A 57,671-nucleotide genomic window follows, 5' to 3' on the forward strand; every position below is an offset into this window, starting at 1 on the left:
TCGCTCTTGCTTGTGCTTATATCTGGCTCAAATTATGAATGTTCAACACGCCCTAGTATGATTAGTATTATAAGCAGTGGCGGCGTCTCCTAACTATGGAACGCTGCCATTGCTTTTTTTTGGCAATCAGTCCAGTAGCTTAGAAGGGAACAGACTCTAATATTTAGGGTGAAACGTTACCTTAACCTTAGACGCTAACCTTAGACGCTTGTCTTTTTACAATTGTCAGCAAACAATAAGGTTGCTTAACCAAATTCAGGTTGAGTATGCCAAGGCCAAGTTGTTAAGGTTGATGACTGATAACGATTCTGTATATCTATAGTGAAGTCATTTTAAAAACGATACCGTACTATGGCTATAATTTTTCTTGCTTGCTGTTCGCAGGCGTGACAGAGGCTACAAAAATTTATAGCCGTAGCACGTCACTACCATCGTATCGCTTTTATTTCGGACTGACTATATATCAATAATAAAAATGATCAGCGACTTTTATCTATCCACCTAAAAAATAAATAAAGGAAATTCTTATGCGTAGCGCAACTTATAATAATTTTGGTAAACCTTCAGAAGTCCTAAGCGTAACCGATAGCCCTACTCCAGAACCGAAGGGTAATGAGGTTCGTATCAAGACTATCTTATCCTCCATCCACAATCATGACCTAGTGACTATTAAAGGTGAATACGGTAATAAACCTAAGCTACCTGCGACTGGCGGCTCTGAGGCGGTGGGTACTATTGACCTGCTTGGTAAAGACGTAGCAAGCTTTAAAAAAGGTCAGCGCGTGGTCGTTTCTGGTGTAGAGGGCACGTGGGCGGAGTATTTTATTGCGCCAGCCCAACGTATCATTCCGATACCAGACGCCATCGACGATGAAATGGCGGCTCAACTCATCGCTATGCCTATGAGTGCGCTGTTACTGATTGAATTCTTAAACATCGAACCCGGCCAATGGATCATCCAAAACGCTGCTAACGGTGCAGTCGGTGAATCTATGGCGATGCTTGCGCCCGAGCGCAATATTAATACGATTAATTTAGTGCGCAGTAAAGAGTCAGAAAAAGAGCTGATTGAGCTTGGTATCACCAAAAATAACGTGGTAACCGATGATGACGACTGGAAAGAACAAGTACAAAAAATCGTTGGTGATGCCAAAATAAACGGTGCAGTCGATGCGGTTGGTGGTAAGTCTGGTGGTGAGCTCCTATCGCTACTAGGTAAACACGGTGCGATGGCCTCCTTAGGTTCTATGTCTGGCGAACCGCTGATGATTAACCCCAGTCATCTGATTTTTAATTTGAGCAAAGTAAAAGGCTTTTGGGCCAGCGATCTGATGCAAGAGATCAGTGACGATGATATGCAGCGCTTAACGAAAGAGCTGATCGAACGCGCGGCTAGCGGTACATTAAAACTGCCTACTGGTGGCGTTTATAATTTAGCCGATATTCAAAAAGCGGTCTCTGAAAAAGTACAATCTGAGAAAAAAGGCAAAGTATTGATTAAACCTTAAGCTGCTCTTTTAAGATCCCTTTAATATAAAAGTATAGTCGATACAATTTAAAAACGATACAGTGCTGCTGGTATCAATTTTTTGCAGCCTCTGTCACGCCTGCGAACAGCATGCAAGAAAAACTGATACCAGTGGCACGTTGTTATCTACAGCTCTCTTTTATTGTGAGCTGACTATAATAAAAAAGGAATAATATAATGTCTAATAATAAAACCTTTAAAGCCTTGGTCGTCGAAGAAACCAGCGATGACAAATTCGATAAAAGTATCCAAACGCGTAATGTCAGTGATTTACCTAAAAATGATTTATTAATCGAAGTACATTATTCATCGTTAAACTTCAAAGATGCCATGTCGGCATCGGGCAATAAAAGAATTACTAAAAACTATCCGCATACGCCCGGTATCGATGCAGCAGGCGTCGTGGTTAGTGATAAATCTGGTACTTTTAAAGCAGGTCAAGAGGTTGTGGTCTTCGGTTATGATTTGGGTATGGATACCGATGGCGGTTTGAGTCAAATGATTTCTATTCCAGCCGATTGGGCGCTACCCTGCCCAGAAATGCTGACGTTAAAAGAGGCGATGATTTACGGTACCGGCGGTCTCACCGCAGCGTTAAGTGTGCAAAAGTTAGAAAAAATGGGCGCAAAACCAAGCGATGGACCAGTCGCTGTCACCGGCGCAACTGGTGGCGTCGGTAGTATCAGCATCGCTATATTAAAGCAGCTGGGCTACGAGGTCATTGCCTTTTCTGGTAAACCTGAACAAAGCGAGCATCTGAAAGAATTAGGCGCGAGTGAAGTGCGTCATCGCGATACCATCAATGAAATCGGTAATAAACCTATTGGCCGTGAACTATGGGCAAATGCTATCGATACGATAGGCGGCGATTACTTAGCAAACTTGCTCAAACAGACCAAAGCGGGCGGCGCGGTGACTAGTTGTGGCTTAGCAGGTGGTGCTGAGTTTTCGATGTCGGTCATGCCTTTTATCACTAGAGCCGTCTCTTTATTGGGTATCGATTCGGTCTATATTCCACTGGCTGACAAAAAAGCGATTTGGCAGCGTGTCGCCACTGATATGAAGCTGCCCAATCTTGAGAAATATTGTGAAGAGATTACCTTAGCGCAAACGCCTGAGTACTTAGAGCGATTTATAGAGAGTAAAACCGTGGGACGTTATGTGGTGAATGTGCGGGGTTAGAGTTTAGAACTCGAAATTTATGAAAGGTAGCGGTGCTCTTTACTTTAAGAAGCGCCGCTATTTTTTGATCTTGAGAGTAGCAGAAAAAATTTTAGTCAAGGAGTAATTATGTTTATAGTAAATATTGAATATCCAGGAACTTGGTTAGAATTGCCAGACGGAGAAGATGTATCTGAGCTAACAAGCATTATTTCATCGATGGAAACAACAATAACAGATATGGCTATTACTCTTACAATGTTCACAGATTGCCAGCAGAAATCTTATTTGGAACATACATCAGATAATACGGAGGATTTATGGGAGCGCGATAGGCAGTTACGCATGCATATAGAAAAAAATTATCGTGATGGGTTAGATGATGAAAATGATTTTTATACTAATCATGAGTATCATCGAGCTGAAACTGAAAGACTCTACAGACAGGAAAAGTTAAATTCGGGCGAAGTACCAAGAAGTTATAAGAACCGCTTTTCATTCATCCATGCCCATAGCTTTTTATCCTTAGTAGATTCATTTTACAAATATTTGTCTGTAATTTCAGATGAAACAAATCTTGGACATGTTAAAAGTATAAAAGAACAGTTTGAAGAGGCATTTCCTCTACTCTCCAAAGTAAGAAATAGTGCACAGCACTCTGAAGACCGTATCAGGGGCTATGGTAGAAGTAAGAAAAAGAAAATGGATTTGCAAGGTGGGTTCCTTGGGCTCAGTAACTTAAATGGAGATTTGTTAGGATATACTATAGATGATGGTACATATCAAGAATTTTCAATTAGTCATGACACTCTTATCAGAGTATCTAAATTATTTCAGAACTTGTTAAATGGCTTTTCTTGGACAGGTTCTATAAGGTTTAGCCCGTACATATAAAGATTATGATATCAATACCATACAAGGTCTTGTAAGTTTACAAGCATCAAAAAAAACACCCAGCTAAGTTGAGTGTTCTTTATTTATATACTAAGCCAATTTGATCAGCTCAACGTTATCAACAATTAGCCACAAGCCCAGTCAAACTGATTATTCAACAAATCGATTTGACCATTACCACCACCCATATTGGCATCACCAAGTGCTTCTTCAAACTCAATATAAAAAGGACTAAATGCTGGCATCGCTTGAATGGGATTGGCCGTACCACCAAAATGACTTTTTGCATGAAACCTATCAAGCTTTAATATGGTACCTTTTGTAGAAAACATAGGGGTATAAGCATTCTCATCATCTTCATCTGGCCACTCATCGAGCATCTTGCCGACATTAGGATCATCTGTTCGGACAACGTGCTTAATAAACTGAGCGGGTTCATCTTTGACCAAGCAAGTGCTACTCCACTCTTCGACTTCATAGTCTGGATAGATACTATTTTCTTTTTTAGGCAGTGCTGTCGCTTCACCTTCAAACTCCTCCTTGGTTAGCCAAATTAATGCCCAGCCACCACCAATAATATCTTCAAGATAGATTTCTTGAGGGTGACGATGGTTGGCATAGCGACTCAGTGACGCCCAAAAAGCCACAGCGTCTGTATGATTCACCTCGGTGAGGTTAGTAATCATATCTTCAACACCGTCTACCGTGTCTTCAACATGATCATCCGCCTGAAAAAGCGATATTGCCATGAGATCTTTCTCTTTTACGCGATACGCTTCAGGCACCAATATAGTCCATAAGTGTGCCATCGGTAGACCATTGATCCTACTTCGTGGCCATTGATCCGTGGTAATACCGATAGGGCGACCAAAGGCCCAGCCTTGCCCATGATTTTCATCCGTTAGTTCCAAATCGTATGCTTGTTTTAATGACTCCATCGCTCTTTTCTCGCTTCCTTAGATTAACCTTATTTATTAGACGTACTACACCAACCAAAACCAATCAGGCGCAAATAAATAGGACATACCCATAGATAGTAATACTGATAATATGCTACCCACGATGGCGCCAACCCACGATGTACCACCCTTTGCCACTAACTCCTGTTCGACCGTCGCTGGGTCAGCTGTATTACTCATGACTTTATCGATATTTTTAACGCTGTAGCTGAAATAAAAGTAATTCCCTAAAAGTCCTGTTAATACTGCCCATGCGACAAAAAAGCTGGTTTGACCTATAGAGCTATACGTTTCCATACCGAGCAGATGCATTAAGACTAAATCAACTGCATTAATGCCAAGTACAATAAAAAAAGCGACTAGATACATTTTACGATAGCACAACCAAGACGTTCCCAAGAGAAGTCCAGCCAAATTAAAACTGTGTATACTAGAGCCATCATTATTAACCTCTAAGCGTGGCTCGCTGTCCTTAAACCATTTATCACGATAAAAGCTGTCATACTTGTCGCCGACGAAGGCCGCTAGCAAAGTATCAGCATTTTCAGAGCTGGAAATCGACTGGCTTTGTGTGCTTTGCGCATCTTTAGAAATATTAACCGCTGTTAACGGTGGTGGTGTTTGTGCTTTAACATCAAAGAATTGATGTCCACAGTTTGAACAAACGACTGCCTCACTTGCGTTTTCTTGATTACAGCTATTACAAAGCATCTTATCCCTTAATTTTACTGAACACTGATCATTTTATAATTTTACCTACACTTTAATAATAAGAAAACCAATTAAAGTTGGCACTATTATAGTTAATAAAAACAAATGTTCAATAAAAAACTGGGTCATTTTCGAGTGGCTGTTTTTTCGACCAAAAAAAACACCCAACCAAGTTGAGTGTTTTTTGCTATCGCTACGCTAAACCGAACGAATAAAAAATAAACCATATATCAATGCAAAAAATTTGAGTAGCTAGGAAAACGGGTGCTAGCGCTCCAACATTAACCCACTACTTCTTCTTTTCGGCACGTTTTTTCTCGATTAATGCTTGAGCTGTCGCATTTTGCTCCCACCACCCTCCCATTTCTTGCCAGTATAAATATGCCTGCTCTTTACCACCGATTTCTATACCATAACTATTATCAATACCACGTGGTTTAGGATGGCGTTTTTTGAGTATTTCATGAGCCACTTCAGGTAAGTTATCTTGCGCGATAACCCATTCTTTTTCAGCTTTGTCCAGCTTATCTTGATAGCAGTAAGCCAATACTTTTCCAAAAGCAATATTGGCCAGCATATCCTCTGGATAATCGTCACAGATTTGAATGATTTTTTGGTATTGCTTGGTAAGCATATACAGCTCTACCAAGCGTTCGCGTATGCCCAAATTGTCATTAGGGCACACTTGTAATAGCTTTTCGCCCTCTGCGCAGGCCAACTCAAAACTACCATTATCGGCATATACATTGGTTGATTGAAACAGTGCACGCAAAAAGGGACGGTTTTCCATGATGCCCCAAGGCAGCTTACTTTTTTGCCAATTGAATTTTTTGGGAAAGTATTCTAAATAAAGTCGCATACATTCACGGCTACTTAGTAAGGCTAAAAAGCTATCGTCATGCTCCTCACATAAAAAAGCCAAGTTAAAGTAAGCATCAGGGTCATTTATACTTTCTAATACTAGAAATTGCGCAATCTCACGAGCCACTTCATAACCATCACGCTCCAAAGTCATTTGAATAACCTGAAATGAGGTCGGCGGCTGGTCATCAAAGTCTTGCATAATTTCATCTTGAAACTTGGTCATCACTTCGTGCATGATGTCATCAATATCGCGACCTGCTTTTATTTCTGCGTCAACGAAATTTTTTACTTGGTTTTTTAAGTGGCTACTTTCATTATCGTTAGCTGATTTATTTTTAGGAAATTCAATAATCGACTCTTCAAACATCCATTCATCTTGACCGACATGAACTAATTTCATAGCTTATTGCTCCTTTTTGCATCCTATTTTTATATCACATTACAAAGATGTGAGCTATTCCCACTCAATAGTAGCAGGCGGCTTGCTCGACACATCATAAGTCACGCGTGATACTTCGGCAATTTCATTCATAATACGATTCGATACCGTTTCAATCAAATCATACGGCAGATGGGCAAAGCGCGCAGTCATAAAGTCTACCGTTTCAACCGCACGTAGCGCAATCACCCACGCATAGCGGCGACCATCACCGACCACACCGACCGATTTAATCGGTTGGAAGACCGCAAACGCTTGCGCGGTCTTCTCATACCAGCCTGATTTTTCTAACTCTTCCATAAAGATAGCATCGGCAGCACGTAAGATATCGGCAAACTCTTTGGTCACTTCACCAAGGATACGCACGCCTAAACCCGGTCCTGGGAACGGATGGCGGTTGATCATTTTTGCTGGTAAACCAAGGGTAATACCCAGTTTACGCACTTCATCTTTAAACAAATCGCGTAATGGCTCAACCAATTCAAAGGCCAAATCATCTGGCAAACCGCCAACATTATGATGGCTCTTAATCACGTGAGCTTTACCTTGATGCGACTTCGCTGATTCGATAACGTCAGGATAAATAGTGCCTTGTGCTAAAAACTCGATGACTTTGCCATCGCTTTGCTCGCTGACTTCACGCGCACTGTTAGCAAAGACGTCGATAAAGGTTTTACCAATGATTTTACGTTTGGCCTCAGGATCAGACTCGCCAGCCAATGCATTCAAGAATAACTCTTCGGCATCAACGCGGATGACTTTTACACCCATATTTTCGGCGAAGATTTGCATCACCTGATCGCCTTCGTGTAGACGCAGCAACCCAGTATCGACAAACACACAAGTCAGCTGATCGCCGATGGCTTTATGCAATAATGCCGCCACGACGGAGCTATCCACCCCGCCTGAGAGACCGAGCAATACTTGCTTGTCACCGATTTGTTTTTGTAATTGTTCGATACGCATATCGATGATGTTATCAGGCGTCCAGCTGCCCGCGCAGTCACAGATTTGATGGACAAAACGTCCTAGCAATGCCTGACCTTGGGCGGTATGGGTGACTTCAGGATGGAACTGGAGACCATAATATTGCTTGTCATCATTGGCCATAATGGCAATCGGACAGCTTGGTGTACTGGCAACGATGTCGAAGCCTTCAGGCGCATCAATCACTTTATCGCCATGACTCATCCACACATTGAGCTTACCTGCTGCGTCTTCGATACCGTCTATAAGGGTAGATTTGCCGTCGATATTAATGGTCGCTGCACCAAACTCATGGACATTACTGGCGTGAACTTGCCCGCCAAAACGCTCTGCCATTGCTTGCATACCGTAGCAGATACCTAATACCGGTACGCCTAAGTCAAATACGGCGTCATTGATACGTGGGCTGTTTTCTGCATGCACGCTCTCAGGACCACCCGATAAGATGATACCTTTTGCGCCAAAATCTTTGATGCGTTGGGTGTCGATATCAAACGGGAACATCTCACAGAATACGCCTGAATCGCGTACACGGCGGGCGATTAGTTGGCTATATTGTGAGCCAAAATCAAGAATTAAGATGCGATCTTCTTTGATAGTAGGTATTGCAGGAGTGGCAGCGGCAGTGGTCATAAATCGATGTCCATCAAGAAAAAATTAGTGCCCTATTTTAACAAGTTTCGGCAGTCTATTGGTTATAAAAATACGCTAATCTACCAACTAACCCAAAATCGTCTCAATAAATTATTCTAAAAACCTACTTTATTTCACTTTCATCGCTCTTTGTTTTATATTGCTCTCTAAGTGAGAAATATAAACTTGTAAAATTGAGGCAGTACACCAATCGTCGTTGACTAATGTACAGAAAACAGTTACTTATACTGTGATACGTTAAACAAGTAACCCGGTAATTTTGGATACTGCACTGACCATCAAATGGTCGGTATTCAAAGTGTTTCTAGTTCAAGCACAGTTATAATCATAATAAATCGACAGGTATGTCCCTATGAGCAAAATCAAATCTCTTATTCGTAAAAACGCTAAGCCTGCCAATACCAACAATCCTATATTAGATAACGTCGCAAAAAGTGATGCGTCCATTAACATGACCGCCAACACGCCGATAGAGCAAACGCGTTGGAATGGTTGGGGCAATGTCAATATCAATAAAAAAGTGTCGTCACACGGTGCCAAGCTGATTAAATCCCACATTGGTAAAACCAAGAAACTAAACTCTGTCAGCTTGCAAGAGGTACTCAAAACCGTACCCAAGTCACGCTTGCCTGCTGCCATGACTAAGCTAGATACAGTATCTATCGATAATGAGGTCAGACTCAGACATGCGCGTGGACAAAGCTTTCCTGACTGGATAGCCATGCACGGTGGCGACTTTGAAGTCTTCCCTGATGGCGTCGCGCATCCGCAATCGACCGCTGATGTCGAGACCTTATTGAAACTGGCTCACGACCACGACCTTATTGTTATTCCCTTTGGCGGTGGTACTTCAGTAGTTGGTCATATTAATCCACAAAAGGGGTCACGCCCCGTATTAACCATCGCCATGAGCAAGATGGATCAGCTTATTGATTTAGATAACGAGAGCCAAATTGCTACCTTTGGCGCAGGCACACAAGGACCAGCGGTCGAAGCACAATTGGACGCACACGGTTATCGCTTGGGACATTACCCGCAGTCTTGGGAGCTATCGACCCTCGGCGGCTGGATTGCCGCGCGCTCTAGTGGTCAGCAGTCATTAGGCTATGGGCGTATCGAGCAAATGTTTGCTGGTGGGACACTTGTGACGCCAAAAGGTGTCATTACTATCGCTGATATTCCTGCCTCATCAGCAGGCCCTGATTTGCGTGAAATGATGATGGGCACTGAAGGCCGCGCTGGTATTTTTACCGAAGTCAAAATGCGCGTGCAACCGCAGCCTGAAGAAGAGGTTTTCAAAGTGGTGTTTTTACCGAATTGGGAAGCGGGTAAAGAAGTGCTCAGACAAGCGGTGCAGAGTAATATTCGCCTGTCTATGCTACGTTTAAGTAATGCGGTCGAAACCGACGCCCATCTACATTTAGGTACGACGCCTAGTCAGTTTTTAGCGATTAGTACTTATCTTAAAGCGCGCGGACTCAGCTCAGAAAAAGTCATGCTCACTTATGGCGTTTCAGGCGATAAAGCGCAGAATAAATTAGCACTTACCCAGTTTAAAAAACTGTTAAAACAGCAAGGCAGTGTTACTGGTAAGCTGACCGATGTCATGGGCAGTATATGGGCGCACGGGCGTTTTAAATTCCCTTATCTGCGCGGCACCTTATGGGAAAAAGGCATCATGGTCGATACCTTTGAGACTGCGACCAATTGGAATAATATCGACGAGCAGGTGCAGCAGATGCAACAAGCTGTTCAAACGGCTTTGGCAGATGAAAATGAGCACGTCATGGCCTTTACTCACATCTCGCATGTATATAAACAAGGCGCCAGTCTTTATACCACCTACTTCTTTAGAGCCGCAAAAGACCATGCTAGTACCTTAAGCCGCTGGCAAAAAATCAAACATGCCGCCAGTTTAAGTCTGGCTAATGGCAAATCGACAATATCGCATCAGCACGGTGTCGGTCGTGACCATGCGCCTTACCTTGCTGCCGAAAAGGGTCAGCTAGGTATTCAGGTAACCAGCGATATGCTCAAAAGCTTAGACCCTGAACAGCGTATGAATCCGGGTGTTTTAATCGAAGATTAGTTCTAGTAAACAATAGGTTTTAAAGTCAGGGCTTATTTGCAGTCTTAGCTGAGGTATGTTTAATTTAATATAAGTGCTATACAGCGCGGCTGATATTTATTTTGCGCAGCCTCTGTCGGCGTAGGCACAGCACGCAAGGAAAATTAATACCAGCCGCGCGTCATAATAAAACGCAACTATATTTTAAATAACGCCTATAAATTAAGCAGTTTAGATAGTCTACTTAGCTGAAACTAAATAACCATTAAAATGAGTCTTCTATGAATCAAGCCACGCAACGCCAACAAGCCTTAGCACCTTTATCTCGCCGCTCGTCTCAAGAAGTGCCTTGGGATATGCTGATCATCGGTGGCGGTATTACTGGCGCGGGGATTGCTCGTGAAGCAGCAAGGCGCGGCTTAGCGGTATTGTTAATTGAGCAAAAAGACTTTGCTTGGGGAACTTCTAGCCGATCTAGCAAAATGGTACATGGCGGGCTGCGCTATATTGCCTCAGGTGATTATAAAACTACTCTACTTAGCGTCCGCGAGCGTGAGCGCATGCTCAATGAAGCCGGCGGCTTGGTCAATGAGATGCATTACGTCATGCCACATTATAAAGGCAAGTTTCCACCGCCATGGATATTTAATACCTTACTCAGGGTATACGATAAGCTGGCAGGCAAACGCTACTTTAAATACTTTAAAAAAGATGCCTTTCTAAACCTAAATCCTGGTATCAAGCAAGAGAAGTTTTTGGGTGCCAGCCAGTTTAGTGACGCGGTGACTGATGACTCACGCTTAGTGATGCGGGTGCTAGACGAAGCGATCCATGACGGCGCGTGCGCGATTAATTACCTTAAAGCCGAATCATTAATTACCAATGAGCAAGGCTTGGTCGTGGGTGCTCACCTAGCAGATACCGCATCTGATGATAGCAATAATACTTACGATGTTTATGCCAAAGTAGTGGTCAGCGCGACTGGCGCTTGGGCTGACACCTTACGGATGCAAGCTAGCCAACAGACGGAGCGAACCTTTCATAAGCAAATTCGTCCGTCGCGCGGTAGCCATTTGGTGGTTAGTCAAGAGCGTCTGCCTCTGACGCAAGCCTATACCTTTTTGCATCCTGTCGATAAAAGAGCGGTGTTTGTTTTCCCTTGGGAGAACCGCTCAGTTCTGGGAACCACCGATTTGGATAATCCTCCTTTAGGTGAAGAAGAAGTTGGCATTACTAGCGCAGAGGTGGATTATCTATTAGCAGCGACCAACGATCTCTTTAATCATGCCAACCTAAGCCGAGAGGATGTCATCAGTACTTGGGCGGGCGTGCGTCCGCTGATTTCTGAAGGCGGTGATGGTAAACGCGTCAGCCCTAGTAAAGAAAAGCGCGACCATAGCGTTTGGCTCGATAATAATTTGGTCACCGTCAGTGGCGGCAAGCTGACCACCTTTCGCCTGATTGCCCTTGATGTGCTAAAGGTTTGCCAACAAGTGCTTGCGTTTGATGATGTGGATACTAAAGATCTTAGCTCGTTTAATAGCGAAGTTTTTAGCAATCAAACACCAACCAATACCAAGTTTGCTACCCTACCTGCATCGCTACAACAGCGCTTACAAGGGTTTTATGGTTTACAACTTGATGCCTTATTAGCATTAGCACATGACGATGATTTGGCTTATGTGACCGACAGCAATACTATCTGGGCGGAGATTCGCTTTGCCGCACGTTTCGAGCAAGTCATTCATTTAGATGATTTATTATTACGGCGTACGCGCTTGGGATTGATACTGCCGCATGGTGCAATGACGCCGTTGATTAGTGATAGGCTGAAGCAAATCTGCCAGCAGGAACTGGGCTGGGACGAGCAAAAATGGCAGCAAGAAGTCGATCGCTATCAAGAGTTATGGCAACGCTATTATCATTTACCAGCGGCTTAGCGCTTTTTTATAGGATATTAATAACAAGTGCTACTGGGGTGCTTACTTTGAAAATATAAGTTCCGTAGCCCCTGTCTGCGTAGGTACAGCAAGCAAGGAAAACTTATACCAGTAGCACACTATAATTATAGTATTTTTATTGAGCTATATATCTATTTCCACATAGTTAAGGATGACTATGACCCATAACCTTGATGCCCCTATTTATTTCTTAACCATCGATAATGGTACACAAAGCGTCAGGGCGCTTATCTTTGATCAATTTGGCACCGAGATTGCCAAAGCCCGCGTCCCTATCGAGCCGTACTTTTCAACTGAGCCTAATTTTGCTGAGCAGCATGCCGATTACTATTGGCAAAAATTAAGCGAGGCCTGCCAGCAATTATGGCAAACCTGCGACATTACGCCAGCGCAAATCGCTGGTGTCAGTCTCGCTACTCAGCGCTACACCATGATATGTTTGGATAAAAATAAACAGCCGCTACGCCCAGCTATTGTATGGATGGATTTGCGCCGAGGAGAGCCCCATGACATAGGCTTTCTTAATCCACTCACCAAGGTAATTGGCATGGGCGATCTAGTTAATGAAGCGCAGCAAAAAGCACGCTGTAATTGGCTCGCTCATCATGAGCCGGAGATATGGGCTAAAACAGCCTATTACGTCAATTTATCAGCGTACTTAACCTATCAGCTCATTGATGAACTTATCGACTCCTCTGGTCACGCGCTAGGCTACCTGCCTTATGATTATAAGGCGCAAGCGTGGTTTAAGCCCAATAACATCAAATGGCGACTATTTAATTGCCGATTAGAGCAAATGCCCAAACTCATGCCACCTGGGCAGCACCTTGGTCATATTACTGCTGAAGCTGCTGCCGCCACTGGTATTCTTGAAGGCACAGCAATGATTGCTGCTGCCAGCGATAAAGCCTGTGAAGCTTTGGGTTCCGCTGGACTGGCCGCCGATACCGCTTGCTTAAGCTTTGGCACTACCGCGACCATCAATACCACCTCAACAAATTATGTTGAGATACTCAAGCACATGCCCGCTTATACCGCTGCTGCACCGAATTATTATAATCACGAGTATATGATATATCGTGGTTTTTGGATGGTTAGCTGGTTTAAAGAGCAGTTTGCTCAATATGAAGAACAGTTAGCAAAAACGCAGGGTATCGATACCGAAAAGCTCCTCGATCAAGCGGTCAAAGATATTCCAGCAGGCTGTATGGGGCTAATGATGCAGCCATATTGGTCGCCTGGCGTTCGTCATCCGGGTCTTGAAGGCAAGGGCGCGCTCATTGGTTTTGGCGATGTACACACACGGGCGCACGTTTACCGTGCTATCTTAGAGGGACTGGCTTACGAGCTTAAGCTTGGTTTTGATACGATTGAGAAGCGTACGGGAAAAACTATCAAACACTTGCGCATCTCTGGTGGCGGCTCCCAAAGCGACTCCGCGATGCAGCTGACGGCAGATATCTTTGGCATGCCTGCTTATCGCCCGCATACTTATGAAGCCTCAGGATTAGGCGCTGCCATCAACTGCGCGGTGGGGCTCGGCGTTTATCCCGACCATTTAGCCGCTACTGAAGCGATGACCCATTTGGGTGATGAATTCTTGCCTATTGAGGCCAACGTTCAGCTATATAAACGCCTATATAATGAAGTTTATCTTAAGATGTATGAGCGCTTAAAACCTTTATACCAAAGCATTCAAGATATTACCGGTTACCCAGCTAAATAATATAGTCGATTCAATATAAAAGAGGTACTTTAAAAATAGCGTTATGCTGGGATAAACTTTCCTCACTTGCTGTGCACTTCGCACTCCAAAGGCTTCGCAAAATTTATCCCAGCAGCACTTTATTCTTTTTAAATTGAATCGACTGTATTAAAAGTATCGTCATTTAAGGCAGTGTGCATACGATTCAATCCTTCTATCAATATCGTTTTAGGACACGCCACATTAAAGCGCATTTTTAGATGCCCCTCAGTTCCGTATTTAATCCCTGCACTCAGCTCAACCTTAGCAGCTCTAAGCGCATCATAAAGCATTTGATCGTCTTGACCATAGGCTGAGCAATCTAGCCATATTAGATACGAAGCTTCTGGGCGCATAACCTTAATTTTAGGCAGGTGCTCCTCTAAAAACTGTAGCGTTAATTCAATATTGGCTTCGATATAAGCGAGCGCCTGTGCCAACCACTCACCACCTTGCTCATAAGCGCTACGCATCGCCGTATAAGCAAATAAATTGAGCTCATGCTCGTCACTTAAGCGCTGCTGCTGGTCAATTTTACTCAGTAATGCGCTGTCTTTAGCAAATATCATCGAGCCTTTGATACCGGCAATATTAAAAGTTTTGGTCATCGAGGTTAGGCTCACAACTTTATGCTCATAGTCTTTTGCTAGAGTTAAAAAAGGAATGAATTTGTGACCGCTCAAGGTTAAATCTTGATGAATCTCATCACTAACAATCGCTACATTATGCTTTTTGCAGATGAAAAGTAACGCTTTAAGCTCATCTACTGTCCATACACGCCCGCCCGGATTATGCGGATTACACAACAAATACAGCTTAACTTTATGCTCGACAATCTTAGCTTCTATATCAGCTAAATCCAGATGATATTTACCATCTATTTCCTTTAATGCAGAAGTCACAAGCTGACGATTATTATCCAAAACCTTGGTCATAAAAGGCGTATAAATAGGATCGTTGATGAGTACTGCATCCCCTGCTTCGGTAAATACTTTCATCATCAGCACCAAACTTGGCACTACGCCCGGTGAGAAAAGAATATTCTGCTTATCCAGCCACAAGCCATAACGACTGCCATGCCAATCGATAATCGCTTGATACAACGGCTCGGTCGGAACGGTGTAACCCAATATGCCATGCTGCGCTACTTGCTCAATCGCCGCTAAAATAGGCTGAGCGGTCTTAAAGTCCATATCTGCGACCCATAGCGGAATCGTGTCATCGGTATAATGCCATTTAAACGATCCCGTATGTCGTCTGTCTATTATTTCATCAAAGTTATACAGCACTAGTTTTTTCCTAGAAAATGGTTTTGGCTTAATATATTCAATATAACAAAGTCGTTCTTAACTGTGCAATCAGTCAGCAAAACTATATTACAGACAACCTGCATATAAGCTTCGAAAAACCGACTCAGTAAATACGTGAATGTTATTTAATATAAAACAACTGATTACGAACTTATTAAAGAGTTATTTAGAACTCTCTACTGTCCTTTAAATTCAGCTTCCCTTCTTTCAACCATCGCCATCGCACCCTCTTTCGCATCTTCTGAATGAAACAAATGCGGCAGATAGCCATGAATATTGGCGAGAGCTGCTTTTGCGCCATTACGACTGGCATCTTGCGCTGAGGACAGTAATCCTTGCACGCCAAGTGGCGCGGCTTTGCAAATCTGTTGGGCGATAGTTAGCGCGCGCTTATATTCTTCACCATTTGGCACGACTTCACTGACCAGATTTAGCCTATCAGCGGTTTGCGCATCAAAGTTTTTACCCGTTAATAGATACGGCATGGCTTTTTGCCAACCAGCAGCAGCGACAAAGCGTACCGTCGCACCACCAAACGGCATGATACCGCGCTGCACTTCCATTTGTGCAAAGTTGCAATTGCTACTGGCGATAACCACATCACTATTGAGCATCAGCTCAATCCCAGCGGTAAAGCAAGTCCCTTGTACCGCAACGACAACGGGTTTGCTGCGCAATTTTCCACCAATACCCCACGGATCTATTTCGTCGGCAGCGAACTCAAATGCGCCTTTATCCCATTTATCCTGTAGCTCCATTAAATCTAGCCCAGCGGTGAAGTGCTCACCATGAGCGAATATCAGCGCACAGCGAAGATTGGCATCGTTTTCATAATTAGTGAGTGCCTCAGACAGTTGCTTAATCATATGACTGTCAAAGGCATTGCGCTTATCGGCGCGATTCAGTCCGATTAGACAGATATAGCCATCGGTTTTATAAGTAATGCGATTGTTCGTATCACTGTTAATAGCGTTGTCAGTAATATTATTAACCATATTGTGAGCAGTCATAACTTTATCCTTGTTACAGTATTGATTATCAGTCTGCTTTTAATATAGACATCTCCGCTCTATAACACAAGCCGCGACATCGCCACTATTTTCAGTTGACCTCATTTACGATAATGTGCAACTATTATCCAAATCAAGACATCACTCAGAGCACTTTATGGAATTTTGGCACGGTTTTTTGCTTATCACTAGCGTTCATCTACTCGCTGCCGCCTCCCCTGGCCCTGATTTTGTTTTGGTCTCGCAGCAAACGTTAGCAAAAGGCCGACGCACTGGTTTGATCTGTAGTCTCGGTATTACTTTTGGTTTAGCCGTACATATTATCTATTCGGTGCTAGGACTGGCAACGTTGATTGCCCATTCGCAGCCACTACTGACCGCTATTAAATGGTTGGGCGGCAGTTATCTTATTTATCTGGGGTGGCAAGGTATTCAAGCCAAACCTAAAAAACCAGCAGAGCTAGAAATTCCAGCAGAGCCAATAGATTCAAGCGTTAACGTTTCACCAGACATAATTAACGATCGAACCACGAGTGCTGGTAAAAATAGCGCTAATAAAAAGCTGCCTACTGACACTGAATCGACCGCGGCTATTCTGCGCCGTGGCTTTTTTTGCAATGTCTTTAATCCAAAAGCACCAGTATATTTTGTGGCGATATTCACCCTTGTACTATCACCCAGTATTCCGCTTTGGCAGCTGGCGATTTATGGCGTTTGGATGATGGTTTTACAAATGGCCTGGTTCAGCACGGTGGTGATGTTGCTTTCTATCCCTGCCATTCATCGACGATTTCAGCGTTTTGAGCATTGGATAGACCGCGTATTGGGTACAGCAATGATAGTACTGGGATTAAATCTTATTTTACGTAGTCGATAAGACGTTAGTCACTGGTGAAATCTGCTAAACTGGTTGATTATATTCAAACATCAAAGCCCGATACTATGACCAGTAAGCCTATGAACCGTCGCCCGACCGCCAATAATCACAGAAATCGCTCGCCTGAGACTGCCAAAAAACTCGGCCAGCTGCATCCGCGTAATCCGCATCAGGGTCGCTATGACTTTGCGGTATTGACTCGCGCTCTGCCAGAGCTTGCTAAGCATACCATTACCAATCCTAAAGGCGAGTCGACGATTAACTTCTCGGATCATCAAGCGGTACGTGTGCTCAATCAAGCACTACTGGCGCATTATTATGGTATTAAGTTTTGGGATATTCCAGAAGGTTATCTATGTCCACCGATTCCTGGACGTGCTGATTATATTCACTACATTGCCGACTTATTGGCGCAGACCACCCATGTGAATGCCGATAATACCCCGCCAAAAGGTAAAGAAATCCACGCCCTCGATATAGGTACTGGCGCTAGTGCTATTTACCCTATTATTGGCAGCCAAAGCTATGGCTGGCGCTTTACTGCTAGTGACATCGACCCTATTTCTGTCAACACTGCTGCACTTATTTGCGAATCCAATCCCAAGCTAAAAGCTGCGATCAAAGTAAAATTACAACCTGAGCCTAAGCGTATTTTTGCTAATATCATCGGTCGTCAAGATTACTTTGATGTGGTCGTTTGCAACCCACCGTTTCATGCTTCATTAGAAGAAGCGATGGAAGCCAATAGTCGCAAGCAGCATAATCTGCAAAGACATCGCGGTAAGAACGAAAACGAACAAATCAGTCGACGCTCAACCAAGGCTGGTAATGCTGCGCAAAATCTAAACTTCGGTGGTCAGCACAAGGAACTATGGTCTGAGGGTGGCGAGATTGCTTTTTTAACGAAGATGATAAAAGAAAGTCAGGATTTTGCAGAGCACGTCGGCTGGTTTACCAGCTTAGTGTCGAAGTCTGAAAACGTCAAACCGTTGCAACTGCTATTAAAGCAGCTCGATGTCACGCAAATGCGTATTATTGAAATGAGTCAGGGTCAAAAGAACACCCGTGTGTTGGCATGGCGCTTTGATACTGACGAAGAATAATCAATAAAAACCTTATTAATCGAAGTTTCACGTGAAACAAAAAAGCAGCGCTATAACTCTTATAGCGCTGCTTTTTATTAGGAAAATGAGTTGAAATACGGTAGTTATACCATTCACAAAAATTAGAGTATAGTTAAAATACTTTAAAAAACGCTACGATACTGCTGGTATAGTTTTTTTGTAGCCTCTGTCTGCGTAGGCACAGCAAGCTATAAAAAACTGTACTAGCAGTACGTGATGTATCGATTTTACTTTTCACTGACTATAGTAAGGGAAACGAGTGTAAGTACTAAGCCTTGTAGACTAAACGAGTTTGAAGGGTTTAATCTTACTTTTTGGATTTGGTATTCATTAGCTAAAAAACATCACTTTTAAGCCAATCAAAATAAGCACCAAGCCACCTAATGCTTCCGCTTTATCCTCTAACCACGTACCAGAACGCCAGCCCAAATAAACACCAAACAGCCCAAAAATAGCAGTCACTAGCGCGATAATCAAACAAGCCAACCATGCATTAAGCGCCAACAAATTAAGCGTAAAACCTGCTGCCATCGCATCAATACTGGTTGCTATTGCAAGGGTAAATAGGGTGCGATGATTGATATTGTTGTTTCTATTATTTATGGCGTTAACAGCATCATCTGTGTCGGCTTTTAGGTGCAGCGCACTATCTACCGCATCTTCCCCATCAGCAGTAAACACCTCATAAAGCATTTTACCACCGAGGCTGATAAGTATCATGCCGCCAATCCAAGGCGCAGCAGCAGCCAACCAGCCTAACAGTGCTGCGCCCAATAAATATCCAATTAGTGGCATTACACCCTGCGCGATACCAAAATACAAACCAGCATAAATGGCTAAACGTAGCAAATACTGCTTACTCTGTTTTTTCGATTTAGCCCCTAGCCCAATCGCAACAGCAAATGCATCCATTGCCAAAGCTATAGCAAGTAGTATGACTTCGATCATTTCATTCTTCGCTTCTTTTTGCTTATTGTCATAAGTTTCACGTGAAACGCTACATCAATCTAATCGTTTACCTTTTCCCAAAAACTACGCTTTTTACCATGCTTATCTTTAAGCGTAATGACGTATTCGTTATGAGTCGCAAGTTCATTATAAAGCTTAGAGGATTTACTAATAATCGTATCAAGCTTTGTTAGACGATTGAAGTAGCGAGCTGCGTGACCATAAGCCTTGCTGCGAGAGCTGTCTAGAATATCGTTAAGCAAACTGCGATAAATAACAACTTGAAGTAAATCTGTCTCAGCTGGCAAATCCTTTAACATGCCTGCTAGATCTGTATAATGCACATCAGCAAACTGGCAATGACGGGCAACTGCGACCTCATTGGCAAGCTCAATCTCTCCTATCTCTAGCAGTAGCGATGTTGCGATAAATACATTTTCTTGTTGGTCTGCCAGCTCATAAGCTCTTTTTCGCCACTGAGCTTGCAGAGCAGGACTGGCCGCAGCCATGATAGCTTTTAGCCGCGAAGGGGTTGGTTGTAGCTCAAACGCCTCGCCTAGCACCTCCATGAGCGCATCGGTATCTTTTTGCATGTGGTGTAGGTTACTCAGCCAATCCAAGCGTCTGATCTTATCCATCAAACCATCGCTTTGCCACTCTTCATTTAAGTAGTGTAGTGCCTTATCAAAAGCTCTTTGATTTAGCAAAAATGTTAGCAACTCTTCTAATCTTCGAGGATGAACCGGTCTAGTCTCTTGCATCTCAAAAAAGCTGGTTTCAAAAAAACTCACATCACCTAGCGCCCTTGTTAGATTTTTTATGGCGATCTCAATTACCATTTTTTCATAGTTAATTGAAAAAGCATCATCGCTTAAAGGGCTGTTTTGCCTTTCATTGAGTGTATCTTCATTTGCCTTTTTTGTTTGGATAATCCCGCGCTCTTGTTGGTAATCAGCGATCAATCCACGTATCTCAGGCTCAGATAACAGCTGACCAATATTTTCTAATAAATTATCTTTAGTACCATACTCATTATCATCAGCCAGCGCTTTTACTTTCTTTACCCAAGCGTGACTGAGTATATCGCGCTCATCAACAGCGATGTCCTGCTTTTCTTGCTCATAGCAAGTGTTAGCAACTGTCAACCAAGACAAGGTTAACCTTCTATACACGTCACCAATATAACCGTTCGAGTCATCAGCACGTTCTAAGCTAGCATTAGTAGACTCTATAAATAACTCAAGTAACGTCAAGCATTCTTGTGGTTGCTCAGGATAAAGGCTCATTATGTCACTGGCTAAGTGCTGAAGCTCAGTAGCAAATTCGCTAGACTCCCAGTAATCTACAAACTTCCTTCGTCTTCTAAGTCCTTTTAGGGTAGTGGTTAACTTTTTTATGAGCTTAGGCTTATCTGACTGTAATAGCAGACGCTCAATTTTTTTATCTAGCATTTTATCTACACCATACACATCAGCGACAAAATCAACTAAGGCTGTTTTTGGTAGTTGTGATAAATACTTCTTTTGTTCTGTGTTTAGCATGGTATTTTCCTCACTATCTTATTTACTTTGTTTCACATGAAACAAAAAAAGTCATCCTGCTAGCAGGATGACTTTATAGAATAAACAGGCTAATTTCAAATATTAAATATCCAGATTAGATACCGTCAATGCATTCTCTTCGATGAAAATACGGCGCGGCTCGACATGATCGCCCATTAGACAGGTAAACATATGGTCAGCGGCAATCGCGTCTTCAATCGTCACGCGTAGCATACGACGGTTTTCAGGATCCATCGTCGTATCCCAAAGCTGATCCGCGTTCATCTCACCCAGCCCTTTATAACGCTGCACAGATAGACCTCGACGCGCATCCATCATCATCTGCTGCCATAGATAATCAAAATCACGTACTGGAATATCTTTGGTCGTACCCGCCGATGCTTCACGGCGGATAAAGGCATCCTCTGCAAGCAAGGTATTCCACTCGCTCGATAAGCGCAGCAGCTTGCTGTATTCGCCTGAATTAATAAAGCTAGCATCCAACAAATAATGATGGGCCAACTGATGCACATAAACAGTAATACGTGGGAGCCACTGTGCTTTAGTGGTTAACGTTTCACCATCTACCGCTACTTCAGCCTCTACTTCTGGTTTCATACCCAACAAATCAGCAGCGGCGGCATCCATATTTTTTGGCTGCGGCGCATGAATATTAACCAACTCAATCTCAGGGTTTAAGTCACTACCGAAGCGCTCAAGCTGGGTTTGCATGGCTTCTTTCCATGCTTGCATCGCTGACTTGTCATAAGTCATGTCGGTGCTAAGCTTCGGCGTATGCGTCAAGGCATCTAAAACCACCGCCGGAAAACGAATCTGCAAACGTGCTTTTATCAGCTGCGTTTGGTTATAATCATTGAGTAGTGTTTCTAACGCTTGGCCAGTGATGGCAGGCGCGTCAGCACTGATATGTAGCTTAGTGCTATCAATCGTCGATGACAACAAATACGCTTTTAGCGCTTCATCGTCTTTTAGATACAATTCTTGACGGCCTTTTTTTACCTTATAAAGCGGTGGCTGAGCGATATAAATGTAACCGCGCTCAATGAGCTCAGGCGTTTGACGGAAGAAAAACGTCAATAGAAGGGTGCGAATATGTGAACCATCGACGTCCGCATCGGTCATGATGATGATTTTATGATAGCGCACTTTATCAGGATTATATTCATCTGGGCCGATACCGCAGCCAAGTGCGGTAATCAGGTTACCGACTTCAGCAGAAGACAGCATTTTGTCAAAACGGGCACGCTCAACGTTGAGGATTTTACCTTTTAATGGCAAAATCGCTTGGGTCTTACGGCTACGACCTTGCTTAGCACTACCGCCTGCAGAGTCACCCTCCACTATGTATAGCTCGGATAATGCAGGGTCTTTTTCTTGGCAATCTGCTAACTTGCCCGGTAAACCAGCAATATCCAAAGTAGTCTTACGGCGAGTCATCTCACGTGCCTTACGCGCCGCATCACGCGCACGTGCCGCATCGATAATCTTACCGGCGATTGCTTTACCAGCGCTTGGGTTTTCAAGCAGATAATCATTAAACTTATCATGCATCGCTGATTCGACAGCCGATTTCACTTCGCTTGAGACCAGCTTATCTTTAGTCTGACTCGAGAACTTTGGATCTGGGACTTTAACAGAGACAATAGCGGTCAAGCCTTCACGGGCATCATCGCCGGTTGCGACGACTTTTTCTTTTTTGAATAAGTTTTCACGATCCATATAGCTGTTTAAACCACGGGTCAATGCCGAACGGAAGCCAGATAAATGCGTCCCACCATCGCGCTGCGGGATATTATTGGTGAAACAAAGTACTTTTTCGTTATAAGTATCGGTCCATTGCAACGCCACTTCGACACTGATGCCATCATCTTGTTCACTGACAAAATGAAAGACCTCGTTAATGCCATCTTTGCCAGCATTGATGTAACTGACAAATTCTGACAAACCACCTTTATGCTCAAACTCATGACGCTTATCGATACGCTCATCGGTTAGGACGATACGCACACCAGAGTTGAGGAATGATAATTCACGTAAGCGTTTGGCTAAAATATCGTACTCAAAGATGGTGCCAGTAAATACGTCATTACTGGGGTAAAAGCGGATTTGCGTACCAGTTTGCTCGGTCGCTTCCATCTGTTGAATTTCGCTGTCAGGGACACCATCAGTATAAGTCTGATTGTAATGATAACCTTCACGCCAGATATTCATCTCAAGCGTTTTGGATAGCGCATTAACCACCGAAACACCGACACCATGTAAGCCGCCCGAAACTTTATAGCTATTATCATCGAACTTACCACCTGCGTGCAGTACGGTCATAATAACCTGCGCCGCAGACACGCCTTCTTCTGGATGGATATCGACGGGAACACCGCGACCATTATCCATCACACTGACAGATTCGTCTTCATGGATAATGATATCAATTTGATCACAATGACCAGCGAGCGCCTCGTCAATAGAGTTGTCCACCACCTCAAAGACCATATGATGTAGACCCGTACCGTCATCGGTATCACCGATATACATACCAGGGCGCACGCGTACTGCTTCTAACCCACGCAATACACGAATATCTTTGGAGCTATAATCAGACGGTAACCCTTCAGAAACCACATCTGGTGCAGTAGTTGCTGCCACGTGGTCTGTCGTTAATTGCTCGTGGTCGGTAGGTAATGAATCACTCATGTGCATTCCTTAATCTAGCCGTAATCAGCCGTTTGTTATGAGCGCACCACTACGATGACGCTTTATAACGTTATTTTGGACTTAAATACTTGAGACTTAAATATTGTAGTCAAAACCTTTGATATGCATTATTGGTTAAAACAGGGTTAACCAAAAAATTTGAGTGTTGATATCGACTTAAAAGCAACTTAAGTTCCAGCGTTTCACCTGTCTAACATTGGCTTCTTTTTTTTAAACATTATCAAAGCCAATGGAGTAAATGAAACGTATAACTATCAACTACTTATAAAATTACGGACAATAAAAATCATCCATATAATGCCATCAAATAACTTACTGAAAACAGGACAAAAATAAAGCTCTATTTTAGCATTTTTTTGCCTCTAAGTCACTGTTTACTGAGAGCTTTATCAATACTAAGCGCCCTTTTTAAAATAGTGATTGTTTTGATAAAAAGATGAGATGAAGAACCATAGATTTGAAGGTTTTATAGAAAGAGAAGTGAGCAATGAGAATGCTGATGGTAAAAAACTCTATCAAAAAAACAAAGTACTTATAAAGCTAAAATATCACCCTGTTTCACATGAAACACTTTAGGTTCTGACCATAACTGTTGCACCAAAGGCACAATATCATCGGTCAAACTGGTCATGAATACTTGACACGGCAGCCGTGCTAAAGCCGATAGTAGAATCTGTATCGCCCGACCATCTAATTCTGCGGTGATATCGTCTAATAATACGACTGGTGTGGCTTTTAATTTTGAGTCATTGCTCGGTAAACCCGTATCGCTTTCAGCATTAAGTAACAATGGTAACTGTGACAAGCGTAATGCCGTGATGAGTAACTTTTTTTCACCACGAGACAATACATTAGCGGCCTGCTCTTTTAGGATGGGCAACTTAGTACTTACCTCATTTTTTAACGGCGCACTCGTCTGTGTGTGCTCACGACTCATGTCAACTGCCTCATTCGAGCGCCAATGCACATGAACATCAGCACGATGATTGCCGATACGGGTATAGCCCAATTGCAAATCCTGCTCTAGACGCTCGTTGAGCTGTACGTCAAGCGCAACATTGGTATCATAGCCAGCGTTATAGCTCAGACTCAATTGCTCAGCATAAGCTGGCAATAATTGCACAATGCTTTCAGAAAAATAAGGCTGCCACTCTGTAAATATACGCTCACGATAATGATGGATAAGCGCTGCATGATTACTAAGCCCTCTATCCCATGATTTTAGCTCAGCGAGTTGCACTTGGGTTAAATGACGGGTCTTTTTTAGCAAACTATTGCGCTGTTTTAGCAGTCGTTGATACGCTACCCATTGCGGATGAAAGCCTTGTTTCATGTGAAACACCAACCAATCTAATAGCTGGCGACGACTGGCACTACCCTGCTCTAACATATCCATGGTCGATGGATCTATCAGTAGTGTTGGCAGTTGCTCGGTTAGGATGCTTTGGTTATAAACGGTGGTTTGATTAAGACGTAGAATGGTCGTCGCATCGATTTGCTTTTGAATGGCTAAGGTACTGCCATCAATGAGCTTAGCATAGACGATGGCTGCTGGTTGATGATGCTGAACATAGCGCTTTGGTTGACTATGCCGAAAGCTTTTACCACGGGATAATAAGAATATAGCTTCAAGTAACGAGGTTTTCCCACTACCATTGGCACCGATAATGACATTGCAAGCAGCTGATGATAAGTTGACATAGGTTAAGTTGCGAAGATGAGATATTTGCAGACGTTCAATCATAGTACCGACAGCCGCCTAGTGAGATTGCTGTTTTAATAACAGGCAAAAGTTTGATAAACCAGTTAAATATAGAAGGTTATATTATATAATATAGCACTCGATTTAAGAGTGCTTATATTTATATATAGGGCGTGTTTGATCCTTCGGCGATGGCACTAACAGAGACTGCAAAAGATTTATAACCAATACACTGTATCGTCTTTATAGTGAATCTACTATATACGCATCGGCATAATGACATATTGATGAAACTCATCATTCAGTTGATTGACCAAAACGGAAGCATTTGATTGGCTCATGTGCATTTGCAAATCGCCTTGGATGACACCCAATACATCTTGCAGATATGCAGCATTAAACGATAGCTCCATTGGCTCACCTTGATATTTTGCCTGAATCATCTCCACCGCTTCATCTTGCTCAGCGTTGTTGGCACGTACTTCTACCATGCCATCACTGGCAAAATTAAACACCACACCGCGAGATTTTTCATTACTTAAAATTGCTACACGGCGCAGCACATCGGTCATTTTTTCTTGATTGAATAACGCCAGTTTATCCGTATTGCTTGGCATAACGCGGCGATAATCAGGGAATTTGCCATCTATCAAACGCGCGGTAAAGGTCACCATCAGATTTTCACTGACCTGCCCTGCACTATCCACATCGCCGAACGGCAAACTTACTTGCAAAAACTCACGCCCGAAGCTCAGTGTCACTGCGTTGTCTTGATCACCAAGCATTTTACCTAGCTCAGCGGCCAAGCGTTCAAGCTCAATCACCGCTTTACGCGGCAAGATAGCCTGCATATTTAAATCAGCATTCACATCGATAACACTGCGCGCCAAAGCCAATCGGTGCCCATCGGTCGCGACCGTCGTCAATTGCTGCTGTGACACATCAAACAACATACCAGTGAGGTAATAACGCACATCTTGAATCGCCATCGCAAACTGGGTCTTATGAATCAAATCCGTCAGGCGGCTACGACTGATGGTCAAGGGTGTGATGTTTTCAGGATTGCCCAAACTTGGATAGTCTTCGCTAGGTAATGTCCCCAAGGTGAAGCGGCTTTTGCCACTGGTCAGCAAACAGCGTTCATTTTCTTGAGTGGCGAGATTGACTTGCGCTTGAGCAGGCAGCGACTTACAGATATCTTTCAATTTCGTCGCCGGCAAAGTTGTTGTACCCGCTTCGATACAAGCACCCGCAGGCAATTTCAACGTCGATGTCAGCTCTACTTCTAAGTCAGATGCCGTCAAAATAAGCGCTGACTCAGACAGCTGTAACTTAATATTGCCCAAGATGACCATATTGTGGCGCTTATCCGCCGCCTTGGCTATCAAGTTAATGGCTTTTAGTAACGACTCTCGATTAATCGATAATTGCATGCTTAGTTACTCTTGTTTAAAGGGTTTTCTTGTTTAGATGACTTTTTGAATGGTTATTTTTATAAAATTTAAAATAATGGCTTAATAATACCTTGTCTACTCACTATAATCCATCAATGTCTATGCGCTCGATATGGTCAATATTATAAACCATATCGAGCGACTAAAACACAGCCGTAGCAAAGGCTGCTAACCCGCTTGTAACATCAATGCAAGCGTTTTGTAATCCTTGTCAAACGCTGGATCCGCTGCTCGCAACTCATTAACTTTATCACAAGCATGCATCACCGTCGTGTGATCGCGTCCACCAAATGACTGTCCAATCTCAGGAAAACTATCGCCAGTTAGCTCTCGTGAGAGTGTCATTGCTATTTGACGCGGTCTGGCAATACTGCGCGTACGTTTACGACCCATAATATCTTTGACCGTTACATCATAATATTCAGCGACCACCTTACGAATATTATCCATATTAACGGCCTGTACCCGCATCGCTACGATGTCTTTTAGCGCATATTGCACCATCTCTAGTGTAATTTGTGCGCCCGTCAAGTTAGCGTTGGCAAATACTTGATTTAACGCCCCTTCAAGACGCCTGACATTAGAAACCACATTTTGAGCAATGAATAGGGCGCACTCTTTAGGCAATGTCATGCCATACGAAGCCGCTTTTTTCTGCAGAATTTGTACGCGAGTATCAATTTCAGGTGGATCGACAGCGACCGTTAAGCCCCAAGAAAACCGCGATCTAAAACGTTCATCAAACTCCGTCATTTGTGATGGATGACGATCAGAAGCCAAAATCAGCTGTTTGTCACCACTAGTAAAATCAGCAAATAATGTCAAAAACTCATTACTGCTTTTAGTCTTTCCTGCTAATACATGAATATCATCTACAATTAATAAATCTACTTTTTTTATTTTCTTTTTAAAATCTTCTATTTTATTATTTCTTAAAGAATAAACTAATTGATTAATAAATTTTTCAGAAGTGAAATAATAAAAACTTTGATTATTTTTTAAATAGCGATGTGCTACAGAATGCATTAAATGCGTTTTCCCCAACCCAGAAGGCCCGTATATAAATAGTGGATTGTGGCGATTTTTTGATTGGCGCTTACCAAGCTCATAACAGGCTTTGTAGGCCAGGTTATTGGACTTACCAGTGACAAATGTCTCAAAAGTAAAATCAGGGTTTAGATAGCTTAAAGATTTGGCATCAGCAGAGTCGATTAACTCTGCATGCCGCATATTGGCATCAATATCTGCTTTTGCATTGTTATGATGAATGGTTTCAAATTTATGATCAGCAGGGGGAGGGGAGGGCTTATCCTCTGTAAACAAAGACCCTGACTGTGGTTGGCTATTATCGCCTGTGTCACGTCCAGCGTTATCGACGCGAACCACAACTTCTTCGATACTTCCTTGACTGTGCTTAGCGACCAACTGCTGAATATCTTGCAAATGATTTTTTTTAATATAAGTCACAAAGTAATCATTAGGAGCAAGAATAATAAGAGTTTGTGCTTCTTGATGGGCAGACAAAGGTCTCAACCACATGGTAAATACATTGTCTTTGACGTTGTAACGCAAGTCGTTTAGACATCTATCCCAAATATTTGCTGTGTCTATCATGAAAAATACTAACCCTATAAACTAAAATAATAGATGTGCCTAAGTGGTATAAACCTCTTATCTAACACTAAATACTGCCCATCATTATTCAGCCAAAACTACCTTGGCAAAATGATAAAAAACCATAGAGTGGGCAGGGGTTAATCTAACACAGAAGCCTGTGGATAACACCTTGTTTTTTGTGGATAAGGCTGTGGATAGTTTTGTGGATAAGTTTATTACTCGAGTTATCCATATTTAGCCCACAGGTTATCCACAGGCTTACCCATAGTCTAGTCTTTTGATAATAAAAAGAAATTTAGACTTAACCACAGATAATAAGCCTCCCAATAACAACAATATCTATATATATTAATCAATTATTATTATGGATTTCGTTAAATTCTGTGGATAACTTTCAAGAAGTCGATAAAAAGTAACTAAGATGAACCGATAACTACAAGCAATAAATATCAAATAAAAATAAAGAGTGTGGAACAAACTTACTTCTAGCAGAGTAAAAACACACATCAACAAACAAATCCAATTCGTTTATTGACCAATATATTATGGAATGGTATAATCCTCCGCTATTACGAATTTAGTCCATTATTTTGACAGGTGAGTTATGAAACGTACATTCCAACCAAGCGTGATCAAGCGTAAACGTACTCACGGTTTCCGTGCACGTATGGCAACTAAAAAAGGCCGTCAGGTCTTAGCTCGTCGCCGCGCTAAAGGACGTCATCGTCTTACTGTATAATCAGTAGATTGCGATAAGCATGGCTAGTAGTGCTTGTTGTGTATCTATTGTTTATTGGTAGATTGCGATAGTCAATCATCACAACTGACACGTAGCCATATATCAAAAGCGCCCACATAGGCGCTTTTTTTGTCTCTATATTTTGCTATTATTCTAATATTGTTATTAGCTTTCATACTAGGTTGTACTATGTCCAATACTGTCTCAGCGATACCTACCGCCCGCTTCACTAAAGAGCAACGCTTGCTAACGCCTAACGCCTTTCGTGAGGTGTTTGATGCGCCTGAGCGTAAGCTGCATCAAAGCCATCTCATGGCCTTTGTACGAACCAATACGCATGACCAACCACGAGTAGGTATGGCTATCACTAAGCGTAAAGTACCTACCGCGGTCGCTCGAAATCTCATTAAACGGCAGATACGTGAGCAGTTTCGAATAAAATCTTCTATCTTAGAAAATAAAGATATTGTTTTCATTGTTAAAAAATCTATAAAAGAGTTAGACAATAAAGAATTGAAAAAACAAATAAATAATATTTTTAAAAAAATAGAAATTAAATAAAATGAAAGTTTTATTAAAAGATAAAAATAATTTTTTAAATAAGTCTATTGTTTATTTGATTATCTTTTATCAAAGAGTAATAAGTCCAGTAATACCTGCTCGTTGTCGTTATTACCCAACATGCTCGAATTATGGCAAACAAGCTTTGGCATGGCACGGTGTTCGAGCGGGGGGTTGGTTGTTATTAAAGCGTATTGGTAGCTGCCACCCTTTAGGTGGACATGGCGTTGATTTTGTGCCGCTACCTTTAGCTTCTTATGTTTATCAATACGTACCTTTTACTACTTCATTAAATATGAGTCTTCAAGGTATTGGTGTTTATCGAGACAACAAAAGCTATGTTTCACGGCTAAATTATTTGATGAGTTTGACATAATGGTAAGAGTCTCATGGCGCTGGTATCAGGTCTATTAAGTTACCCACAAGTTATCCACACTCTTGGTATCATTTAAGGCAGAATTTTAGTAAAATAATGCACATTTTATGTAAATGACTAGCAATATAGTTGTCAGATATCAAGATAACTTTGTTGTATGGTCACGACACATGCCCTAATTTTTCATTCCCTAATTTTTTAATCTAGGAAAGGTTTATGCAAAAGATATTTCGGGTGATGATCATCATTGCGATGCTAATCACCGCTTATCTGCTGATTTTGGCATGGCGAGATGATTATGCCGATGCGCCAGCGGTAGATGCAGTGCCAGAAACCACCTCTTCAGTAGGTGCTGACATTCCTTCTACCACCGGTGCAGCAGGTGATATTCCGTCACAGACGCTACCTGTTGATAATGGTGCAGTCGATATTGGTACGGTGACGGCTACTCCTGCTAAAGATGCAGGTCTCATCACGGTAACCACCGATCGCTATGATATAAAAATTAATCCAGAAGGCGGTGATATTGTTTATGCTGCTCTCAAGCAGTATGACGCGACACTCGATAGTGATAAACCTTTTGTATTGTTAGAAAATAACAGCAATCGTGTGTACGTGGCTCAATCTGGTCTAATCGGTCAAAATGGTATCGATACGGCAGAAGGCCGTGCTAATTATAGCCATACTGCTAATAATTACGTGATGGAAGAAGGTCAACAAACGTTGTCTGTACCGCTTACTTATAAAAAAGATGGCGTGACAATTACCAAGACCTTTACCTTTACTGAAAATAAATATCCGATTGATATTAGCTACCAAATTCAAAACGCTTCTACCAACGCGTGGCAAGGTCAGATGTTTGCGCAGCTAAAACGCGATGACAGTAAAGACCCTGGCATGTCAGATAAAGGCGCACTGAGCATGGCGACTTATTTAGGCGGCGCTTGGGGTACACCTGACGATCCTTATAATAAGCTAAAATTTGGCAAGTTCAGCGATAGTGGATTGGCCACGTCCAGTGATAAGGGTTGGGTCGGCATCGTACAGCACTATTTTGTCTCTGCATGGACGCCTGAAAACTTTACGGGTAAATTCTTTAGTCGTGAAACGGGAAATGATTACTTTATTGGCTTTAATAGCGAAGTAGTCAATGTAGCTCCAAGCAAGCAAATGACGTTAAACGCGACACTGTATGCCGGTCCAAAGGTACAGTCTGAGCTAAAAGATGTGGCAGTCGGCCTTAATAAGACCGTCGATTATGGCTTGTTATGGCCAATATCGAAGATATTATTTGCTATCTTGGATGGTATTCATAAGGTTATCGGTAACTGGGGTTGGTCAATTATTGGACTGACTGTTTTAGTGAAAATTGCCTTAATGTGGTTTTCGAATAAAAGCTACTACTCAATGGCGAAGATGCGGGCTATCGCACCTCGTCTAGCAGCGCTAAAAGAAGAGCATGGCGACGATCGTATGAAGATGTCGCAAGAGATGATGGGCATTTATAAAGAAGAAAAGGTCAATCCGATGGCGGGTTGTTTACCAATTCTTATGCAGATGCCAATATTCTTAGCGCTTTATTGGGTGCTGGTTGAGAGTGTTGAGCTACGTCATGCACCATGGATATTATGGATTCAGGATCTATCAGCGATGGATCCGTGGTTTATCTTGCCACTGCTTATGGGTGCATCGATGTTTACACAGCAGCAGCTTAACCCGCAGCCAGCTGATCCAATGCAAGCAAAAGTGATGAAGTTTTTACCTATTATCTTTACCGCATTTATGCTGTTCTTCCCAGCTGGTTTGGTACTATACTGGACAGTGAATAACTTGTTTAGTATGACCCAGCAGTATATTGTTAATAAGAAAGTTGAAGAAGAACAAAAGCGTCGTACCGTCAAGGTAGTCGATTAACCAGTCTTCAAATAGAACCAGCATTGATAAAACCATCGCGTCAGCGGTGGTTTTTTTATAGCTGGTCTATATGTACTATGGTTGACACTAAATACATTTTTTTTGACGCGTGACTGGTATTAATTTTTGTTGCTTGCTGTATCTACGCTGACAGAGGCTGCAAAAAATTAATACCAATCGCACTGTATTTTTCTATATCGAATTGACTATATAGTCAGCTCAAAATAAAAACGATGCGCTTGTAGTAAAGTAATAAAGTAAATAGTAACGTGCTGTTGCTATCCAAAGTTTGCTTTGTCAGTCTGCGTCCAGCCGTCTATAATGGAGTTTTTAGCTAGTGAGAGTAATTGTGGATTCTTTAGAGAAGCCGTCGACTGCACCTAATTCATCTGAACAGCCCAACGCATCTGGATTGGCCACGATTGCTGCTATTGCAACACCGCTTGGGCGTGGTGGTGTCGGCGTTATACGGCTATCAGGCGCACGCGCACATGACATCGCGTGTAAGCTCACCGGTAAGTCAGAATTTAAACCACGTATGGCCAGTTTTTGCCGTTTTTATCAGGCTGATGGTACGGTCATTGACGAGGGTTTGGTGCTGTATTTTAAGGGACCAAACTCATTCACAGGCGAAGATGTGATTGAACTGCAAGGGCATGGCGGGATGATTTTACAAAACCAGCTGCTAGCACGTGTCTTTGAATTGGGGGCAAAACAAGCGAGTGCCGGAGAGTTTTCTTACCGCGCTTTTGATAATGATAAACTGGATTTGGTACAGGCAGAGGCAATCGCTGACGCTATCGATGCGACCAGCGCTGCTGCTGCAAGTAGTGCGATTCGATCGCTTAGCGGTGAGTTTTCACAAAAGATTAATCAGCTGCTTGAGCAGTTAATTCACCTGCGACTCCATGTAGAAGCGGCTATTGATTTTCCTGATGAGGAGGATGTGGACTTCTTATCTGATGGGGTTATACAAACTCAGCTGGAGCAAACACAAGCCAAGATACAGCAAGTACTAGCAACGGCAAAACAAGGACAGCTGTTACGCGATGGTATTCACGTGGTGTTGGCGGGCAGACCTAACGCGGGTAAATCAAGCTTATTGAATCGTTTGGCAGGACAAGAGCGTGCTATCGTCACCGACGTAGCAGGCACCACTCGCGATACGCTGCAAGAGACAGTGGTTCTCAATGGTTTAACGCTGCATTTGACTGACACCGCTGGTTTGCGCGAGACAGAAGATACGGTTGAGCGCATTGGCATTGAGCGTGCTAGAACAGCAATTACTCAGGCTGATATGCTGCTGATGGTTTATGATGTCACCCGTGATCTTGAAGAGGAAATCACACCCTTACAGCTCGCTGAGCAGCTATTTGGTGAGCTGCCAGAAGCCAAGCGCTTATTAATTATTGCCAATAAAAGTGATCTATTAAGGGACAGTAGTGGCGCACAAATCGACTCTGATTCGCAACTTGAAATAGAAAATCGTGGCTACGAACAAGTTAATGTTTCATGTGAAACAGGCGTAGGTATCGATAATTTAGTCGAAACCTTGTGCGCTAAAGTAGGTTTCCATCCCCCAGAAAACAGCCTAATCGCTCGCACACGGCATATAGATGCACTCAGACGGACGGCGGATTGTTTGGCAGAGGCGCATGAGCAGTTGACCGTCTTTCAAGCAGGAGAATTGGTTGCCGAAAGCTTACGCCAAGCTCAACAAAGCTTAGGCGAGATAACAGGTGAGTTCAGTGCTGATGATTTGTTAGGTAAAATATTTGGTAGCTTTTGCATTGGTAAATAACCCGTTGTATGCTCCATCTTAAAATAAGGAAAATGCTATGCACTGCCCATATTGTAATGCGTCAGAGACCAAGGTTATTGACTCACGGCTTGCCGCGGAAGGTGCTCAAGTGCGCCGCCGCCGCTCATGTAATAGTTGCCAAGAGCGTTTTACTACTTTTGAGATGGTAGAGGTGGTAATGCCTAGAATTATCAAATCGAGCAGCAAAATTGAGCCGTACGATAATGAAAAGCTGCGCCGCTCTATCTTACTACCATTACAAAAGCGTCCTATCACTATTGATGAGCAAGAGGCGATGATTAGCCGTATAGAAAAGCGTGTTAGACAAATGGGAGAGCGTGAAGTAAGCAGCAAGGTTTTGGGTGAAATCATCATGAGTGAGCTCAAAACTTTGGATGATGTCGCTTATGTACGCTTCGCAAGCGTCTATCGTGATTTTCAAGACATTGATGCTTTTCATCAAGAAATCGCCAATATTCGACCCAATGAAAAATAAGCTGAATCCTTTATTTTCTTAGATATAGTAGCTCCACTATAGAATAAACAACGATTACTGGATAAGTTTTGCGCCGCCTCTTTCTGCATAGCTTCTGATAGCTTCTGTCAGTGCCATGGCTGAATGTTCAACACGCCCTAATAACTCTCACTCATTGATTAAGTTAACCCCTATGTCAATTCAAAACCATTCTCAAGACTCGCAAGACCGCTACTTTATGATGCTTGCTATCGAACAAGCCAAGCAAGGCTTGTATACGACTAGACCCAACCCAGCAGTGGGCTGTGTCATCGTCCAAGCAGCAGAGATCGTTGGTCAAGGGTATCATCCTAAAGCGGGAGAGCCGCATGCAGAAGTGTTTGCGCTCACAGATGCTGGAGAGCGGGCAGTAGAGGCAACTGCTTATGTGACCTTAGAGCCATGTAGCCATACGGGGCGCACACCGCCCTGTGCGTTAGCCCTTGTGAATGCTGGGGTGAAACGTGTGGTGATTGCAGGGCTCGATCCGAATCCACAAGTTGCAGGACACGGGGTGAGGGTATTAGAGCAAGCTGGTATTGAGGTAACGGTTGGTGTATTAACCGAGCAAGCAGAAGCATTAAATCGTGGGTTTTTAAAGGCAATGCGCACCCAAATGCCTTATGTGAGGCTCAAGATTGCCACCAGTCTTGATGGTCGCACAGCGATGGCAACTGGGGAATCTAAGTGGATTACCTCCGCTGCTGCCCGTGAAGACGTACAGAAGTTACGGGCGCAAAGTGGCGCTATTATTACGGGTAGCGAAACTGTCATGGCTGATAATCCCCAGCTTAATGTTCGCTCCCATCAACTAGGTATCACCCCCGAGCAAGTTCCCGCTCCCAAGATAGTGGTACTCGATAGACGTCAACGCTTAGCGTATAGTCCACAATCTAACTATCAGTTGTGTCGCAGTACCGAGACGCTGTATTGGCGTGAAGACAATTTAAACGACTTACTTACCGTTTTGGTCAATGAACATAAGTGTTATGACGTGTTGATAGAAGCCGGTGCTAGCGTGGCAGGCAGTTTTTTAAGTCAGCAACTGGTAGACGAGCTGATTGTGTACCAAGCGCCTTGTTTGTTAGGGTCTCAAGCGCGGCCAATGGTGGAGTTTAATCCACTATCTTTGGCTCAACAGCTGCGCTTCGATATTCACCGCCATGAGCAGCTAAGTTCTGACCTAAAAATTACTTTATTACCGCTATAAACCTGTTAGTTATAAACAACTTACTCACAGCTTGGGCATAATGTGGGTTGAATGTGGATAACTAAAAATGCTTAATCAAGGTTTCACATGAAACTGTGCATAACTTTGTTCCACATGAAACAATCGTATCTAGATTTCCATTAAAGATAATAATTTTAATATAAAAATCAGTTACTTAGTCTGATTTTTTAAAGTATGGAGTTTTTAGCTAGAAAAATACTTGTTGTGGATAACTTTACGTAAACCAAGGTTTTAGGGTGCCTTGGGTTGTTTTACGATTACTTATCCACAACTTATCCTATGATAAGCATAAGATAAGCAGACGTTTCACCAAGAAATAGACCATATGCGAACGCTGATAAGAGTTTTAGGGGCTGTATAGAATTCAGCTAAGGAACTGACAGAGACTATTTTTTAGGCAATTCGACGCCAAAAATAGTAAGTTTAGTCATTCTAAGCGCGATAGTTTTGGCTATGAAGTGGCAAAAAATAGTCCTGTTCCTTCGGACTGATGCTAAAATCGGCCCAGACGTTGTTGTAAATCTAGCTAAGGTCTCGACATTACCTTCGATTTACGCCTAGTCTGGAATTATTTTAGCGATCAGCAGTCCTAATAGATGAATTCTATACAGCCCCTAATCAATTAAAATATATTGTTTATAGCAACAATATAACCATGAGATGAGGTCAATATGTTTACTGGAATTATAGAAGGTGTTGGAAAGGTTAAGTCTATGCAGCCTATGGGCGGTGACATACGCTTAACGATAGAGTCTGATGAATTGGATTTTGGCGATGTAAAGTTAGGAGATTCTATTGCCTCAAACGGTATTTGCTTGACCGTCGTCCAACTTGGTAGCGACTATTACTCTGTTGATGTTTCACGTGAAACTATCGCTCGTACCGCCCTAGAAACGTTAAAATCGGGTCATATTGTTAATTTAGAAAAAGCGATGCTACCGACCACGCGTTTTGGTGGTCACATTGTCGCCGGTCACGTAGATGGAGTAGGCGTAGTTAGCAAGCTACAACAGGATGCGCGTTCTATTCATATCGAAATCACCATACCATCAGAGCTGGCGCATTATACAGCCACTAAAGGTTCTATTACGGTCGATGGTATTAGCCTGACGACCAATCTGGTACGTGACAATATTGTCTCTCTAAACATCATCCCGCATACCGCTAAAGTGACCAATATTGCCAAGCATTGGCTGGTAGGCAGCAAGGTTAATATCGAAGTCGATATCGTCGCGCGCTATTTAGAGCGTTTATTAAATAAATCGCAAACGAGTGGTATGAATGCACCAAACCCACAAAGTCAGTTATCTGAGGCATTTTTAGCAGATAATGGCTTTATGAAGTAGATATTGGAGAGATATAAAAACAGGTTATTAGGTCGTGATTAAACTATCGGCAGAACAGATTTTTTCTGTATAAAGTGTTTAGAGGTAGGCAGTTCTAAATAAAATCTGTACGTTGTTAGCCACGTGCTACTGGAGTAAGTTTTTCTTACTTGCTGTTCGCAAGCGTGACAGAGGCTGCGAAAAATTCATTCCAGTAGCACTCGTATTTGTTTTAAAGTAAATTAACTATACAAGCAGCCGCTGCATAAGTTGTGGTTAAGCTTCTATAAAACTCTGTAAAACGACCTCCAATTGCTTTTTATCGATAGGTTTAGCTAAAAAATCATCCATTCCTACTTGGATACAGGCATCGCGATCCTCTTGGGTATTATTGGCAGTTAAGGCGACGATAGGAATATCGTCGCCTTGGGCGCGAATAGCTTGGGTGGCTTGTAGGCCGTCCATGACAGGCATTCGGCAGTCCATCAAAATAAGTGAAATCTCCTGCCGCTGCGTTTCCAATACCTCTAATGCTTGCTGCCCATCTTCTGCCACGATGCTACGATAACCGAGCTTGCTTAGTATTTTGCAGGCGATTTTTTGATTGGTTGGGCTGTCCTCTACTACTAATATAAGGGGTAAGGCTGTTTCAGGGTTAACCGATGGGTTAGCTGATGGGTTGGTTGGTTTACTAACCTCGGCTTTGACAGTTTGTGCTTGTGCCAGTACTTGCCTGACGGGCAAGGTCAAGCGCATCAACTCGGAGATCAGCAAGGCGCTGTCCAAAGGTTTTGTCAAAAAGCCATCGCATTTATCCAACAGTATAGAGGGGATACGGCGTTCGGGTTTCATGCTAAACAGTAGCTTGGGTAATAATATATCAGCAAGCAGCTGATTTAGTATTGGCTGACTGTCGTCACTGGCTGTCGTTTGCTTATTATTACCGGGTTGTGTTTGTACCAACTTGAGCTCGTCTGATTTTGACGCGTCATCTACTGTGATGGCACGGGTGTCACGATATTCGTAATCTAATAGTAATATAGGCGCCAGTGTTTGCACATTTTTCTCAAACTGCTGTATTAACTCTGGTAGGGACGCTAAATCTACAGAAGTATAGATAGTCGCTGTGATAGACAAATGGCTGCACAAGGATTGTAAGTATTCGGCAACCAGTGGCTGACTGACGACTGCCATAAGATGAATGTGGGTCAAATGCGGACTGTGGTGATATACCGATTGATAATTTGGATGACGACAAGGAAGATAAAGGTCAAAACTGCTGCCTTTATCGACAGTACTTTTTAGTTCAATAAAACCGCCTAATAACCGAGCAAAATTATTGACGTTATTTAGGCCCAGTCCAGTTTCGATAGCCTCTTGTTCTACTTGATTCATATCTTGATTGTAATTATGACTGTGATCAAAATAATGAAGCAGCTGACTTTGCTTAATTGCTGTGATGCCGACCCCTGTGTCCTGTACGCTAAAACGCACCCAATAATGGGGTTGGTCTTTTGCTACATTCTCATTGAGAGCGGGTAAGCTATTTTTACCGAGTTGTGGTACTTGATCTTGGCTAATGGTCTCGATAATCAACGCCACGTAGCCAGTAGTGGTAAAGTTGATGGCATTATGTAATAAATTAAGCAAAATTTGACGTAAGCGCACATCATCAGTGTCAATGTAACGCGGGCAGTTGGGGGTAAAAAAGTAAATCAGCTCAAGCCCCTGCTGCCGCGTTTTATCGATGATTAAAGCGTTAACTTCTTGCCCAAGCTTATAGATATCGACAGGTTGGATACTCAGGCGAGTTTTTCTTACCTCAATCTCTTCGATATCCAATATATCGTACAGCGTGGTTAGCATACGCTGACTATTTTTAACCAACACACTCAAAGTCTTATTCTGCTGGATAGACAATGTCTGAGGATCGATCGGTTCAAGCGTGTCGATCATAGTCTCTAGCGGTATGCGTAGTTTATGACCGATGACAGAGTTTAATCCTTTGAATTCCTCAATTCGCTGTTGAAGCTGTTGGTTCTGTTGTTGCAACTGCTCAATTTGATTGGCGAACTCATGAATGCTGTTAAGAAGTACGGTAAAGCCATGAACTTGTCCGTGCTCACCGAACCATGGCGTGATATGCAGCTGGTATGACTGTTGGTTTTGTAATCCGTAGACGGTCACTGTGCGAGTGACACGTAAGTTTGACAATGTTTTTAGCAGTAATTGGGTGGATTCATCCTTACCAGCGAAAAAATCTGTCAATTCATAATGGTGGTGATTTTCAGGTAAGCCTATAAATATTTGCTCAAAGCGTTGGTTAAAAAAGCTGATTTGTCCATGGCGCATAATCATAAGCATCGGTAATGGCGCTTGCTCAACCAAACGCTCCAGACGGTGTTTGAGGGTTTTAATACGTCGATGGTTGTTATGCAACTGATAACTGATACGACTCAGTGCATGACCTAAGCGCAAAAACTCAGCAGTCGACTTATCCGCCATAAATGGTGGTGGCGTGTAAGCTTCCTTTGCCTGACTACCCAAGTTATCGGTATAAAGTAACAACTGCTCCCAGTTGGTTCGGCGGTTTAGCATATAAAGTAAAGCGACGATAAAAAACATTATTGCGGTCATCAGTGGTAGCCAGTAGCGATAAGATAACCAGTCAATATCAAGGGCTTTATGGCGCAGTATAATATGAAGTTTATGCCCACTTTTAAATACAATCGTACCTGCTAAGTTATAGGCAGTCAGTGTATAAGCGCTGTTATTAGAGGTGTTAGAGGGTAACGAGGTGATAACTTTAGGGAAGGTAATGGTTGAAAATGTCGCTTCATTAGGGCGAGTATGGCGGTGGATATAAGTCTGCCCCGATGGCAGCATAAAAACCAACTGATAACTGATACCCTCAAACGTCGGTTTTTCTAGAATTTTTGTGATTTCACTGTTTAAGGGGTTAGCATGCTCAGTGATGTCGTGCTGTAAAGCATAAAAAGTATCAATACTCTGTTGTTCACTGTTCTGTTTCATCTCATGAAACAGCGCAACATAATATAGCAACAGCATGACTGTCAACGTCAAGGTGTAAAATATGAGTAAGCGCTGTAAGGACTGAAACTGTTGCATGAAAACTTGGTCCTATGTCGACATAAAAAATATAGTGGAGTTATAAATATTTTGTCGGAGTAGCTGGCTTGCTGATCTGACTGTGGTTTGTGTACTGTGTTTCTTATGTGGCCTACTTTCTATTATAAAGACAAATGTGGTCATTAGTAACTCCGATTGACGCGGTTACAATCATGGCACAACGTCGTAAACTCACCTATAATGAGTCAATTAACCCTATATAATGCATGATTATGACTACAATTGCTTCTGCCTCTACGCTATCCGCGCCGTCTACTACCAATAACCTTTCTTCTAGCAAGCGTCTAAGGGTTGTGTTTGCGGGCACACCTGAGTTTGCTGCTATCAGTCTTGAGACATTAATCAAGCAGCAAGAGTCACTCAATATAGACATCGTTGCGGTGTATACGCAACCGGATCGCAAGGCAGGTCGCGGTCAAAAACTGGCAGCGTCAGCGGTTAAGCAAGTGGCATTAACTCATGATATCGCTGTTGAACAACCAGTTACCTTTAAAAAATCCAGTACAGAAGGAATGGCGGCGCGGCAGACGTTGCGTAGTTATCAGCCAGATGTGATGATTGTCGCCGCTTATGGGCTGATTTTGCCTATTGGCGTATTGACCACACCGACGCTAGGCTGCCTAAATATTCACGCCTCATTATTACCACGCTGGCGCGGTGCAGCACCGATTCATCGTGCGCTATTGGCGGGCGATGACGAGACTGGTATTACCATTATGCAGATGGACAAAGGGCTAGATACAGGCGACATGCTTTATAAGGTGAGCGCTAATATTGAGCCTGATGATACTGCTGCCAGCCTGCATGATAAGATGGCGGCTCTAGGAGCGACGGCCATTACTACGGTGTTGCAGGACTTGCCAATCTATCAAGCGCAGGCTAGCGCTCAAGATGATAGCCAAGCCAATTACGCTGAAAAGCTGGTCAAAACTGAAGGCGCAATTGACTGGGCACAATCAGCTGCTGATATTGAACGCCAAATCCGTGGACTGACACCGTGGCCGGGTGCTTATACTTTTTTAGCAGGGCAGCGGGTCAAAATTTTAGCCAGCTTGCCTATCAACGCATCACAGCAAACCAATGAGCCTGCTGGTACGGTCATCAGTGTTGGACGCAACGCGATTTTAGTCGCTTGCGGTACTGATAGTACAACGGCTGGTGACAAAGAAACGGCTGGAACTTTAGCCATAACTGACTTACAGTTTGCCGGTGGTAAGCCGATGACTGCCGAGCAAATCTGCCACGGCAATCAGCTAAACGATGGTGATCAATTCACTATAGATACAAAATAATTTAACCTATTCTGTCAACAAACTAACTCGCACAAGACGCCATTTATCATACGTCAAGGAAACCCAATTTAATGAGACAAACCAGCACTGCGCCTAGAAATAATAAGCTCAAACCGTCAAGCAACCTTATTATGAATGGTAGCGTCCGCGTCCGTGTGATTCGTACTTTATTGGCTATTCAAAACGGTCAGTCGCTCGCAAGCGTCCTTGATCCGTTATTAAATAGTTTACATGATGGTGATAAAGGGTTTGCTCATGCGCTATTGCTAACGACATTGCGCCAATGGCATGCGCTTGCGCGTTTACTTGATACGCTAGCGGATAACCCTATTGATGAAGTTGAGGTGCGTACTACCATTCAAGTGGGTTTGGTGCAGTTGCTGTATTTGGAAGTGGCTGACCATGCGGCGATTCATGAAACGGTCGAAGCGGCGAAAGAGATTGAGTTCGCCCATGCGACTGGTTTAATCAATGCCATCTTGCGTAAAGTTGCCAAGAACCCTAGTAAGTTCCGTAAAAAGTGTGATAAAAAACACAGCTTGCCTAATTGGCTTGCCTATCAGCTCAAGCAAGATTGGAGTGAGCAGTATGACGATTTGATGCAGGGCCTACGTCAACCTGCGCCAATGTTTTTACGAGTGAATACAGCAGTTACCTCGGTAGCTGACTATCAGCAAGCACTGGATGGGGCAGAGATTGACGCGGATTTGGTTGAGCTAACGAGTGGTTTCAACTTATCTAACTCGTCGGATACAGCCTCATCTAATAGCATATTAACCAAAGGGCTAAGATTACATCAGAGCACTGCAGTGAATGCCTTACCGCAATTTTCTGAAGGAGCTGCTAGCGTACAAGATATGCATGCGCAACTTGCAGCGCCGCTTATCCATAGCGCGTTACTCAATAAGCTGAGTATTAAAAACGATGATGTAGACGTCGATACAGACACGAATAATAATAACAACGAGGTCCGTATTTTAGACGCTTGTGCGGCGCCGGGTGGTAAATTGGCTCATTGGTTAGAATTAATCAGCTCAAATGATTCAACCTTGTTTCACGTGAAACAAAACGACGAATCAGTACCTTTAGTTTCGAAAGTGAAGCTGACTGCGATAGATAATGAAGCGCCGCGTATCGAGCGTATTCATACTAATTTACAGCGCTTGAATCTAAGTCAGCACGACTTGCAGCAAGCTGAAAAGAATGTCGAGCTCAATATCGTCTGTGCTGACGCGACGACATGGCAAGGGGCAGGCAAGAAAAAGAGTAAACTTGTATTTGACGCTATATTACTAGATTCACCTTGTACCGCGACGGGCGTGATTCGTCGTCATCCTGATATCAGTATCCTGCGTACCGAAGAAGACGTCGAGCAAACCACTTTGCTACAAGCGGATATCTTGCACAATTTATGGCCACAACTTAAAGTTGGTGGTTATCTGTTATATGTCACTTGCTCTATTTTAAAGCAAGAAAACGTCGAGCAGATGCAGGATTTCATGACTTACTATAATAATATAACAGCCGTTGAATTTAGCGATGATTGCAATTGGGGTATCGAGCAGGCTATCGGTCGTCAGTGCTTACCGATTGATAGCGAGAGTGGCGATGGTTTTTATTATGCGTTGCTGCAAAAAACTGCTGAATAAACCGTTTTAAATATTGAATAACCTCATTATAGACAGGACAATCTAATGAAATATATCAGTACCCGTGGTCAGACAGCACCGATGGATTTTAGTGATGTGCTATTGATGGGTCTTGCGCCAGACGGTGGTTTGATGCTACCTGAGAGCTATCCAAATATTGATAGTGCGACGCTTGATAAGTGGCGCACGCTGAGCTACCCACAGCTAGCGATGGCGATCATGCAGCGCTTTGCTACCGATATCCCTACCGCTGATTTGCAAGATATTATTGAGCGTACTTATACCGCAGAGATATTTGGTAGTGCCGAAATTGTCCCTGTGCGTAAGCTTGAAGACAATTTATACGTTTTAGGCTTATCAAATGGTCCAACGCTGGCATTTAAAGACGTTGCCATGCAGTTTTTGGGCAATGCTTTTGAATACGTACTTAAAAGAAAAGATGCACGTATTACTATCATTGGCGCGACCAGCGGCGATACGGGCAGTGCAGCAGAATATGCACTACGCGGTAAAGAAAACATCGAAGTCTTTATGTTGTCACCGCATGGCAAAATGAGCGAATTTCAGCGCGCGCAGATGTATAGCTTAACGGATGACAATATCCACAATATCGCCATCGATGGTATGTTTGATGATTGCCAAGATATTGTTAAAGCATTACAACAAGATGCAGAATTTAAAGCAGCTTATAACTTAGGTACCGTAAACTCAATCAACTGGGGTCGAATACTGGCGCAAATCGTTTATTACTTTAAAGCTTACTTTGCCGTGACTGATAGTAATGACGAAAAAATCAGCTTTAGCGTGCCATCAGGTAACTTCGGTAATATTTGTGCCGGTCATATCGCGCGTGAGATGGGCTTGCCAATTGAGCGTTTAATTGTCGCCACCAATGAAAACGATGTATTAAATGACTTCTTTAACCAAGGTGCTTATCAGCCGCGTCCAACAGAAAAAACCTATGTGACTTCAAGTCCATCGATGGATATCTCCAAAGCGTCTAACTTTGAGCGTTTTGTTTATCTATTGCTTGATAAAGACAGCGCCCGCGTCCATGAGTTGTTTGAAGGGGTCAAATCTGGACAAGGTTTTGATTTACCTGAACTAATGGAAGCGGTTAACACACGTTATGGTTTTGCTGCCGGCAAATCTACCCATAGTGACCGTCTACAAACCATCAAAGCGCTTTATGAACAGCATGGTGAATTGGTCGATCCGCATACCGCTGATGGTATCAAGGTCGCCAAAGAGTTGCAGCGAGAAGGTGAGGTGATTGTTTGTGCCGAAACGGCGCTACCCGTTAAGTTTGCAGACACCATCGTCGAGGCGATTGGTCAAATAGATATTGCTCGCCCAGCCCATACCGAGGGTTTGGAGAGCTTGCCGCAACATGTGGTCGTTTTAGACAACAACGCTGAGTTGGTTGCTGAACAAATTCGCGATTATGTTACACCAAATCCAGCATAAAGCGCTAATAGCCCTGAGCTCATATCTAAAGGAGAAATAAAAGAAGGTTTCCACATAAAGGTTACACTATTGTAATAAAGTGTTTATGATTGTGTTATGGTAGATATAATTGTAATATTAGGAACGGCGTCGGCGAATCAGCAATGTGCTAGACGCTTTTTAGGAATAATACCAGCCAATTACTGAACAGCTGCCCTCTAAACGTCATCATAAACAACTTGTTAAGTCCGTAAAGTGCTTGATGCTTTATTACTGCTTGCTCAAACAAGTACAAAGCCTCGAGATTAATCGACTTAAGTAAGCGTTATTGTGGCGATAATAGCGGTACATATTGTGGATATAACAATGAAGATGAGCTTAAAAAAAATAGCAAAAGCGCTGTTGATCACGACGTTTAGCAGTGCCATGCTAATGAATGCTGCCCACGCTAATAATCCACCCCCAACCATTAAAGCAGATGCACCCAATCGCTACATCGTCAAAAAAGGCGATACTCTGTGGGATATCTCAGGCCGTTATTTAGACAGTCCGTGGCGCTGGAAAGAGATTTGGGCAACCAATAAGCAAATCAAAAACCCCAATCTTATTTATCCCAATGACATTCTTATTTTATGTGTGATTCAAGGCAAAACACTCATTGGAGTAGATACTGGCGAGGGCTGTGCTGGGGTTGAAAAACAACTCACTGGCGATGTGGTGGCTAGCACAGTAGCCGTTACCTCCACTGCCAACAGTATACCGCCGATTCCATGGTCTGCTATTCAGCACTGGTTGGATAAGACGATCATCGTCAATCCAGAAGATTTCAACACCACGCCATATATTTTAGCTTCCAAAAACCGCAACTTAATCACCGCAAGTGGCGATAAGATTTATGCCAAAGGCGTCCCACTTATCGTCGGTCAGCGCTATGGTATCTACCGCGAGGGCGAGCTATATGTTGATCCTAAAACGCAAGAAGTGATCGGTTTAGAAGTCACGCAAGTGGCGACTGGTTTGGTTACCTCGACAGAAACCAACGGTGTCACCAGTTTGCAGCTTACGGATAGTTATGGCAAAGAAGTACGTGAAGGTGATCGCGTATTTGTCGAGCTAGATAACTCTATCCCGCCAGTATTTTATCCAGCACCTGCGTCGGTTAGCCGTGGTGGTATGATTGTCCGTGTCATGGACTCAATCAGTTCAGCGGCAAAAGGCAGTGTGGTTGCTATCAATCTAGGTAGTACGCATGGCGCGAAGCCTGGTGATGTATTGATGGTTTATCAAAAAGGGCCATTGGTGCGCGATATCCGCGATAATGATACGCCTGTACGCTTGCCAAATGAGCAAAGTGGTATGGTGATGGTGTTTAATACTTTTGATCATATTAGTTATGCTTATGTGCTAAATTCTGAGTTGCCGTTAAACGTCGGCGATAAGCTGTTACCACCGCCTTATCTATAAGCTCATACAAGGTTTTTTTAAATTGACCACACTCAGCCCGCCCAAACGAGACAAACGACGATGACAGCAGTCACCTCTTCTTTATCAGACGATCAGCGCGCCATACTGGCGCTGTGGTATGAGGTGAATGCGTCATTATCTGCGTATCATAAGCTGATTACTGTTTTTGGTGGTGCACCACTGGCTTGGGTTGCTGGCGTAGAAGCATGGCGACAATTGGGTATTCACCATACCCATCTGGCCCGTCATGAACAGCCAGAGCAAACGCGTGCCAATATTGATAAAATCCAGCAAGCATTGCTAGATAAAAAATACGGTCTGTTATTCGCCGATCAGCCTGACTATCCTGCACAACTCTCGCAAATCTACGACCCACCGCCATTATTATTTTATCGTGGCAATAAATCTCGTCTGCATCAAGCGCAAATCGCTATCGTTGGTAGTCGAAAACCCACCGCACATGCACAAAAAACCACCTTTGATATGGCACAGTATTTAGCACAAGCGGGTTATATAATCACCAGTGGTCTTGCGATGGGTGTGGATAAACGGGCACATTTAGGCGCGCTAGCACAGGCTGAGTCTGAATACCAAGGTCGTACTATTGGCGTCATGGGTACGGGTATCGATGTCAATTATCCCAATCATCATGATAAGTTGTTTAGCCAGATTATCGAGCAAGGCGGTTGTATCATTAGTGAGTTGTTGCCGCACACGCTGCCGCACAAGCACACATTTCCGCGGCGCAATCGTTTGGTCGCTGGACTAAGCCTCGCAACGATTGTGACCGAAGCGACCATTCAAAGCGGTTCGCTGATTACCGCTCGCTTAACTTCTGAGCAAGGCAAGCAAGTCTTTGCGATTCCTAGCCATATTGATAATAGCAATGCAGAAGGTTGTCATCACTTGATACGTGAAGGCGCGACTTTGGTTTATCATCCGCAGCAGGTGCTCGAGGACGTCAATGCTCAGTTGGGTTATGAAAGTTATTCTCATGAATCAAAAGATACTGTGGATAGTATAGATACTACCGAATCTAATAGCTCTCAAACGAATCATAGCCAAACTGCTAAACATACCAATAAAGATAAAAGTACCGCCATAGTCGCTAACCTGCCACCACCTTCTAATATCAAATCTGCTCCTAAACCTATCGTTGTACCTGAGCATTTAACCCTCGTTTATGAACAGCTTGATTGGCATGGGCAGGATTTGGATGCGCTTATCGTAACTACTAAGCTTGCGCCACCACAATTAATTGGACAGCTGATGGAGCTTGAGTTACTGGGTACGATCAGTGTGCAGGGCGGACGCTATCTGCGGGTCTAAAGCCACATCCTCTCTAACTTTTCATTTTTTTGCTTATCATTTCTGAGTATTTAAGCCCAGCACAATGTTGGTATAGTTGAGTCACTTTAAAACTGATTCAGGTGCTACTGGAATAAGTTTTTTGCAGCCTTAGCTATCCTAGTCTTTCTTTATCCTGTGTTATTATAAGCGCTTACACTTTATCTTTCTAAACATTCAAATTATGAGCCAATCTGCACCATTCATCACGGATTCCGTCATTCAAGCTGCTAAGTGGCTCAAAGAAGGGCAGCTGCTCGCTTATCCAACCGAAAGCGTCTGGGGTGTCGGTTGTGACGCTTATGATAAAGAAGCAGTTCAGCGTATTTTAGCCATTAAACAGCGCCCACAAGCCAAAGGTATGATTGTTATTACCGATAGTGTAGAGCGGCTGGCACCTTTATTAGACCCGTTAAATGAGGCGCAACTCAAACCTATTCTAAAAAGCTGGCAGATAGATAGTGAGCATATAGATCTAAAATATAAGCAAGCCCATACGTGGTTGTTACCTATCCCGCAGATACTGACGACCATTATTCCTCCTTGGATAATGGGGCAGCACCAGACGATAGCCGTGAGAGTGATCGCTCATCCTATTATCCGTCAACTGTGTCAACAGCTAGTCAGTACTCAGAACCCATTCGGGTTGCTGATCTCGACGAGCTGTAATCCATCAAGTGAACCGCCTGCGATGACTTTTTCTGAAGCGTATTCTTATTTTGGCGAGCAAATCAGCTACTTGCAAGCTGAGACATTAGGCTATACCTTACCGAGCCAAATTCGTGACGCAACCACTGGTTTAATTGTTCGTTAGAGCACAGCAATCCACTAAGCAATAAATATTATTCTTTTATTTCTGTCTTGACAGAAATAAAAGAATAGCGCAGTATGAATGATTAGGGCGTGTCCTCATTTTAAAAATGGTGATAAAAATGAGTTAAATTGCAGTTAAACAAGGAAAATAGTGCAGATAATATCGGGATACTAGCCAACTATTTGACGATGTTTAGCCATTTTTAGCCCATTTAGGTATTATCGTTTAGATTGAGGACACGCCCTAAGATAACCAAATTATTCAAGATAGTGAGTAAATAATAATCATGAAACTAAATCCTGTGACCGAAAAATTTATCTTACATTGGGGCGAAATGGGCTCGCAGTGGGGGGTCAATCGCACCATGTCACAGATTCACGCGCTGTTATTTATTATCGGTAAACCGCTAAATGCTGAAGAAATAACCGAAACACTTGGCGTTGCGCGCTCTAATGTTTCAAACAGTATTAAAGAACTACAGCACTGGGGATTAGTACAAAAGATCTCGATATTGGGTGACCGTCGTGATCACTTTACGACCAATACCGACGTTTGGGAGTTGGCGCGTATCATCGTCGTTGAAAGGCAAAAACGTGAACTGGAGCCAACGGTACAGTTTTTACAAGAGTTGATGGACAGCCCTGAGTTTGAGCATGAGAATAGTGAAGTCAAAGCACGCATTCGTGAGACGCAAGAATTCGTTGAGACCGTGACTACTTGGTCTTCTGAGATGCTTAGACTACCGACAAGCGCACTCAAAAAGGTATTGAAGTTGGGCGCTAGCATTAAAAAGGTCTTACGTTAGTGGTGCGTTAATAGTGCCATAGCTTATTTAAAAGAAAAAATTTATAAATTTATTTCTGTTATGACAGAAATTTATGTAACAGATTGAGGTTTTATTAGCTCTTTTCATAGTAATAACAAATGGATGTGGCATATGAAAGCGAATAACACACAGGGTAATAAAAGCATAGCGATTAAAGATGCGATCAATGCAGTGCAGTGGCAAGACTTGCGCCAGCTAACTCGCGGTCAAATTGCCTATAATATTATTTTGCCTTATCCATTTTTATTGCTGTCATGGTGGTTTGCCAGTCAGTCTTGGTATGTACTAGCGTGCGGCGCGTCTTATTTATTCTTTGCCACGGCTTTTCGCCAAGCTCATGATGGCTATCATCATAGTTTGGGTACAGGAAAACGTACGACGACTGCCATACTATTATTGCTTAGCGTGCTGTTGATGACCAGCTTGCACAGCATTCGAGCCACCCATATGGAGCATCATCGTGACCCATTGGGCGACAATGACATTGAGGGCAGTCTGGCAAAAATGTCGTGGTGGCGAGCGATGTTAGGTGGTGTCACGTATCGACTAAATATCTATCGTCAAGGTTTACGTCTGAGCAGTCGCCGTAATCAGCGTATTGCGTATTTAGAGTTTGGTTTGATTGCTGTGGTCGTCTTGGTTGCTCTTGTATTGACCGCATTTACTATTCCTGCTCTTGCTATGTTGGCGCAAATATTGATCTATCACCTACTGACCATGACATTGGCCAATGCCAGCGTCGGTATCATTGCGGTGTGGGGTGTGCATCATGATTGTGATGAGACCATCGCCCGCACCGAGCGTAATCCATTAGTCAACTTGCTGACCTTCAATTTACTCTATCATGTAGAGCACCATCTATTTCCTGCTGTGCCATCCAATCATTTACCGGAGCTTGCCAAGCGTTTAGATGCGGCAGCGCCACACCTGACCAAAGCGCACGTATTGCCAAACATGGCTACTGTCATGGAATTTATTAATAATCGTTGGAATAAATTAAAAGACAAATATCAAAATAATAACAATAGTGACTGTCCTATTCGTAAGCATTTTGCTTAGAGTAATAAGCAGAATAGACAAAGTCAAAATACTTATCCACTAACTATTCACAGTAACTTCATTAGCACTACCAATGCACTATTTATACTAAATAAACAGCTAATATAAATAGGAGAAATATAATGAATAATAGTTTGGATGCTTACCCTCATTTAACCGTGATGATTTTGTTTGCAGGTATTGGTAGCGTGGTTGGCGGATTGATTGCTGAGCTGGCTTTATTGTTTATCTTTCGAGAGGCCAGTTTTGCCCAAATTGGTTATCAGCCATTGTTATATGTTGGTTTGCTGGGTTTTATTCCTGCGTTATTAACGGGCATTATCATCGCCAGCCAAAAGCTATGGCGCGAGGATCATAAAAGTATACGCACGACTTTTTTGATTGGGTTTATAACCTCAGCTATTTATATGGGTGCAATCGTCTTATATTTAGGCATCAACTCATGGATAGAAGTTGGTGTGCTGTTGGCTTTTATGGGTATCGTTGGTGTTTTTGGCGGCATTAATTCAGCCATTGCTGGCTGTATAGCTTTACCAAAAGCATGTAAAAGTGGTTTTGATATCAGCGCTAAAAAAGTAGACGATGGTTATGATAGTTTAAGTTTTACTAAATAATAAATATGATAGTTAATATCATACAGGGAGTAGGATATGAATATTTTAATCAGCGGTGGCTCAGGGTTTTTGGGTAGTGCCTTTAGTAAAGAGCTAATCAAGCGTTATCAGCAGGTGGGTAAGGAGCTACATATCACTTGGCTGACGCGTGATAGCAGTCAGACACATCCGAGCGATATCGAAATGATGACTTATGATGAGTTGGCTAATTCGGATAACAGCTTCTATGTGATTATGAATCTAGCGGGTGCAGGGATAGCGGACTCGCGTTGGAGCGATGCACGTAAAGAGCAATTGCTCGCCAGCCGTGTTAAGCCTACTGAGTCGCTATTGGCCTTTATTGCCCGTACCAATCATAAACCTAAGCTGCTGCTTAGCGGCTCAGCCATTGGTTGGTATGGCACCCAAGGTGATAAACCGTTGACCGAAAGCAGTGAATTTAAAACAGATTTTTCACACAAACTATGTGATGACTGGGAGCAGCTAGCATTGACGGCAACCGAATATAGCGTGCCTGTAGCTATCGTCCGTACAGGTGTGGTTATCCATCCTGAGGGTGGTATGCTCGGCAAACTATTAACCCCATTTAAAATGGGCGTCGGTGGGCAGTTGGGTGATGGCAAGCAAATCATGAGTTGGATAAGCCGCGAGGATTGGGTAGGGGCAGCGATATTTATTATTGAGCAGCATTTGGCTGGCAAGGGCGCTGATAATGGTATTAATACTGGGCAAACGACTAGCGCAACCACATATGATAATACTTTGCAGACCACTAATGATACAACAGCGGTCGTCTATAACCTCACGTCGCCCAATCCAGTGACCAACCATACCTTTACTAAAACACTGGGTGAATGGTTACACCGACCAACTTTTTTTACTTTACCTGAGTTTTTATTGAAGCTAATGTTTGGTGAGATGTCAACGCTACTGATTGATGGACAAAGGGTATTGCCACAAGCATTACAGAACGCAGGTTATGAGTTTAAACAGCCAACGTTTAAGCAAGCGTTAGAAGAGCAGGATTCTTAAATTATTAAATGGATGTTTCATGTGAAACAAATGGATTGATACATTCTAGTTTTTTAAAACTATAGTTTTTCATGGAACGTAACATTTAGTTCACCTCAGAGTATTAAGACGACAATAATATGGTTTCTAAAAGTAATAAATCTTCAAAATTAACGCTAGAAAAGCAAAGTAATATAAAGTCTTACCCTTGGTTAAGAATCCTTATAGGGTTTGGGTTGCTCGGTGGCTGGGTAGGAGCCACTATTGCAAGTCTGATATTAACTCTATTTGTGGATCTTGGGACAGAATCATGGCTAGATTTTGATTTTCAGTTCTTTATAGAAAATATGTTTAGGGGCCTTGCTTTTAAAGTGATAGCCGGCCTACTACCAGCATTGATAACTGCAGGCATTGCCATTTATCTAAAACTGTATCTTAGAACGTTTAAAAACTGGCTTATATTAGGCTTACTTGGTTTTATTGCAACTATTCCATTTGGCATAATTGCGTTGACGATGGCTGAGACAATAGATTTTGAGAAATTTTTATTTGCTGTGTTGGTGGGTCTATCTGGGTTATTTAGTGCTCTTATATTAGGCGGCTTAACCATTCCTAGGTCTCAAACAAAATAAGACTCCAGTTTTTAAAAAATTAGAAAACTCTATGAATAAAACCAGATCCAACTATCCTAAAGGAAAAATTATAAACCAATATGCACAATTTGGAGGGGCACTAGGTGGAACATTTCTCTGGTTGACCATAGCAGTACCTGATGTCTTGTTTAATGATCATGATTTCGGTGCGCCCGAAGTACTGAATATTACTAACGTCTATCTCATCACTGTATTTAATATAGTTTGGCTACTAGGGTTTGCGCTGATTTTCTATGTGGTCTTTGGATTTATATTAGGACTGTTACCTTCGTTATTTACAGGCTGGATTCTTGCGCAAGTAAATGCTTACCGTAATTATAAAGGCCTTCTTATATCTTTAATTACTGGTGGTTTTATGGGCTTTGCCTTTCTATCAGCGACAGAGCTACCTTTTATCATTCAGGTTTTGACTGGTGGTGTCAGCGCTTTAATCCTAGCATTATTTGCCCTACCTAAGGCATGAATGGGCAAGGCTAGATATCTACAACTACACATTTAGGTGTTAATGAGATAATAAGCGTTAAGGTTTTTTAACTGTGATGTTAGCTCTATCAGGGTTGTTTAGCACCACTGTAATAGGTGGTGTTACAGTTCCTAAGTTTCATGTGAAACCTAAATGGAGGTATGTATGAGTGACATTGAGATCAGCGCTACAGCCACTGTAACCAACTATCCTAAAGGTAAGGTGATAGGAGTTTATGGATTGCTAGGTGGAGCGATAGGCGGTCTGATTGTCTTCTTATATATGATTGTGATGTTTGTAATTGACGGTAATATTTTCAGGCAAGAGTTAACAGATATTTTCAAAATGCTATTAGCTTCTATTGTAGGCGGATTCTTTTTTGGGTTAATACCCTCTCTTATCGCTGCATTAATTATCACTAAGTTTAAAATATACTTTGATTTAAAACTAGAAGAAATAGTACCGTTATTTTTCATTGGACTGTTTAGTGCTTTTATATATATAGTTTGGTTCACTGTAGATAAAGAATTTATGGATGCTGTAGTGGGGACTATCCTATTTTGCTGTGTTGGTGGAACTAGCGCAGTCATCACAGGATGGTTTGCACTTCCTAAACACAAATAAAATTAATAGATTTTCATTGATGAAGTTTTTGTGAAAAAAAAGATGATACGCTTAAAGTGTCAGTTTTTTGACGTAAGATAGCGTTATCTTTATTTGACTAGATCTACTTATGTGGTTTTTTATCGTTTTTACGCAGTTGCTCGCTGTTATGACCAGCGTTCTTCTCTGGTGGCTAATAACGCCAAAAACTACTGCTGCTAAAGTTGCGCTGATATCTATTGTCTTTATTATTAATAATATCGCTCTCCTTTATGGCTTGAGTGAGTTTTGGTACGAGCGTTTTCACGTCTATTTGGTTATCAGTATTTTGCAAGGTTTTATGTTTTATGCCGCTTTAATAACGGCTGTGCTTGCAGGGGTTTATGCTCTAATACTTAAACAAAAGCCACGACCAATAACCACTCGTGCGTTTGCAACTGTGGTTTATATCAGTATCGTGAGCCTCGCTATATTTAATGCCTACTCACCCGAGGTACATCGATTGACGGTTACGACAACCAAACCTCTCGATAAGCCAATGGAGATCGCATTGGTTTCTGATACGCATCTGGGCAGATGGTTTGGTAATCGGCAGATAAAGAAAATGGTGAGCCTCATCGATGCGCAACACCCTGATGTAGTTGTCATTGCTGGTGATATTATGAATGACACTACTATTGCTTACGATAATACCAATATGCATGAGCAGTTATCACAACTAAAGGCACCGCTTGGCGTTTATGCGACGTTGGGTAATCATGACTATCTAGGCTATGATGAGCAAATAGCACAGGCTATTGAGGCTACTGGTATCAAAGCACTTGATAATGAGAGTGTGTTATTAAACGATGCAGTATGGTTGATTGGGCGCTCGGACGATGTGGATCTAACCAGACTGTCAGCGGATGAGTTACTAACTCAAGTGGATGCCGATAAGCCTGTGGTGTTTTTAGAGCATCGCCCTTCGATGATGGATGAAGTCAGTGCTTTACCAGTGGATTTGCATCTATCAGGACATACTCATGGTGGGCAGATATTTCCATTAACAATATTAATGGACTGGTTCTCACCATTAAATTATGGTGCCAAAAAAATAGCCGATACACAGTTTTTAGTTACCTCAGGCTATGGTATCGGTGCAGTGCCCTTTAGATTAGGTACGCGATCTGAGGTTTGGATGATTACCCTACAGTCGGCAAAATAGCTCTACATAATTTACGCTGTAAATCTCTATCGGCACGCCAATCTGCTAGGAAACCTCATGCGTTACGCATTTATTATCACCATTATTGTGCTGTTGCAGCTTTTTAGTTTAGGAGCGGTACTCAGCTTACAGTGGTGGTTACAGCCTTGGATTGTTTCAATTACTATACCGCTATCACCGGCTATGGTGTGGGTAGTGGTTTTTGCCATTACCAATAGCCTGTTGCTGTTGAGCGTCAGCAAAATATTTTCTAATAGCTATCGCTGGATAAGTGCTTGGATGTTAGTGATGCACTTTATAATGCTCACCGCTTTATCGACCAGTTTACTATATGGCAGCTATTGGCTCTTAAATAGCTGGTTCGGTATTACGCTTATTGATGGAGAAATACTTACTATTGGATTACGCATTTTTGCTCTAGTTTTCTTTGTAGCGTTGTTTGTTTACGCCTTATATAGCGCTTATGTGCCGGTTGTGCGTAAGTTAGCTATTAGTATTGATAAGCCTATGGCTAAGCCATTACGCATTGCTGTAGCCAGTGATTTACATTTGGGCAGATTGTTTGGTAATAGTGCGATAGATAGGCTACGCCGTTTAGTGGTAAAAAATAAAGCCGACATACTGCTGATGCCGGGCGATATCATGGATGACAATACGCAAGCATTTGCTGATCATAAGATGGCAGGAAACTTGGCTGAGTTATGTAAAATCTTGCCATATGGCGTCTATGCGACTTTAGGCAATCATGATTTATATGGACACGAGCAGCCGATTAGTGAAGCGCTGTGCAATGCAGGCGTGCAACTGTTAAATGATGAGGTGAAATGTCTCATGCACCAAGGACAAGCACTTTGGTTAGTAGGACGTTTTGATAATCATAAACGTCAACGTGTGGCGACCACTGAACTGATGGCGCGCGTCGATAGTACCAAACCTATTATTATGCTCGATCATAGACCTAGCGATATTGCTGAGCATAGTCAGCTACCGATTGATTTACAGGTTTCAGGACATACTCATAACGGACAGATATTTCCAGCCAACTTTATCGTCCATGCTATCAATCGCTTGGGCTATGGTTATGAAGCCATTGGCAAAGGACACTTTGTCGTCTCATCAGGTTATGGTTTTTGGGGTATTCCGTTTCGACTGGGCTCGCGCTCAGAGATGTGGCTAATCACTTTGAGTGGTAAGAGTGAAGGTAATATTTAAGAAAATAACGTTTGAGAAAGTAACGTTTAAATAGCACCATTCTGTAATATAAATAAACCAGCACTCTCTTATATAACTGTATTAATAATTATGCTGCTAATTGCAATTGGGTATTGATAACATCGCGCACAAAGCTCGCAAAACCTTCAATAATAGTACCCGTTTCTTGTCCAATGCCTTGATGAATACTCATAAAATGAATAAACCCATGCGGCGCACCAAGTACGGTATAAGTCTCAACAGGGACGCCATGCGCTTTTAATTGTTTTGCATAAGCAAATGCCTCATCACGCAGCACGTCCAGTTCAGCGGCGACAATATAAGTTGGGCATATTTGACTGTTATTACCCAGCATTGGAGAGTTAAGGATGTGTTGGCGCGGCAATGGGCTGTGGTCAAAACACGCCGCATCGAACACCGCCACGTCAGCATGATCTAGCAATAGACCCTCACCATATAACTCCCAACTTGGATAATCTGTCTCGATATCCGTCACTGGATATAAGGGCATTTGCGCAAGTGGGCTGGGTAAACGCTCTAGTAAATGAAACATATCTTGACCGTCCATACCCAAATCTAGCCAAGCGTCTTCAGTGGGTGTGGCGAGCTGCTGGGCAATCAAGGTAGACAGTCCGCCACCTGCACTATCACCTGCTAATACGATGCGCGATGGTAGCGCACCAAACAGATGGCAATGCTCAGCAAGCCAAGCATAAGCAGTAATACAATCTCGCAAGGCAGTTGGTGCAGGGTATTCAGGCGCTAGGCGATAATCGACGCTGACCACTGGCCAGCCAGTCTGCTCACAAACCGCATGACAAAACTCATGATGGGTATCGACGTCGCCGATACAAAACCCACCACCGTGAAGAAACAACATAACCGTTTTATCAGGGTTATGATTTATCCCATAAGAGCGTTTACTCGCCTGATAACAACGAACAGTCATATCGCCATCGTCAGCATTAGCGATGATCTTATCCTCCCAGCTAATAGGTGTGTCGCCTTTTTTGGCACAACGCATTAGGCTGCTAAGTGTATTAATACTGACTTGCTGCCATACTTTTGGCGATTGCATAGCGACCGCATCCGCCGCAAACCTGTTACGCAGCTCGTTCATGGGCGTTAGCTCTAAAGGTGTTTTAAGCTTGCCGTTTACGGCCAGTATCAGGCGCAAATGAGCATCAGCATGCAGATATTGCTTTGAGCTGGGTCCTTTTAGATAACTCACCAAGCTTTCTAATACAGGCGTTGGCAGGCAGCCCAAACCTTTCATCGCATAATGCAAGGTATGTGACTGATAGTTTATCATCGGACTATAGTTAAGCATTTTTTCTGTGACGCTCAAACGCTTTTCTTCTGCGCTATTTGTGTTTATATCCTTATCTACGGTATCCGTATCTACTTGAGCGGATGACGCTAAATTTTTTGGCGTTAGGTGCGTCGATGTTAAGTTCATCATCATCAACGCTTTGTTAAGTAGAGTGTTGATTGATAGTACTGCTGAATTAGACATAACACCCTCATTATTGGTCGTTAATATTTTATCAATGACTGTTATAGTTGATTCCAAATAAAACAGATACGTTATATTCCAACGCGGAACTGGTATAAGTTTTTCTGGCTTGCTGTGCCTACGCCGACAGAGGCCACGTAAAATTCATCCCATTCCCGCTGTATCGTTTTAATATCGAATTCACTATAGTAGCTATTGTAATAGGTCAGCGTAAATCTAACGTAAGTTGCAATATTTGTCACAATAATAAATTAATCATCAATAAAGTTGAGTGGTGTTTGGTAATGGCTTAGATAGTAATGGTAAAGAAATTGGAATAAGTGACGGTTTTTTGTACGTTTTTTTAGCAGATACCTATATTAGCTGACAGCAAAAGAAACCCTATAAAGAGAATTTAGATGATATTTCGATAACATTTGTTATAAATGCAAAAATTCCTTAGCTTCAGGCTTGAAATTTGACCCCATCACCTTTATTAATCAGCTATCGAAGCGTACTAATAAAAACAATCAGTGACTGTTATTAAGAAACTAATAAAGTATTAAGCATCTAATAAAGGCGCAAGATGACCAACAAATAGCGTGGCTCTTGTGTCCTGCAT

The 57,671-nt window shown here is 42.7% G+C and carries 45 protein-coding genes; 31 read left to right on the plus strand and 14 right to left on the minus strand.

Going from position 1 to position 57,671, the window contains the following annotated elements:
• The first annotated feature begins 527 nt into the window (after window positions 1-527).
• From EI162_RS01925 to EI162_RS01935, 3 genes are all read left to right on the plus strand, one after another.
• Window positions 528-1,508 carry a zinc-binding dehydrogenase gene (locus EI162_RS01925; protein ID WP_192522747.1) on the plus strand — a complete coding sequence of 327 codons (981 nt, stop codon included), beginning with the start codon at window positions 528-530 and terminating at the stop codon, window positions 1,506-1,508.
• A gap of 197 nt (window positions 1,509-1,705) precedes the next feature.
• Window positions 1,706-2,710 carry an oxidoreductase gene (locus tag EI162_RS01930; protein ID WP_192522748.1) on the plus strand — a complete coding sequence of 335 codons (1,005 nt, stop codon included), beginning with the start codon at window positions 1,706-1,708 and terminating at the stop codon, window positions 2,708-2,710.
• 108 nt (window positions 2,711-2,818) lie between these two features.
• Entirely contained in the window at window positions 2,819-3,583 is a 765-nt protein-coding gene (locus EI162_RS01935; RefSeq protein WP_192522749.1) for a hypothetical protein, read from the plus strand.
• Between the two features lie 125 nt (window positions 3,584-3,708).
• Here the strand turns inward: EI162_RS01935 and EI162_RS01940 are convergent, their stop codons facing one another.
• The 4 genes from EI162_RS01940 to guaA form a co-directional block, all read right to left on the minus strand.
• Complete coding sequence (locus EI162_RS01940; RefSeq protein WP_192522750.1) at window positions 3,709-4,521, minus strand: hypothetical protein; 813 nt, start codon at window positions 4,519-4,521, stop codon at window positions 3,709-3,711.
• 45 nt (window positions 4,522-4,566) lie between these two features.
• Complete coding sequence (locus tag EI162_RS01945) at window positions 4,567-5,253, minus strand: DUF2628 domain-containing protein (protein ID WP_192522751.1); 687 nt, start codon at window positions 5,251-5,253, stop codon at window positions 4,567-4,569.
• A gap of 289 nt (window positions 5,254-5,542) precedes the next feature.
• Complete coding sequence (locus EI162_RS01950) at window positions 5,543-6,517, minus strand: hypothetical protein (protein WP_192522752.1); 975 nt, start codon at window positions 6,515-6,517, stop codon at window positions 5,543-5,545.
• Between the two features lie 54 nt (window positions 6,518-6,571).
• Window positions 6,572-8,176 (minus strand): glutamine-hydrolyzing GMP synthase, encoded by a 1,605-nt coding sequence (guaA, locus tag EI162_RS01955; RefSeq protein ID WP_192522753.1) that lies wholly within the window; start codon window positions 8,174-8,176, stop codon window positions 6,572-6,574.
• 373 nt (window positions 8,177-8,549) lie between these two features.
• Here guaA and EI162_RS01960 point away from each other — a divergent pair, with 373 nt between their 5' ends.
• The 3 genes from EI162_RS01960 to EI162_RS01970 all read left to right on the plus strand — a co-directional run bounded on the left by EI162_RS01960 (window position 8,550) and on the right by EI162_RS01970 (window position 13,952).
• Window positions 8,550-10,286, plus strand: coding sequence for an FAD-binding oxidoreductase (locus tag EI162_RS01960; RefSeq protein ID WP_192522754.1), 1,737 nt, complete (start codon window positions 8,550-8,552; stop codon window positions 10,284-10,286).
• 260 nt (window positions 10,287-10,546) lie between these two features.
• On the plus strand, window positions 10,547-12,205 hold the full coding sequence (locus tag EI162_RS01965) for a glycerol-3-phosphate dehydrogenase/oxidase (protein ID WP_192522755.1): 1,659 nt from the start codon (window positions 10,547-10,549) through the stop codon (window positions 12,203-12,205).
• 178 nt (window positions 12,206-12,383) lie between these two features.
• Window positions 12,384-13,952 carry an FGGY-family carbohydrate kinase gene (locus EI162_RS01970; protein WP_192522756.1) on the plus strand — a complete coding sequence of 523 codons (1,569 nt, stop codon included), beginning with the start codon at window positions 12,384-12,386 and terminating at the stop codon, window positions 13,950-13,952.
• Between the two features lie 128 nt (window positions 13,953-14,080).
• Here EI162_RS01970 and EI162_RS01975 read toward each other — a convergent pair whose 3' ends face one another.
• Window positions 14,081-15,259: a MalY/PatB family protein gene (locus tag EI162_RS01975; RefSeq protein ID WP_192522757.1), complete on the minus strand. Its 1,179-nt coding sequence runs from the start codon at window positions 15,257-15,259 to the stop codon at window positions 14,081-14,083.
• Window positions 15,260-15,456: 197 nt separating this feature from the next.
• A complete protein-coding gene (locus EI162_RS01980; protein ID WP_192522788.1) occupies window positions 15,457-16,275 on the minus strand; it encodes a crotonase/enoyl-CoA hydratase family protein in 819 nt (272 codons plus the stop codon).
• Between the two features lie 172 nt (window positions 16,276-16,447).
• Between EI162_RS01980 and EI162_RS01985 the strand changes: the two genes are divergently transcribed.
• Together EI162_RS01985 and rlmF are read left to right on the plus strand one after the other, a co-directional pair.
• The gene (locus EI162_RS01985; protein ID WP_192522758.1) at window positions 16,448-17,167 is read left to right on the plus strand and encodes a LysE family translocator; all 720 of its coding nucleotides are present in this window, start codon (window positions 16,448-16,450) and stop codon (window positions 17,165-17,167) included.
• 65 nt (window positions 17,168-17,232) lie between these two features.
• A complete protein-coding gene (gene rlmF, locus EI162_RS01990) occupies window positions 17,233-18,270 on the plus strand; it encodes a 23S rRNA (adenine(1618)-N(6))-methyltransferase RlmF (RefSeq protein WP_192522759.1) in 1,038 nt (345 codons plus the stop codon).
• 351 nt (window positions 18,271-18,621) lie between these two features.
• On the opposite strand, the gene EI162_RS01995 is transcribed toward rlmF, so the two are convergent.
• The 6 genes from EI162_RS01995 to dnaA form a co-directional block, all read right to left on the minus strand.
• A complete protein-coding gene (locus EI162_RS01995; protein ID WP_192522760.1) occupies window positions 18,622-19,239 on the minus strand; it encodes a manganese efflux pump MntP family protein in 618 nt (205 codons plus the stop codon).
• Window positions 19,240-19,298: 59 nt separating this feature from the next.
• Window positions 19,299-20,780 (minus strand): DUF6880 family protein, encoded by a 1,482-nt coding sequence (locus EI162_RS02000; protein ID WP_192522761.1) that lies wholly within the window; start codon window positions 20,778-20,780, stop codon window positions 19,299-19,301.
• A gap of 102 nt (window positions 20,781-20,882) precedes the next feature.
• Window positions 20,883-23,492 carry a DNA topoisomerase (ATP-hydrolyzing) subunit B gene (gene gyrB, locus EI162_RS02005; protein WP_225735235.1) on the minus strand — a complete coding sequence of 870 codons (2,610 nt, stop codon included), beginning with the start codon at window positions 23,490-23,492 and terminating at the stop codon, window positions 20,883-20,885.
• A 553-nt stretch (window positions 23,493-24,045) separates the two neighbouring features.
• Complete coding sequence (gene recF, locus EI162_RS02010; RefSeq protein ID WP_192522762.1) at window positions 24,046-25,257, minus strand: DNA replication/repair protein RecF; 1,212 nt, start codon at window positions 25,255-25,257, stop codon at window positions 24,046-24,048.
• A gap of 215 nt (window positions 25,258-25,472) precedes the next feature.
• Entirely contained in the window at window positions 25,473-26,648 is a 1,176-nt protein-coding gene (gene dnaN, locus EI162_RS02015; protein WP_192522763.1) for a DNA polymerase III subunit beta, read from the minus strand.
• A gap of 189 nt (window positions 26,649-26,837) precedes the next feature.
• Window positions 26,838-28,283: a chromosomal replication initiator protein DnaA gene (gene dnaA, locus EI162_RS02020; protein ID WP_192522764.1), complete on the minus strand. Its 1,446-nt coding sequence runs from the start codon at window positions 28,281-28,283 to the stop codon at window positions 26,838-26,840.
• 607 nt (window positions 28,284-28,890) lie between these two features.
• Here dnaA and rpmH point away from each other — a divergent pair.
• The 8 genes from rpmH to EI162_RS02060 all read left to right on the plus strand — a co-directional run bounded on the left by rpmH (window position 28,891) and on the right by EI162_RS02060 (window position 36,768).
• The gene (gene rpmH / locus EI162_RS02025; RefSeq protein ID WP_007394757.1) at window positions 28,891-29,025 is read left to right on the plus strand and encodes a 50S ribosomal protein L34; all 135 of its coding nucleotides are present in this window, start codon (window positions 28,891-28,893) and stop codon (window positions 29,023-29,025) included.
• Window positions 29,026-29,214: 189 nt separating this feature from the next.
• Window positions 29,215-29,586 carry a ribonuclease P protein component gene (gene rnpA, locus EI162_RS02030; protein WP_192522765.1) on the plus strand — a complete coding sequence of 124 codons (372 nt, stop codon included), beginning with the start codon at window positions 29,215-29,217 and terminating at the stop codon, window positions 29,584-29,586.
• A gap of 1 nt (window position 29,587) precedes the next feature.
• On the plus strand, window positions 29,588-29,962 hold the full coding sequence (gene yidD / locus EI162_RS02035; protein WP_192522766.1) for a membrane protein insertion efficiency factor YidD: 375 nt from the start codon (window positions 29,588-29,590) through the stop codon (window positions 29,960-29,962).
• A gap of 216 nt (window positions 29,963-30,178) precedes the next feature.
• Complete coding sequence (gene yidC, locus EI162_RS02040) at window positions 30,179-31,876, plus strand: membrane protein insertase YidC (RefSeq protein ID WP_192522767.1); 1,698 nt, start codon at window positions 30,179-30,181, stop codon at window positions 31,874-31,876.
• 412 nt (window positions 31,877-32,288) lie between these two features.
• Entirely contained in the window at window positions 32,289-33,677 is a 1,389-nt protein-coding gene (gene mnmE, locus EI162_RS02045; protein WP_192522790.1) for a tRNA uridine-5-carboxymethylaminomethyl(34) synthesis GTPase MnmE, read from the plus strand.
• A gap of 37 nt (window positions 33,678-33,714) precedes the next feature.
• Window positions 33,715-34,173 carry a transcriptional regulator NrdR gene (gene nrdR, locus EI162_RS02050; protein ID WP_192522768.1) on the plus strand — a complete coding sequence of 153 codons (459 nt, stop codon included), beginning with the start codon at window positions 33,715-33,717 and terminating at the stop codon, window positions 34,171-34,173.
• A 172-nt stretch (window positions 34,174-34,345) separates the two neighbouring features.
• Window positions 34,346-35,401, plus strand: coding sequence for a bifunctional diaminohydroxyphosphoribosylaminopyrimidine deaminase/5-amino-6-(5-phosphoribosylamino)uracil reductase RibD (gene ribD / locus EI162_RS02055; protein WP_192522769.1), 1,056 nt, complete (start codon window positions 34,346-34,348; stop codon window positions 35,399-35,401).
• A 692-nt stretch (window positions 35,402-36,093) separates the two neighbouring features.
• Window positions 36,094-36,768 (plus strand): riboflavin synthase, encoded by a 675-nt coding sequence (locus tag EI162_RS02060; protein WP_192522770.1) that lies wholly within the window; start codon window positions 36,094-36,096, stop codon window positions 36,766-36,768.
• Window positions 36,769-37,023: 255 nt separating this feature from the next.
• On the opposite strand, the gene EI162_RS02065 is transcribed toward EI162_RS02060, so the two are convergent.
• Entirely contained in the window at window positions 37,024-39,876 is a 2,853-nt protein-coding gene (locus EI162_RS02065; protein ID WP_192522771.1) for a response regulator, read from the minus strand.
• A gap of 233 nt (window positions 39,877-40,109) precedes the next feature.
• Here EI162_RS02065 and fmt point away from each other — a divergent pair, with 233 nt between their 5' ends.
• The 15 genes from fmt (at window position 40,110) to EI162_RS02140 (ending at window position 55,554) form a co-directional block, all read left to right on the plus strand.
• A complete protein-coding gene (gene fmt, locus EI162_RS02070; RefSeq protein ID WP_192522772.1) occupies window positions 40,110-41,189 on the plus strand; it encodes a methionyl-tRNA formyltransferase in 1,080 nt (359 codons plus the stop codon).
• Between the two features lie 71 nt (window positions 41,190-41,260).
• On the plus strand, window positions 41,261-42,838 hold the full coding sequence (locus EI162_RS02075) for a transcription antitermination factor NusB (protein ID WP_192522773.1): 1,578 nt from the start codon (window positions 41,261-41,263) through the stop codon (window positions 42,836-42,838).
• A gap of 45 nt (window positions 42,839-42,883) precedes the next feature.
• A complete protein-coding gene (gene thrC / locus EI162_RS02080; RefSeq protein ID WP_192522774.1) occupies window positions 42,884-44,305 on the plus strand; it encodes a threonine synthase in 1,422 nt (473 codons plus the stop codon).
• A 345-nt stretch (window positions 44,306-44,650) separates the two neighbouring features.
• The gene (locus EI162_RS02085; RefSeq protein ID WP_225735236.1) at window positions 44,651-45,748 is read left to right on the plus strand and encodes a LysM peptidoglycan-binding domain-containing protein; all 1,098 of its coding nucleotides are present in this window, start codon (window positions 44,651-44,653) and stop codon (window positions 45,746-45,748) included.
• A gap of 60 nt (window positions 45,749-45,808) precedes the next feature.
• Entirely contained in the window at window positions 45,809-47,077 is a 1,269-nt protein-coding gene (dprA, locus tag EI162_RS02090; RefSeq protein ID WP_192522776.1) for a DNA-processing protein DprA, read from the plus strand.
• 202 nt (window positions 47,078-47,279) lie between these two features.
• Window positions 47,280-47,909 (plus strand): L-threonylcarbamoyladenylate synthase, encoded by a 630-nt coding sequence (locus EI162_RS02095; protein WP_192522777.1) that lies wholly within the window; start codon window positions 47,280-47,282, stop codon window positions 47,907-47,909.
• Between the two features lie 286 nt (window positions 47,910-48,195).
• Entirely contained in the window at window positions 48,196-48,714 is a 519-nt protein-coding gene (locus EI162_RS02100; protein WP_192522778.1) for a GbsR/MarR family transcriptional regulator, read from the plus strand.
• Between the two features lie 132 nt (window positions 48,715-48,846).
• Window positions 48,847-49,794: a fatty acid desaturase family protein gene (locus tag EI162_RS02105; protein WP_192522779.1), complete on the plus strand. Its 948-nt coding sequence runs from the start codon at window positions 48,847-48,849 to the stop codon at window positions 49,792-49,794.
• Between the two features lie 122 nt (window positions 49,795-49,916).
• Window positions 49,917-50,408: a hypothetical protein gene (locus EI162_RS02110; protein WP_192522780.1), complete on the plus strand. Its 492-nt coding sequence runs from the start codon at window positions 49,917-49,919 to the stop codon at window positions 50,406-50,408.
• Between the two features lie 36 nt (window positions 50,409-50,444).
• Window positions 50,445-51,440: a TIGR01777 family oxidoreductase gene (locus EI162_RS02115; RefSeq protein ID WP_192522781.1), complete on the plus strand. Its 996-nt coding sequence runs from the start codon at window positions 50,445-50,447 to the stop codon at window positions 51,438-51,440.
• A gap of 119 nt (window positions 51,441-51,559) precedes the next feature.
• The gene (locus tag EI162_RS02120; RefSeq protein WP_192522782.1) at window positions 51,560-52,051 is read left to right on the plus strand and encodes a hypothetical protein; all 492 of its coding nucleotides are present in this window, start codon (window positions 51,560-51,562) and stop codon (window positions 52,049-52,051) included.
• A gap of 31 nt (window positions 52,052-52,082) precedes the next feature.
• Window positions 52,083-52,535: a hypothetical protein gene (locus EI162_RS02125; protein ID WP_192522783.1), complete on the plus strand. Its 453-nt coding sequence runs from the start codon at window positions 52,083-52,085 to the stop codon at window positions 52,533-52,535.
• Window positions 52,536-52,700: 165 nt separating this feature from the next.
• Window positions 52,701-53,159, plus strand: a complete 459-nt coding sequence (locus EI162_RS02130; protein ID WP_192522784.1) for a hypothetical protein — start codon at window positions 52,701-52,703, stop codon at window positions 53,157-53,159.
• 109 nt (window positions 53,160-53,268) lie between these two features.
• Window positions 53,269-54,342 carry a metallophosphoesterase gene (locus EI162_RS02135; protein ID WP_192522785.1) on the plus strand — a complete coding sequence of 358 codons (1,074 nt, stop codon included), beginning with the start codon at window positions 53,269-53,271 and terminating at the stop codon, window positions 54,340-54,342.
• A gap of 57 nt (window positions 54,343-54,399) precedes the next feature.
• Window positions 54,400-55,554 carry a metallophosphoesterase gene (locus EI162_RS02140; RefSeq protein WP_192522786.1) on the plus strand — a complete coding sequence of 385 codons (1,155 nt, stop codon included), beginning with the start codon at window positions 54,400-54,402 and terminating at the stop codon, window positions 55,552-55,554.
• A gap of 88 nt (window positions 55,555-55,642) precedes the next feature.
• Here the strand turns inward: EI162_RS02140 and EI162_RS02145 are convergent, their stop codons facing one another.
• Complete coding sequence (locus EI162_RS02145; RefSeq protein ID WP_192522787.1) at window positions 55,643-57,070, minus strand: alpha/beta hydrolase; 1,428 nt, start codon at window positions 57,068-57,070, stop codon at window positions 55,643-55,645.
• Between the last annotated feature and the right edge of the window lie 601 nt (window positions 57,071-57,671).

The organism is Psychrobacter sp. FME6, assembly GCF_014861365.1.
Classification (GTDB): Bacteria; Pseudomonadota; Gammaproteobacteria; order Pseudomonadales; family Moraxellaceae; genus Psychrobacter.

What these genes read in the sequence shown, in the direction of transcription:
- EI162_RS01980 (WP_192522788.1), bottom strand. Translation starts at nt 16,275, where the DNA reads ATGGTTAATAATATTACTGACAACGCTATTAACAGTGATACGAACAAT.
- yidD (WP_192522766.1), top strand. Translation starts at nt 29,588, where the DNA reads ATGAAAGTTTTATTAAAAGATAAAAATAATTTTTTAAATAAGTCTATT.
- EI162_RS02115 (WP_192522781.1), top strand. Translation starts at nt 50,445, where the DNA reads ATGAATATTTTAATCAGCGGTGGCTCAGGGTTTTTGGGTAGTGCCTTT.
- fmt (WP_192522772.1), top strand. Translation starts at nt 40,110, where the DNA reads ATGACTACAATTGCTTCTGCCTCTACGCTATCCGCGCCGTCTACTACC.
- EI162_RS01965 (WP_192522755.1), top strand. Translation starts at nt 10,547, where the DNA reads ATGAATCAAGCCACGCAACGCCAACAAGCCTTAGCACCTTTATCTCGC.
- EI162_RS02085 (WP_225735236.1), top strand. Translation starts at nt 44,651, where the DNA reads ATGAAGATGAGCTTAAAAAAAATAGCAAAAGCGCTGTTGATCACGACG.
- EI162_RS01950 (WP_192522752.1), bottom strand. Translation starts at nt 6,517, where the DNA reads ATGAAATTAGTTCATGTCGGTCAAGATGAATGGATGTTTGAAGAGTCG.
- EI162_RS02000 (WP_192522761.1), bottom strand. Translation starts at nt 20,780, where the DNA reads ATGCTAAACACAGAACAAAAGAAGTATTTATCACAACTACCAAAAACA.
- recF (WP_192522762.1), bottom strand. Translation starts at nt 25,257, where the DNA reads ATGATTGAACGTCTGCAAATATCTCATCTTCGCAACTTAACCTATGTC.
- EI162_RS02100 (WP_192522778.1), top strand. Translation starts at nt 48,196, where the DNA reads ATGAAACTAAATCCTGTGACCGAAAAATTTATCTTACATTGGGGCGAA.
- EI162_RS01970 (WP_192522756.1), top strand. Translation starts at nt 12,384, where the DNA reads ATGACCCATAACCTTGATGCCCCTATTTATTTCTTAACCATCGATAAT.
- guaA (WP_192522753.1), bottom strand. Translation starts at nt 8,176, where the DNA reads ATGACCACTGCCGCTGCCACTCCTGCAATACCTACTATCAAAGAAGAT.
- gyrB (WP_225735235.1), bottom strand. Translation starts at nt 23,492, where the DNA reads ATGAGTGATTCATTACCTACCGACCACGAGCAATTAACGACAGACCAC.
- EI162_RS01985 (WP_192522758.1), top strand. Translation starts at nt 16,448, where the DNA reads ATGGAATTTTGGCACGGTTTTTTGCTTATCACTAGCGTTCATCTACTC.
- rnpA (WP_192522765.1), top strand. Translation starts at nt 29,215, where the DNA reads ATGTCCAATACTGTCTCAGCGATACCTACCGCCCGCTTCACTAAAGAG.
- yidC (WP_192522767.1), top strand. Translation starts at nt 30,179, where the DNA reads ATGCAAAAGATATTTCGGGTGATGATCATCATTGCGATGCTAATCACC.
- EI162_RS02145 (WP_192522787.1), bottom strand. Translation starts at nt 57,070, where the DNA reads ATGTCTAATTCAGCAGTACTATCAATCAACACTCTACTTAACAAAGCG.
- rpmH (WP_007394757.1), top strand. Translation starts at nt 28,891, where the DNA reads ATGAAACGTACATTCCAACCAAGCGTGATCAAGCGTAAACGTACTCAC.
- EI162_RS02060 (WP_192522770.1), top strand. Translation starts at nt 36,094, where the DNA reads ATGTTTACTGGAATTATAGAAGGTGTTGGAAAGGTTAAGTCTATGCAG.
- dnaA (WP_192522764.1), bottom strand. Translation starts at nt 28,283, where the DNA reads ATGATAGACACAGCAAATATTTGGGATAGATGTCTAAACGACTTGCGT.
- EI162_RS02075 (WP_192522773.1), top strand. Translation starts at nt 41,261, where the DNA reads ATGAGACAAACCAGCACTGCGCCTAGAAATAATAAGCTCAAACCGTCA.
- thrC (WP_192522774.1), top strand. Translation starts at nt 42,884, where the DNA reads ATGAAATATATCAGTACCCGTGGTCAGACAGCACCGATGGATTTTAGT.
- rlmF (WP_192522759.1), top strand. Translation starts at nt 17,233, where the DNA reads ATGACCAGTAAGCCTATGAACCGTCGCCCGACCGCCAATAATCACAGA.
- ribD (WP_192522769.1), top strand. Translation starts at nt 34,346, where the DNA reads ATGTCAATTCAAAACCATTCTCAAGACTCGCAAGACCGCTACTTTATG.
- nrdR (WP_192522768.1), top strand. Translation starts at nt 33,715, where the DNA reads ATGCACTGCCCATATTGTAATGCGTCAGAGACCAAGGTTATTGACTCA.
- EI162_RS01935 (WP_192522749.1), top strand. Translation starts at nt 2,819, where the DNA reads ATGTTTATAGTAAATATTGAATATCCAGGAACTTGGTTAGAATTGCCA.
- EI162_RS02105 (WP_192522779.1), top strand. Translation starts at nt 48,847, where the DNA reads ATGAAAGCGAATAACACACAGGGTAATAAAAGCATAGCGATTAAAGAT.
- dnaN (WP_192522763.1), bottom strand. Translation starts at nt 26,648, where the DNA reads ATGCAATTATCGATTAATCGAGAGTCGTTACTAAAAGCCATTAACTTG.
- EI162_RS01940 (WP_192522750.1), bottom strand. Translation starts at nt 4,521, where the DNA reads ATGGAGTCATTAAAACAAGCATACGATTTGGAACTAACGGATGAAAAT.
- EI162_RS02135 (WP_192522785.1), top strand. Translation starts at nt 53,269, where the DNA reads ATGTGGTTTTTTATCGTTTTTACGCAGTTGCTCGCTGTTATGACCAGC.
- EI162_RS02140 (WP_192522786.1), top strand. Translation starts at nt 54,400, where the DNA reads ATGCGTTACGCATTTATTATCACCATTATTGTGCTGTTGCAGCTTTTT.
- EI162_RS01925 (WP_192522747.1), top strand. Translation starts at nt 528, where the DNA reads ATGCGTAGCGCAACTTATAATAATTTTGGTAAACCTTCAGAAGTCCTA.
- EI162_RS01960 (WP_192522754.1), top strand. Translation starts at nt 8,550, where the DNA reads ATGAGCAAAATCAAATCTCTTATTCGTAAAAACGCTAAGCCTGCCAAT.
- EI162_RS01995 (WP_192522760.1), bottom strand. Translation starts at nt 19,239, where the DNA reads ATGATCGAAGTCATACTACTTGCTATAGCTTTGGCAATGGATGCATTT.
- EI162_RS02130 (WP_192522784.1), top strand. Translation starts at nt 52,701, where the DNA reads ATGAGTGACATTGAGATCAGCGCTACAGCCACTGTAACCAACTATCCT.
- EI162_RS02095 (WP_192522777.1), top strand. Translation starts at nt 47,280, where the DNA reads ATGAGCCAATCTGCACCATTCATCACGGATTCCGTCATTCAAGCTGCT.
- EI162_RS01930 (WP_192522748.1), top strand. Translation starts at nt 1,706, where the DNA reads ATGTCTAATAATAAAACCTTTAAAGCCTTGGTCGTCGAAGAAACCAGC.
- EI162_RS02110 (WP_192522780.1), top strand. Translation starts at nt 49,917, where the DNA reads ATGAATAATAGTTTGGATGCTTACCCTCATTTAACCGTGATGATTTTG.
- EI162_RS01945 (WP_192522751.1), bottom strand. Translation starts at nt 5,253, where the DNA reads ATGCTTTGTAATAGCTGTAATCAAGAAAACGCAAGTGAGGCAGTCGTT.
- EI162_RS02125 (WP_192522783.1), top strand. Translation starts at nt 52,083, where the DNA reads ATGAATAAAACCAGATCCAACTATCCTAAAGGAAAAATTATAAACCAA.
- dprA (WP_192522776.1), top strand. Translation starts at nt 45,809, where the DNA reads ATGACAGCAGTCACCTCTTCTTTATCAGACGATCAGCGCGCCATACTG.
- EI162_RS02065 (WP_192522771.1), bottom strand. Translation starts at nt 39,876, where the DNA reads ATGCAACAGTTTCAGTCCTTACAGCGCTTACTCATATTTTACACCTTG.
- EI162_RS02120 (WP_192522782.1), top strand. Translation starts at nt 51,560, where the DNA reads ATGGTTTCTAAAAGTAATAAATCTTCAAAATTAACGCTAGAAAAGCAA.